We start from the raw sequence: 57,671 nt of genomic DNA on the forward strand, positions 1-57,671 counted from the left end.
AATACTCATTCATTTTCAACGAAAAAAATATATAGATCGCTATCGACCTAAATCCTATCTTTACTATAAAATATTTTCAGACATTTCGCAATCATTTTATTTGGAAATATAAGAAAAGCGTAAGCGCCCGTTTAGCAACGAAGGGACTGGACTGAGCCCGTAGTTAGATAAAGGAAATACAAATTGTAATACAATTTGATGTTGACTTATCTAACGGAGGCGAGGGAAGTCCATTCGTTGCTAGGCGCTGGAGCTAGACATCTAAGAGAAAGACGCTTCCAAATTAGTTTGAAAACGTCTTTGTATCTTTAGGGTGTCAGAATAATCTTCCCCATTTTACCTGCTTCTTTAAAATAACTTTGAGCATCTCGTGCTTGTTCTAGAGGGAATGTACGATCAATGATTGGTTTTACTTTCTCTTCACTTACAGCATCCATCAGCTTCTTAAATTCTTCGCGTGTACCTAAAACTGATCCAATTAAAGTAATGTGTTTCAGATACATGGTTCTAAAATCAAGTTCTGTTTTTTGGCCGCCTGCAGACCCTGAAGTACAGAACCTTCCTCCTTTTTTCAATACTTGTAGTGACGTATTGAACAAGGCGTCTCCTACAACATCTAATACAGCATCAATAGGACCATTATTTGCTTCAAGAATTTCTTCTTTTAGTTGATCGGATTTGTAGGATAGAACATGCGTAGCACCTAACTCCTTCAACTTATCTTCTAATTTTAAATCCCCTACTATAGCAATAACCTTTGCTCCAAAGACTTGCGAGGCTATCTGAACATTAAGAGACCCCACTCCTCCATTTGCACCTGTCACCATTACAGTTTCTCCCTCTTGAATTTGAGCTTCTTCAACCATATGCCAAGCTGTCATACCACTTACAGAAAAGGCTGCACTCTCAGGGTATGTTGATAATGGCATGGGAAAGCACAATTCTGCGGGCCATACCACGTACTCCGCATAACCCCCATCATATTCTGAACCTATGAAGGACATATCCTCTGAAATGTGCTCTTCTCCTTTCTCGCCACTAGAAGTGAAAGGGAATAATACGACGTCTTGTCCAACGATATCTTCATTCACACCTGATCCTGCTTCTACTACTTTTCCTGTTATATCTGATCCAGGTATTCTTGGAAACTGAACCCCCTCAGGACGCCAGCCAGATTTCCCACCTGTTCCATACGCACCTTCACGCATCCAGATTTCTGTATTATTAATCCCACAGGCTTTTACCTCAATTAATACTTCTCCTTCTTTAGGTGTAGGCGTGTCCTTCTCAACGTATTGTAGTTGCTCCAGACCTCCGTACCCTTCAACTTGAACGGCTTTCATGTATAACTCACACCCTTGTTTGTGATTGATTTCTGTTTTTATAATGCTTCGTACTTAAGCAAAATATATCTGAAATTGCCCTATTAAACAAAAAAAGAGCTCACCAAGAATTGGTGAACCCTCTTATTTCTACTTTCCGAACACACCTTTTGCTACAAAGGCTACGTTTGCAGGTCGTTCAGCAAGACGACGCATGAAGTAACCGTACCAATCATCGCCGTATGGTACATAAACACGCATGCGATATCCTTCTTTTATTAATTCTTCCTGCCTTTCTGTTCGAATGCCAAATAACATCTGAAACTCAAATTGATCTCGAGAGATGTTGTGTTCTTTCTCAAGTTGTTTTGTGTATTCAATCATTTCATCATCGTGGGTAGCTACTGCTGTGTAATTCCCATTTAATAAGTGCATCTTAATAATCTTCTTAAAGTTGTCATCTGTATCTTTCTTTTCAGGAAACGCTACTTTTGGTGATTCTTTATAAGCCCCTTTTACGAGACGAAGATTCGGACTATATTGATCTAATTCTTCGATATCCTCTACAGTACGATATAAGTAAGCCTGTAACACTGTACCGATTAACTCATATTCAGATTTGAGCTGTTTGAAAATCTCAAGTGTTTTCTCGCAGCGTTCGTAATCTTCCATATCTATGGTGACGAAAACATTATACTTTTTACCAGCATCTAAAATGGTGCGCATGTTTTTCATCACTAATTCTTCTGAAATGTCTAACCCCATTGAAGTTAGCTTCAAGGACAATTGAGAGTTCAGGTTCTGTTCAGAAATAACACGGATCGCTTCAATACATTCCTCTGTACGTTGCTTGGCTTCATCTTCGTTATCGACAAATTCACCAAGGTGATCAATCGTCACATCCATGCCTTTTTCATTAAGCTGTTGTATAACTTTTGCAGTGTTTTGCATCGTTTCCCCAGCAACAAAACGACCCGCTCCAAAACGTAGGCCATATTTCCTGGCTAATTTTGTAAACATTTTATTCTTTGATAAAAATAGAAAGAAATTTCGTAATAATTGCTCCATCTTGACCCCTCCCTATTCATCAATTGTTATTGATGATGGCGCAATTCCTATTATGACAATCATGTAACCACTTACATTTTATCATCAATTTCGACAAAACGTGTATAAAATTCTTACTATTTTAGTTACGTATAATTTTGACAAAAGAGTCTGAAAAATTAAAGTGATAAGACTTAAGTCTCAAAAAGCATAGTACGAATCAAATTGAGGCAATCTAACACAGAATACACGACTTATGTAAGGAGGGTACCTCAAATGCAACAGAATCAAACTACAGGACAACAGAATCAAATGAACATTATGCCTCAACCACCTACTATGGTTAGCACAAAAGACCAGCTTTACCTTACAGATATGCTTAGCTGGAACCTACTTGCAGCTAAAAAAGCACATTTCTACGCTGGTTTTTGTCAGAATCAAGAGCTGAAATCTTCTCTTGAGCAAGCAGGTCAAATGCACCAACGTCATTACGAAAAAATCTTACAGCACTTAAATCAAAATGCTCAGCCACAACAACAACCACCATTAAATTAAGGTTAGGAGGTCAATATCATATGAACAACCAACAGAGTAAAAAGGTACAAAATCCTGAAACAGCAGTACCAAAAAATGAGCAAATGAATGAACGTGATTTCGTGAATGACATGCTCGCTACAGAAAAGTACATGACGGATGCATATAGCACAGCAATGAATGAAGCCAGCTGTCAGAATCTATATCAGGATATTTCATCTATCTTTAATGAAACCCAAGATACTCAACGTAATTTGTACAACCTTATGTTCAAAAATGGTTGGTATAGCGTTGAAGCTGCAGATCAGCAAAAAATGCAACAATCTTATCAGCAGTTCTCTGGGTACACGAACCAGTTGCCTTATATGAATTAGATTACTGGTGGAAGGCATGTTCAAATAATTTTATGCGATACGGGCGATCTGATGACAAATTCAGGCGGCCCAACACCATAATCAGGCGGTCTTATGCAAAATTCAAGCGGTCCCTAGCTATATTCAGGCGATCTTATAACAGATTCAGGCGATACGAGGCACAATCAGGCGATCGCTCAATTTAAGATTTCCACACCTAAAAAAACGTCATTCCGATCAATTCGGAATGACGTTTTCGATTTAAGCTACAACGTCGTAGCCTTGTTCTTCTATTGCTGATTTCATTTGTTCTTTTGATACATAAACATCATCGTATGTTACGTCTACGCGGTTTGAATCAAGATGAACCTCTACACCTTGAACACCTTCTAATTCTTCTAAAGCACCTTTTACTGCTTTTTCGCAATGACCACAAGTCATTCCTCGTACATCTAATGTAATCTGCATCGTAACATCCTTTCCTCTATTTTATATTTTAACTCGCTTCAATCGAAGTGAGTTAGAAACAACACTAACAGAACTAAACGCCATAGCTGCTCCTGCAATCCATGGAGCTAGTAATCCTATGGCCGCTACTGGGATACCAGCTGTGTTATAAGCAAGCGCCCAGAATAAATTTTGACGAATATTCTGCATCGTCTTCTGACTTAGCCGAATCGCTTTAGGAATTAATGTTAATTCTCCACCTAATATGGTTACGTCAGCAGCTTCAATCGCTACGTCTGTTCCCGTTCCGATTGCAATTCCAATATCCGCTGTTGCCAATGCAGGCGCATCATTGATTCCATCGCCTACCATAGCAACTTTTTTGTCTTGTTGCTGAAGTTCTTTAACGCGTTCAGCTTTTTCCTCTGGGACGACTTGAGCAATTACTCGGTCAATCCCTACTTGCTTGGCAATGGCTTGAGCTGTGCGTTCGTTATCTCCAGTCAGCATTACAAGTTCGATTCCTTGTTCCTTCAAGTGAGTAAGAGCTTCTTTAGCAGAAGGTTTGATGGTATCAGCTACAGCAATTACACCCTCAGCTTTACCATCCACAGCAATAAGCATTGCGGTTTTACCTTCTTCCTCCCAAGACTGCATATAGGAATCATAGTTTGTATATTCCACGTTTTCATTTTGAAATAACGTGCGTGTACCAATTAATACATTTTTCTCATTCACCGTGGCTTTAATACCATGACCTGGTATCGCCTCGAACGATTCTACTTCGCTTACATCAAGTGATTTAGATTCAGCATGTTGAACAATGGATTGAGCTAATGGATGTTCAGACCCTTTTTCAGCACTTGCTACTAGAGAAAGCACCTCCTCAGAGCCTTCAAAGTTCGTTACTTCTGGCTCGCCCTTAGTTATTGTTCCGGTTTTATCAAAAACGATCGTATCGATTTTGTGAGTGGACTCTAGATGCTCGCCACCTTTGAATAGAATTCCTTGCTCAGCAGCTTTACCCGTTCCAACCATAATGGATGTTGGTGTTGCCAGTCCTAAAGCACAAGGACAGGCAATTACGAGTACAGCAATTGCAGCTTCTAATGATAATGGCAGATCACCAGGTGCCACAATTGTGACCCACACGATAAAGGTTAATACAGCGATACCGACTACAATTGGAACAAAATATCCAGATATCACATCGGCCATACGCTGAATAGGCGCTTTGGAACCTTGAGCTTCTTCCACAACTTTTATGATACCGGCTAAAGCTGTATCCTTTCCCACTTTTGTTGCTCGCATGTGAATAGTTCCATTTTTGTTAATGGTAGAACCAATAACTTTATCTCCGTTAGCCTTTTCTACAGGAATAGACTCCCCTGTAATCATGGATTCATCAATTGAAGTTGTGCCTTTAATGACTTCACCGTCTACAGGAATCTTTTCACCGGGGCGTACAAGAATCGTATCTCCTACAACAACCTGTTCTACAGGCACTTTTTGTTCTTCACCATCACGTAGAACAGATGCTTCTTTAGCTTGTAGATTTAACAAGGATGAAATTGCCTGCGTTGTTCGACCTTTTGCAATGGATTCAAAGTATTTACCTAATAGAATTAACGTGATTAGGATTGCACTTGTTTCAAAGTATAAATGAGGTTCTTTACTCGGATTCCCAATCGTTTGAATGGCTTCAGCTAAACTATAGAAATATGCAGCACTTGTACCTAGTGCAACGAGTACATCCATGTTTGCTGTTTTATTCTTAAGGTTTTTATAAGCTCCCTCATAAAATTGCCAACCGATGACAAATTGAACAGGAGTTGCAAGGATAAATTGAACCCATGGATTCATGATTAAGTCTGGTACCGGTAGACCGAATAAGTGCTCAAACATGGTGTAAAGCAACGGAAGAGATAAAATAGCAGAAACAATTAGCTTAATTCGTTTCTTCTTAAGTTCTTCCTCTTTTTGAGAGGATTTCTCTTCTCTAGCCGCTCGCTCCTCAGCATCATAGCCAAGTTTTTGAATACGAGCGATAATATTATCTAATGACACAAGCCCTGGGGTATATTCTACAAGGGCTGTTTCATTTGCTAGGTTCACGCTCGCCTCTTGAATACCGTCCATTTTATTGAGGACTTTTTCAATACGGGAGGAGCATGCAGCACATGTCATACCATATACGTCCAACTCTAATTTCTCGGTTTGAACCCCATATCCTAGCTTTTCTATACGTGCTGAGATATCCTCAGGTGTTACTTGTTCCGCATCATAGTCAATTGAAGCCTTCTCCATTGCAAGGTTGACCTTCGCATCCACCCCGTCCATTTTGTTTAAAACCTTTTCAATTCGAGTGGAACAGGCAGCACATGTCATACCGGTGACTCCGATATTCATATGTTTTTCTTCACTCATGCTCCCACCTCCTATTTCGAGAATTGTTGCATGACTTTCATTAATTCATCTATGGCTTCTTCACCTTCACCCTTTTGGATAGCATCTGAAACACAATGGTGCGTGTGTCTTTCCATAAGAGAGAAACCCGCTTTTTTGAGCGCATTGTTAATCGCTGATATTTGAACAAGAATATCTACGCAGTATCGATCTTCTTCAATCATCTTTTGTATTCCTCGGACTTGACCTTCTATTCGCTTCAGACGATTCAAAACAAGTTGTTTTTCATCATCTGTTCTTGGTGTTACTGGTTGTTTTCCGCTATCTTCAGGTAATTCTTCATGATTGTTCATGAAACCACCACCTTTTAAAGTTCTTTATTTTACTATACCCCCGTTATGTATAATTAGTCAACCAATAAAAATTCTTTATTTGGTAAGGTGATTTTACGATAAAATTTAAAATACCCCCTGGATGTCCAGGAGGTACTCTCATTATTTTGCTTCATCAATACAAGCTACCATTCTGTCTTCGATATCTTTTGCGATGTCATTTAATTCAGGGTCTTCTACAAATTCAATTAATTTAGTAGGTTTTGGCATACCGATTTTGTTCTGATTGCCTTCTTCGTAAACAACGATTTTACAAGGGAGGAAGTAACTCACAAGTGGATTTTTCGATAGAACCTTTTTTGCTTCTCCAGGATTACATACTTCTAAAATTCGGTACGTATTATCAAAATCGAACCCTTTATTGTTCAGTGTTTCTTTCACATTGAAGTCCCATAACACACCAAACTTTTCCTTCTTCAGCTCATCTTCAAGCGATTGTACTGCTTCATCCAATGACTTTTGCGTTTCTACAGTATAGTGAAACATCTATTTACCCCTCCAATCTTTTTCTTCATTATTCATTTTACCCGTAAAGGTATATATAAAACGAATTATTTGATTAAGGAGTTACTTTCAGAAAAGCCCCCTTATGTGGAAGACTTGCTTTCGAGATAAAGTGCGTATGGTTCCGTTGCTTTAGTGGAGTGCGGTGGGCTGGGAAACGGGCTGCTTTCCCCGGACGAACGATCGAGCCTCCTCGTTCGCAAGCTCTCTGCGGGGTCTCGCTCGCCCGTTTTTCCGGAGGAGTCAGCCCGTTTCCCAGCCCACCTTAGCCGAATGGTGACTAACGCAACCGCCGTAGTTCTGGGAGAGAGTGTTCTGATTCCAGGTTAATCCTATCATGACAAGGGTCTGAGCAACTTCTCTTACTATGATTTCCAATCAATATGAGGTGGGGAAAGCCAAATTATGGTCCGTTAGTTTCCATAATCGCGTGGAGGGAAGGAAACGGCAAACTGTCGTGGTAACAAAGGCAAGACGAGACCCCGCAGGCACGAGGAGGCTCGGCTATACTATGGAGGTTCTACTAAAACCGCCACATCATGTGGCAACGTAGAACTACCCCACGTCGTGTGGGGCAACAACAGGCTTGCCGTTTCACTGACCGCAACAAACTACTCAACAGCAACGGACTCCTCTCAATTTCAAGTTCTCAACAATCCTTCCATTAAATTGCACAAAAAAGAGTCATATCCCCCTAAAACAAGGGGGACATGACACGTTTTTTAAAGAAAGGTTTTTGCATATTCAATTTGTTTCTGAACTTGTGATGTGGATGTTCCTCCATAACTATTCCGTGCGTTCATGACTGATATTGGTTGAAGAACATCATATATATCCTCTTTAAACAACGGACTAAATCGCTGATATTCTGCTATGGTTAGATCCAAAAGATATTTATTTTGCTCAATACCATACAAAACGATTTTCCCTATAATTTCATGAGCCTCTCGAAACGTAGCTCCCTGGTTCACTAGATAGTCAGCTATGTCCGTTGCATTTGAATAATCATGTTGGACTGAGGATTTCATATTCTCATGCTTAACAACCATGGATTCAATCATAGGAGCAAGTATACGTAATGTGCCATCAAGCGTTTTTACTGTATCAATCATTCCCTCTTTGTCTTCTTGCATATCTTTATTATAAGCAAGTGGTAGACCTTTAAGGACTGTGAGTAAACTAAATAAATTCCCATAAACCCTTCCTGTTTTAGCACGTAATAACTCCGGTACATCAGGATTTTTCTTTTGAGGCATGATACTAGAGCCTGTACAGAAAGAATCATCTAATTCAATATACTGAAACTCCTGGCTACTCCATATGACCATCTCTTCTGATAATCGGGAAATGTGGACCATTAATGTAGAAGCAATCGATAAAAATTCCAGGATAAAATCTCGGTCACTAACCGCATCCATACTATTTGGGTACACTTCATCAAAATGTAATAATTCAGCAGTACGCGAACGATCAATAGAAAACGTGGTACCAGCTAGGGCACCTGCCCCTAGGGGAGACATACTTATACGCTTCAGGCTATCTTGGAACCGACTTTTATCCCTTTCTAACATCCAAAAATAAGCCATTAGATGATGTCCAAAAGAAACAGGTTGTGCACGCTGAAGATGGGTATACCCTGGTAGGATCGTTTCTACATTCTCTTCTGATTGTTTCAGAATCACCTTTTGCACTTCTTCAATTAAATGAATAAATCCTTTCGTTTTTCGAAGTAAATACAAATGCATATCGGTTGCGATCTGATCATTACGACTTCTCCCTGTATGAAGTTTTCCCCCTACAGGTCCAATTTCTTCTATCAAAGCTCTCTCAATATTCATATGAATATCTTCATCTGCAACTATATATTCAAAAGTACCATTTTGGATTCGATCTAGTATCAGTAAAAGACCATTCTTGATTTGATTCATTTCTTCTTCAGTAATAATTCCATTCTCTTGCAGCATGGTTACATGTGCAATACTTCCCTCTATATCCTCTTCAGCAAATTCTTGATCAAATTGAATAGAAGCTGTAAATTCCTCAACCAATTCATTCGTTTGTTTTTGAAAGCGTCCGCCCCAGAGCTTAGACATACAATCCCCCTCTTATGAATGCGTTCCGTTTTTATGAACTTGAGAAAATACTTTCGTAGGAAGACCCCAAAGCTTAATAAATCCTTCAGCTGCTTCATGATCAAACATATCTCCCTGCAAATAAGTGGCAAGTTCTTCATTATATAGAGAATTTGCTGATTCACGACCTACTACGTCATGATGGCCTTTATGAAGCTTCAAACGAATCGTACCCGATACGACCTTTTGCGTTTCATCCACAAATGCCTCTAAAGCATTCTTTAATGGGGAAAACCATAAACCATCATAGATTAATTTAGTCATCTGTTGGTCAATTGATGTCTTAAATTGGCTTACTTCTCTTGTAAGGGTTAAAAACTCAAGCTCTTTATGAGCATTAATTAAGATTAGAGCTGCAGGGTTTTCATACACTTCTCTAGATTTAATACCCACTAAACGGTTTTCTACATGATCTATTCTTCCAACACCATGTTTCCCACCTATATCGTTTAACTCTTCAATTAGAGAGACAAGATCCATTTTAACTCCATTTAGAGCAACAGGACGTCCTTGATCAAATTCAACTGTTAAGTATTCTGGTTCATCAGGTGTAGATACAAGTGGATTCGTCCAATCAAAAGCTTCTTCTGGAGCTTCCACTGATGTATCTTCCAATACACCTGCTTCGCATGCACGCCCCCAAATGTTGGCATCAATTGAGAAAGGATTCTCTTTATTCACTGGGACGTCTATCCCTTTTTCTTGTGCATAGTTTAATTGTTCATCTCTGGTCATTCCCCACTCTCTTACAGGAGCAACCACTTTCAAATCAGGATTTAAAGCCTGAATCGATAACTCAAAACGTACTTGATCATTCCCTTTTCCTGTACATCCATGGGCAACAGCTACAGCTCCCTCTTTCTCTGCTATATCTACTAATAACTTAGAAATCAGAGGACGGGAAAGTGCGGATGATAATGGATACTTTCCTTCATATAAAGCATTCGCTTTTAAGGATGGAAGTAAATACTGTTCAGCTAACTCTTCCTTCCCATTAATGACATAGGCTTTGGATGCTCCAACGTTTAGAGCTTTTTCCTTTATAGTATCCAAATCTTTTCCCTCTCCTACATCTAAGCCAAGAGCAATGACTTCGTACCCATATTTCTCTTGAATCCATTTAATCGAAATGGAGGTATCCAGCCCTCCAGAATACGCTAATACAATCTTCCCGTTACTCATTTTTTCCACTCCCCTTTATAATTTATCACTTCGTTATTTCGTATCATTATACACAATTAAGAATTTATATACAATACATGAATTTTCATTACTTACTAACGTATTATTATCGCTTGTTTCATACTATGCAATATAGATCTCTTGCATACTCATTCATATTCGTGTTCAGAAGAAAATGAGTAAATCTACTTTTAAACGGGTAATTTAACTGTAGGTAAGCTATAAAAAATAAAATAGTTGAATATACGCTATTAGGTATTTTATGATGAATCATAAGGAGTGATCTTATGTATATCACAGATGAAGCTAGCCAGGAGCTTCAGCTTATATTAGATGATAACGATGCAGAAGGAATTCGACTGTTCTTTGCTGGCATTGGCTGAGGAGGTCCACAATTAGGAGTGGCTCTGGATGAGCCGCATAAAGATGATACTGTAGAAACAGTCAATGGTATTCAAGTAGCGATTGCTGATCAAGTTCGCCATTTAGTCGAAACCGTGACACTCGAAAAACGCTCGAGAGGTTTTGTTCTAACAGGCGTACCTACAAATGACGATTGTTAAATAAAGCCCGAAATGCAAGCCTTCTGTATTTCGGGCTTTTCATATAGAATTGACCTTCTTCTAGATAATTGCTACTATTTCATTAGCTTACTAAACGTTTTCATTTCTTTTACATAGAAGGAGGAACCCCATGCAACGGGAATTGAAAGGAGCGCTTTTTGTCTTTGCCATAGGCGTCTTTATGGCTGCACTGGATAACGGTATTATTACCGCTTCTTTAACGACCTTAATATATGCATTTGATGTTAGTGCAACTTGGGGATCGTGGACCATTACATTATATACACTGGGACTGGCTATTTCAGTTCCTATCGTTGGAAAACTCTCGGATCAGTTCGGCCGGAAAAGATTGTTTGTTATTGAAATCGCCTTATTCGGACTAGGTTCACTCCTCGTTGCACTGAGCGTGAACTTTCCTATGTTTCTTACCGCCCGCTTCATACAGTCCTTAGGCGGCGGGGGTATATTCATCATTGCAAGTTCATTTATTTTGAATACATTCCCTAAAGAAAAACAAGGAAGGGCTCTTGGTGTCATTGGTGGAATGAACGGTATTGCAGCTGTGTTGGGGCCAAATGTAGGTGCACTAATCCTTCAACTAACCGGAAGCTGGCACTGGTTATTTCTTATTAATATACCAATCGCTGTTCTACTTCTCCTATTTGGCGTTAAATACATAAATGAAGAACAAGAACTCCATCATGAAAAAATGGACTGGGCAGGGATCTTCCTATTAACTTCAGCTATCTTATCACTAATGATTAGTCTAACGATGCTAGAGGGATCAAATATCATAACGAGCCTTTTACAGCCACGTTTCTTTATCTTCGCTGTATTAGCCATTGTTTTAATTGCAACTCTAATTCGAGTGGAGAAACGCATAGCTCGCATAAGAGAGCCTCTCCTTCCAATAAGATTATTTCAGACTTCTTCCTTTCTTTGGACTCTGGTACTCGCTTCCTTCTCTGGTATGATTCTGGCCTCTGTCATTTTCATCCCTGGTTTTTTAGAGCAGTACTTACAAATTCCAAGAGAGCAAGCAGGTTACTGGTTCACTCCACTCGCTATTGCTTCAGGAGTTGGAGCTGGTGGTGGTGGAACCCTTGTCGATAAAAAAGGCCCTATCACAACCCTATTAACAGCATCGATCATCGCTTTTATCGGCTTTTTCCTATTCCCATTATGGGTAGAAACTATATGGCAGATGATCATTGCCAGTATCTTTGTAGGACTCGGATTTGGTATGATGCTAGGTGCTCCTATTAATGTATTAGCTACAGAAAAAACGGATGAACGTAAAGGAGTTGCGCTTGGTACAACGTCCCTTTTCCGACAACTAGGCATGACCCTTGCGCCCACACTATATGCAGGTTTTATTGCTAGAACGTTTTCTAACCTTGACCAACGCACTGAAGCCAATCTAAAAGAAAAAAATCTACCTCCTGAGGGTGTCTCTGGATATGTGGATGATAGCGCGCAGATCTCTGAGTTCCAAACTATCCAATCAAACTTCCAATCTGTATCGGATGATCAAGTTCGTGATGTTCTTCTCGAAACGCTTCAAACCGTTGTGGGACAAGGTTACAATGGATTATTTTACAGTGCTATGACGATTAGTGCTTTGATGTTTATTGGCGCATTATATGTAAAAAAACTACGATAGTAATCCTTGATCGAAACACAGGTCACAATGATTTGTGTTTCTTTTTTTGGCTTTATTTATAAATCGGAATCATTCTTATTTACAAATCGGAATCATTCCGATAAAATAACATAGGCATGAAAGGTAGAGAAAAGAGGAGATTATGTATGAAAAAGATTATGGCAATAATGCTGATGATGATCGTAACGGTAATGAGTGCATGTTCAACGCAAGAAAGCTCATCTGAAACTGGACTTACAATATATACATCCATTTATCCCATTCAATATTTCACAGAACGAATCGGTGGTGAACACGTTAACGCGAACTCCATATACCCACCTGGCGTAGATGCTCACACTTATGAACCTACAGCTAAAACGATGGCCGAAATTGCGACAAGTGATGCATTTATCTATTTAGGAGCAGGATTAGAAGGTTTTGCAGAATCAGCTGCAAATGCATTAGCTGAAGAAAAGGTTCAATTAATGGAGCTTGGAGCACATGAAGAACTTTTTACGAAGGTTGAAGTTGATAACCATGGCGAACATGGAGAACATGAAGAGCATGAAGAGAATCATGATGAAGAGCATAAAGGAGACCATGATCACAACCATAGTGGAAAGGATCCACATGTATGGCTAGACCCACTTCGCTCTCAAATGATGGCTAAATACATCAAGCAAGAGCTTGTGAAATTAGCACCAGAGCATAAAGAACAATTTAATGAGAACTATGAAAAGCTTGTAAATGACTTAGAATCTCTACACGAACAATTTAAATCCGTAACCCAACAAGCCGATCAAAACAAACTACTTGTTTCTCATGCAGCATACGGATATTGGGAGCAGCGTTATGGAATTGAACAAATTTCAGTTAACGGGATCTCCCCCAACAGTGAACCGTCCCAAAAAGACGTAAAACAATTAATTGAGAAGACCAAAAAAGAAAACTTGAGTTATATGATCTTTGAACAAAACGTATCCAATCAAGTAGCATCCATGATCCAGAGGGAAATTGGAGCTAAAGCCTTAACGATTCATAATCTTTCCGTTCGTACTGAACAAGATATAAAAGAAGAACAAGATTATTTATCATTAATGAAGCACAACTTAAATGTCTTAGAAAAAGCATTAAACGATTAAAAGGAGAAAGGAGGTCCCCCCATGACTTCACCGATCCTGAACATTAAGAATCTCAGCTACGCCTACGAAGACAGAGAAGTTCTAGAAGATATCCATTTCACGATTCAACCTGGTCGTTTTGTAGGGTTAGTGGGCCCAAATGGATCTGGTAAAACTACGCTCATTAAGCTTATATTAGGCTTAATCAAACATAAGCGAGGAGACATTGAACTTTTCGGAACGCCTATTGAAAAGTTCAAAGATTGGGATCGAATCGGCTTTGTTTCTCAAAAAGCAAATAGTTTTAATACCGGATTCCCTGCTACCGTGTTTGAAGTTGTATCTATGGGCCTCACATCTAAAGTAGGGTATCTACACTTCTTTCGTAAGAAGCATAAGGAAAAAATTAAAGAAGCAATTGATCTTGTTGGAATGAGTGAATACATGCATAAAAATGTTGGAGACCTTTCTGGAGGTCAGCAACAACGTGTATTCATTGCTCGTGCTCTAGTAAGCGAGCCTGACTTTCTCATACTAGATGAACCAACTGTGGGTGTTGATGCTGAGAACGTTGAGCGCTTTTACAACATGCTTGCAGATTTAAATCGTAATAAAGGCATTACACTCCTATTTGTCACCCATGACATTGGTACGATGACTTCTTATGCTACAGATATTGCGTGCTTGAATAAGCACATTCATTTTCATGGGGACCCTTCTTCATTTGAACAAATGAATGAAAAAGATCTCTCAAATATTTACGGACATCCTGTTCAGGTTGTCACACATGATCACTAATGGAGGTTAGACGATGTTAGAAAGCTTTATACAACTACCATTTTTGCGAAATGCATTTCTTACAGGCATCTTAGTCGGCTTTATCGCACCTCTATTAGGTACGTTCATTGTCGTTAGAAGATTATCCTTGATTGCTGATGCTTTATCCCACGTTACACTCTCAGGCATTGCGTTTGGACTTATGTTAGATAAAAAGCTAGGCGGAGTAGCCATTACACCATTTTATACAGGGATTGGTTTCTCTGTTTTAGGGTCTATATTCATCGAACAATTACGACGAGTCTATAAATCCTACCAAGAGCTTGCTATTCCAATTATTTTATCAGCAGGTGTCGGCTTGAGCGTTATATTCATTTCCATCGCAAATGGGTTTAATCAGAACTTATTTAATTATTTATTCGGATCTGTTGTAGCCGTAAGTTCCACAGATCTATGGACCATTTTATTCATTGCTATTGCGGTTACAATATTGATTGTAATATTTTATAAAGAATTATTTATGTTATCATTTGATGAAGAACATGCTGTCGTTTCAGGAATACACGCTCGCCGTATTCATTTCTTATTTATTGTGTTAACCGCTCTCGTTATAGCCGCCTCTATTCGAATTGTGGGTGTCTTACTCGTATCAGCTCTTATGACCCTTCCAGTAGCTGCTAGTATTAGAATCGCTAAAGGGTTTAAGCAAACCATCATGTACTCCATTCTATTTGGCGAAGCTTCTGTATTGATTGGACAGATTGCCGGCTATTATTTTGAAATCCCACCAGGTGGTACCATTGTTTTAACTGCTGTTTTGATTTTAATAGGTACAATAGGATTTAAACGATTAAAAAAACGTTCTTCCTACAAGAAGGTGATGTCATGAATGTAGATCGTGCACTTCAACAATTAAAAGAACAAGGCCATAAGTACACAGATAAACGCGAGGACATGCTTCGTTATTTTGATCAAGAAAATAGTTATCGAACTGCTCGTGACTTACTTGAGAATATGCGAGAAAACTATACAAACATTAGTTTTGATACGATTTATCGAAACTTGCATTTATTTGTGGAACTAAACATTTTAGAAGTGACGGAGCTCGAAGGTGAAAAACACTTCCGAATTAAATGTGATAGTCACCACCATCACCATTTTATCTGTCTTGATTGTGGACAAACAAAAGAGATTCACACTTGTCCAATGAGCTCTGTTAAACAAGAACTTCAAGACTTCGCAATTGAAGATCATAAATTTGAAATTTACGGTAAATGCCCAACGTGTCAAACCGCTTAAAAATGCTTGGATCCCCCAAGCATTTTTTCACGTTTAAGATAGTACTTAAAGGAGCGACGAAAAGGATGCACATTTACATAGCCATTTTCCTTGGAGGTTGCCTTGGTGCAATCGGGAGATACTCAATCTCATTATGGATTGAAAACCTTCATCCATTTCCTTTTGAAACATTAGTAGTTAACTTAATGGGTTGTTTTCTGCTGACCTACTTAATGACGCAACCCGTTTTTACTTCGAAACTCTCTCGTCCTGTTCAAGTAGGTCTTGGTACAGGTGTAATCGGCTCGTTTACGACTTTTTCTACTTTTTCAACTGAAACAATCAATTTATGGATGGACCATGAACCACTATTAGCCTTCTTCTATGTACTATTTAGCATTGTTGGTGGACTTTTATTAAGTTGGACAGGCTATAAGGTAGGACAAAAGGGAGGACACTCCACATGAACTTTCTTATCGTCGCCTTAGGCGGTGGACTAGGGGCTATCACTCGATCGATAGTAAGTAATAGATGGAATACGGGGAGACTCCACTTTCCTAAAGGGACATGGATTGCCAATATATCAGGGTCGCTATTACTCGCTCTAATCATTGCTTTTCATATAAATGAAAGGATATCTGAAGGAATGTGGCTTTTTGCTGGTGTCGGCTTCTGTGGTGCTTATACTACTTTTTCAACCTTTGGTAAGGAAACAGTTCATCTGATAATTGAGGGACATGTTAAAAAGGCGTTACTCTATGTTCTATCATCTTTACTATTTAGCCTTACTACCGTAGTAATCGTTTTTCTACTATTCTTGACGTAAAAAACCTCCACGAGGATTCTTCCTCACTGGAGGTTTTTTCTGATTAATGTAAAAGACGGTTGATATTCCCTTTGTTAGCACTATAGCCTGAGAATGTATTACGTTTTTTCTTACCAAATAAATTTTTTGTTTCGACTACAATGCCAGGTGTAATCTCGTTTCCAGTATCATGTTTAAGCTGGTTTCTTCGTTCATTTGATTCTGTCACATCCACTTCATTGTAGGGAACTTCACCTTCAGACAAAAATCTCTTCAATGCTTGTGAATCCTCGCATGTTGGGTGCGTATAAATTTGGATAAGCTTTTGTGGCATACCGTTCGCCTCCTCTTTTTTTATTAGAATATGTTGGTGCAGGTTGACCAATGAAACTTGATTACGCGCAAGTTTCGACAATTTACTACTATTTTCCCTAAAAGTCACAATTTCCATACATCTGAACTTCAATACTATTGATCAATAATTCATACGATTGTTAGAGAGGGTTTACCATCATTTACCTCATATAAAACCTAGTAATTGAAAAAAAACATATAAAAAAAGCCTTCCTCATATTTTGAGAAAAGACTTTCTTTAAGAACAATATTTTTCGATCGCTTTTTGAAGAGAGTGCATATATTTAAGGTTCATTTGAATAGACATTTCATTTAGCTTGCGAGCTTGGTCCGGTTTAATCCCAATAATGACAACTTCTTTTCCCATATAAAAAAGGCTCTTAAATATATCTCTTAACAAATGAAGTGATTCAGGATTAAAAGCTCCTACACCTGTAAAGTCAAAAAGAATCCGATCATGATTATAATGGTGAGCTTCTTCAAGTACTTGGTCCTTGATGGCAAATAGTTTTCTTTCATCAAGATCACCAAAAAGAGGAATTAAGGCTGTATCAGTAGTTAACCTAATATAGGGTGCAGATAATCGATTATTTTGATCTACTGCAGCTTCAAGTTTATCCTTTTCCTCTAACAACTCAAAATTCGTATCGTTTAATCGTTTTTGAAGCTTTTCAAGCATACCTGAAACATGATTGTTCGCTTCGTACTTGGGCATCATGATTACTTCCGCTTGCAAGTCATTTTTCCAATGAACATAAAGATCGATTAAAAACACTTCTGATTCTTTATGCATATTAATCTCAATATTAACCTTACCGGCATCAGGATTTACCCATTTTATAACTTTATCATGACTATCCTGATCCACACTTTCGAGGAAAGAAGGATTTAAGTTTAACAATTCGCTTGCTTCAGGCGTATATTCTAAAATGTAAAATTTTCGATCTATGGTTACGAATGGAACAGGTAATTGATCATGAACTTGTCGCATTGATGTTTCTTTGATCCTCCTCTAACCATGCTTGTAAGTCATGTAAATCTTTCATGACAAATACACGGTCTGATGTAAAAGAAGTTAAGTCGTGCTTTTTAGCCATTCGTCCACCGATTAAAATTGTGGGCTCCCATTCTAAATTCATAAATGATTCGATGACCTTTTTCAATGTTGGTAGGCGGTAAGACAAGGCAGCAGAAACCCCAATCACATCTGGTTTAAAGGAATTCACCTGAATGTGTGCATGACTTAAAGGTAAATTTGGTCCTAAATAACGAACCTTCCACCCTTTTTCACGAAAAATAGAAGCAACCATTTTCAGCCCCAGATAATGTTGCTCTTCTTCGACACCAAATAAAAGGACTTTCTTCCCCTGTTCGTTGGATGACTGTAAATCATCTACTTGAGAGAGCACAAAGTCGCAAATCGCTGTAGCTAAATGTTCATCTGCTACAGAAATTTCATTCGTTTCCCATAACTCTCCTACGTGATACATAGACGGCGTAAGGAGATTTTCATACGCTACCATTCGATCAAATGGGGTTTGAAAGGTTTGAAGGTATTGAAGCGCTTCATCCTCCTCACCATTAAGAAACATATCTGCCATTTTTTTGTGATGACTCATTCGATCACCTCTCTGTGGGAGCTTGCTGTAATTGTTGGATCCCCTTATCTAAATAATATTGATAAGCGGCTTCTTCATCTGAATCTTCTAATAGCTGAACAGCCGTTTTAAGACGTTGGTAATTATCAATGATGATAGGAGTTCCAACATTTCTACTTGTTAACACTCTGTTTAACCAATCTGTATAGTCTAAAAAGAACGAAATATCTTGTAAATGATAAGTTGTCTCAAGATGATCGAGGTGATGGTAATTATCTTCAGCTGTACGCTCTCGACCATTTTCACCGAACTTCTCCCACAGAAAAGGAAATGCTTCATAAATTTCATCAACAACTTGGTGGACGATCTTCTCTTTTTCTAATGTCTTCATTCTGCTACAACCTTATACTTTTTAACTTTTGGTGGAATGTTAGCTAGTTCTTGGTCTGGATAATTTTTTTCTAATTCATGAATTTTTTGAAACTCTTCACTCGTTGCCCACTTCATATAATCTTCTTTGGATTCCCATTCCATATGAACGGTTAATTCTCCAGGCCGTTTATCATTTTGAAGTAATTGAAAAGAACGAAAACCCTCCCACTTATCGACACTGCGAGAACGCTTTTGGTAAATTTCAATTAACTCATCAGCTTTTTCTTCAGGAACTGTTACGGTAGAATCTACTATGTACATAAAGAACTCCTTAATTGGTAGAATGAAATTTCCATTTAATATTATTATTTTATCATAAAATTAATTTTGAATTAAGGTAGATGCATTGTTGGTATAAAATGGGCAAATTCTATATTAATAAAAGAAATCCTACCGAAGTACGGTAGGATTTCTTCATGAAGTAGTGTTTTACACCTTTATCCTTTTATAAAACGACCTCATCAATAACCTTCGTTTCTTCATGTTCAAGTAAGTTTTTCGGCACAATTTCAGTGATTGGTTTATTCATGTGAGATTCAATCTCTTCTGCTTCTTCTTTATTACCAACAATATAGATTGCTTCCCAATTTCCATCTTTCGCTAACTTATCTAGGGTTGGCGCAATGCTCTTATACCAACGCTGCTGATTGGCATGGAAGCGATCATAAAACTGTTCTTTTTGAGGACTCTTACCTGAACCCATAGAAGGTTTTGCTTGGTGTGGTCCTGTATTTTGACGCCAGTCTTCTGTATCAATATCTAATTCATAATGGTCTGTATCATGTACAGCTCCTAGCTCAGCTTCAATAATTTTAATGTTATTTTGTTGCACCAAAATAATACCCGTTCTAGGGAATTTCTCATGAAGCTCACGTAATTGGTGAAGTTGTGGTGTATCTTCCCAATAAAATTCTGTTTTCACAGGCATTTGAATAGGTTGTGCGAACCAAAGCTCACCATCGGTAGAAGCGATCACTACAAGACTTTTAGAAAGATTACGCTCATATTCCAGAATAAACTTTTCTAATTGCTCTTTTAAGTTACGGAAATTCTTCAATTCATCTTTATTTCCGCTTTCTTGTAGGTAATGTTCAAAGTTATTCATACCATTTTTGAAATGGATTTTCCACTCTCCACCCTGCTGCTCAGGGTCAGATAAATCAGTATTTAAATACATGGTTAAAACTTGGTCTGGTTTTTCTGCATAAAAGTTTTCTAATCGTTTTAGTTCTTTGTGTAAATTCATTTATTGTTTCCACTCCTTTGTAGAATGGGATGATTCATCCTTGGTATGTATGTAACCGTCAATAAATGAAATCAAACATAGGAATTCTTATAACTTTTTATGTGTTGTCGTAATAATAGTCGGGTAGAAATAGGATAAGTAAGATTTATAGAACAAAAAGGAGGCATAGATGATGCTCTATTTATTAGCTATTGTTCTACCACCTGTAGCGGTTCTATTTGTAGGCCGTCCATTCCAGGCTATTATAAACTTAATCCTGACTCTGATCTTCTGGCTTCCTGGCGCTATTCACGCTGTAATGGTTGTTAAAGATCAAAAAGATGATCGAAGAATGAAAAAGTATGCAAGTACCTAAGAAAAGCATAAGCGCCCGTTTAGACGCAAAAAAATAGCCTGTCACTTAATGTGACAGGCTATTTTAATTCTTATTATTCGATATGACTTGTCCACTCTTTAACTAGGTCTTGGTTGTTTTCAACCCAAGTACGAGCGCCATCAAGAGCCTCATCTGCTTTTTTCACTTCGTTCATAAGGCTACCTAGAGATTCGTCATCCATCTTCCATGTTTTGATTGCTTTAGCAACTTTAGGCATGTCTTCTTTAAATCCTTGACGAGACATCCAGCTAATATCTTCTTTTTCACCATAAACACCTTTTGGATCTTTAAGAAGTTTAACTTTGTATTCAGCAAACACCCAGTGTGGTTTCCAAAGTGTTACTAGGATAGGTTCTTCATCTTTAATCGCATTTCCAAGTTCAGCTGTCATGAACGGTCCAGAAGCTGATTGTTGGTCATAATTTTCTAGACCATATTCTTTCAATGCATCTTCCGTTAATCCGTAAAGACTAGAACCTGCATCAATACCTACAATGTTTCCACCAAATTTATCAGCTTTTCCTTTAAGATCTGGAATACTATTAATATCTTCTACGTATTCAGGAACATAAAGTCCTAGTTCAGTACCTTCGAACCAAGTTTCGTCTTTATGGAATGCCACGTCTTCTTTGTAGCTTTCGTATAGAGGCTTATCTGTATGTGGTAACCAAACTTCAAGTCCTACATCTAAGTCATCGTTCTTAAGTGCTTCATAAAGAGCAGCTTTCTCTACTGTTTTAAGTTCAACAGTATAGCCTTTGTCTTCAAGGATAACCTTCCACATGTTTGAAACAGCTACGTTTTCAGCCCAGTTGTTTAAACCGATTTGTAATGTACCTTTTTCTTCTGTAGTGTTCCCTTCGTTATCAGTTGCATCGCCATTACCTTCACCTTGATCTGTATCATTGTTGCCGCCACATGCAGCTAGAATTAGTAATAGACCAAGACCTAGAACAGGTAACCATTTTTTCATCATATTCATATGTGTGACCCTCCTGTGAATTTTTCTAATTTTTTATACTCTCTCGAAAACAGAGTCAATTATACAATTTTCATTGTATAAAGTAAACACTTTGTACAAAAAGTTTCATCAACACAACCTTAATTTATTTAACAGTAATAAACAACGAATTAGCTCGAAAGCTGTCATGACAGTAATTTTAGAATACTTACTTTTTTTACAAAATTTTTTGTGAATTTTTGTGACTGTATAGAATTTCTAAAGTTTAATTTGTTGTATATTTTGCCCAGCAACGTAAAATAAATTCTTGAGAATAATAAAAATGCTTACCCTAACTTCCTTGGGTAAGCATTTCTCTAATCCCTTATACCTTTTCTACAATATATGCTTTTTTATCACGATAGTATTTTTCTCCGTCTTGAGAAGAATGTTCGAAAAAGCCATCTAGCTCCATGGTTACTTTATATTCTCTATCAGGTTCAGTAAATAACTGCGACCCGTTATTTGATAATAGAATGATATCTGTTGTCGATACAAAACTATCTAATTCTTTAGCTGTATAATTTTCTCCAACATTAACGTCACTTAAACGATATTGTGTCATTTATATCCCTCCATCGATTTTGTGAATGGAATTCCCGTTTTGCATTTCATTAAACATGAAAGCTATTTAAAGACTTGTCATCATGAACAAATTTGTGTAAGATTAATACAATATTTTGAATAGCTATGATGGGAAGAGTAATTCTGAACATGCTTTTACAGAGAGCTTCGTTAGGTGAAAGGAAGCAAAGCAAAGACAGAATGAACATGGCCCCTGAGCTTCACATCGAAATCGAGCGAGAGTAGAATGTGACGAGATTTGGCACTCGTTATCAATGCCAGAGTATAAGAACAGCGTAGGGCTGTGATCGAAAAGATTAACTTTTTATCACTAATCGTATGACTGTTCCGTACTTATGGAGCCTGGTAATGTGAATTACTAGGAAATTAAGGTGGTACCACGAGTAAAGCTCGTCCTTTGACTATGTCAGAGGGCGAGCTTTTTTATTTAGAAAAGCATAACTCGCTGGGAGCTGGAGCTAGACAATAAAAAGGAGGAAGGAAATGATGAGTATTTTAATCGGAGGTGCTTGGCCATATGCAAATGGTTCCTTGCACTTAGGTCATTTAACAGCGCTTTTACCTGGGGATATTCTAGCACGCTATTATCGATTAAAGGGTGAAGAGGTTTTATATGTTTCAGGATCGGACTGTAATGGAACGCCGATCGCCATAAAAGCAAAACAAGAAGGAGTAGAACCTAAAGAGATTGCTGATCACTACCATAAGGAATTTGTTGAGACGTTTGATAACCTTGGATTCACTTATGATCACTACTCTCGGACAGACTCTCCTTATCATCATGATGAAGTAAAGCGCATTTTTAACAGTTTGTTGGATCATGGTCACCTTTATAAACAATCCGTTGACCAAACATTTTGCCGTAGCTGTGAACGCTTTTTACCAGATCGATATGTAGAGGGAAATTGCCCACAATGTGGTGCAGCTGCACGAGGCGATCAATGTGAATCATGTTCTACCCTCTTAGACCCCGTAGACATCGTGGATAAGACGTGTAAACTGTGTGGAGATACACCTGTTGTTAAGCCTACAGAGCATTATTACTTTGCTCTTTCCCATTTTCAAAAACAATTAGAGGAACTTGTGGAAAAAGCTAAAACTCTAGAAGAATGGCGGGAAAATGCCCTCCATCTCACCGAACGTTATCTAAAAGAAGGTTTACATGATCGAGCGGCTACTAGAGATTTGGAAGTAGGTGTCCCAGTACCTGTTGAAGGGTTTGAAGATAAGAAAATTTATGTGTGGATTGAAGCTGTTTCTGGCTATTTATCCGCTAGTAAACAATGGGCTGAACAAAACGGAGAAGACTGGGCCCCATTTTGGAAACAGAATACAAAATCCTATTATATTCATGGAAAAGATAACATCCCCTTCCACTCTATTATTTGGCCATCTGTTTTAGAAGGTCTCGATGAAGGGTTATCCCTACCGAACCACATTCTATCAAGTGAGTATTTGACAATTGAAAAGAAAAAGCTTTCAACAAGTCGGAATTGGGCCGTATGGGTACCTGACCTATTGGACAGATACAATCCCGACTCAATTCGGTACTTTTTAACGATTAATGCTCCAGAATATAGAGACGCTGATTTTTCTTGGAGAGAGTTTATATATAGTCATAATAGCGAGCTACTTGGTGCTTATGGAAACTTTGTTAACCGTACGTTGAAGTTCATCCAAAAATCTTATAGTGGAGAGGTACCGAATGGAGTAAGTGATGAAACAATAAATAAGCGAATTAAGGAGGTCTACAGCCAAGTTGGTGCATTAATTGAAGCAGGTGAATGTAAAAAAGCTTTAGAGACTGTATTTTCATTTGTACGAGAAGCAAATAAATATTTTGACGAAAGACAGCCTTGGATCCAAATTCGAGAAAATGAGCCTGAGTGCCGGAATACATTATTTACATGTACAAAAATCATTGCTAACTTAGCGCAGCTTCTTTCTCCTTTTCTTCCTTTCTCAAGTGAGCAAGTTAGCTCAATTCTAGATATAAAAGAGCTGAAGTGGGCTCCAATTGAAACGTTGCCCACTATACTTGGAGAGGTATCGCCTTTGTTTGAACGGATTGATGTGGATGTAATAGAAGAAGAGCGTGAGAAGCTTGGTAAGTAAATAAATGAGAGCCTGAGTATGTTCAGGCTCTCATTTTTATTACTTAATATCTTGTTTGTATTACTGCAAAATACCATCTAACTTACGAAACTCAAGCTCATCAAATTTCGCTTTCATTTTCTCTTCATTAATGCCTAGTACTGCATCATCTAATGAACAGGTTACATCAACCTCGCAATGGATGCGAGCTAGTTTTCTAGAAAGGTGAAGCATTTCTAAGTCCTGCTCAATTTTATTTCGTTGTCCTTTTGTTAAGGATGGTAAGTTCTCAAGAATCCCTTCGATTGATTCGTGGGCCTGAAGCAACTTCAATGCAGTTTTTTCTCCGATCCCTTTAACCCCGGGATAGTTGTCACTACTATCTCCCATTAGAGCTTTTAAGTCGATCATTTGCTCTGGAGTGATCCCTTTTTCTTCGAGAAAGGATGTTTCTTGATATAAGGCGTAATTTCCGTAGCCTTTTTTCAAGATTGATACAGAGATATTTTCCTTTAATAATTGTAGAATATCCTGATCCCCTGTTAAAATGATCACTTCACCTTGATCCCGATAATGTTCAGCTAATGTTCCCATACAATCATCAGCTTCATAACCTGCCAAACCAACGTTCGGAATATCAAGCGATTCCGTTACTTCTTTGACAAGATCAAATTGTGGGATTAACTCGACAGGCGGCTCCCCACGATTTGCTTTATATTCAGGAAATAGTTCATTACGAAACGTTGAACTTCCCATGTCCCAACAACAGATTACGTGAGAAGGTTTATAATGATTTATTGCTGTAAATAAATGCTTAACAAATCCATAGATACCGTTTGTTGGAACACCTTTACTATTTACCATAAAATAATTGCTCATCGCCGTCGCATAAAAGGCTCTGAACAATAATGCCATTCCATCTACTAATAAAATTTTATCTTTTGTGTTACTCAATATTAGACAACCCCTTTAGAAGCATTATAACAAAAACAGATGAGTAATGAGGCGGGAATAAGAGGAATTCCTCATCTGTTGTTCAAGAATTGTCACTTTTCACTTTTACGATTGTGAGATGTGGTATGGTACAATCACCGTAGACTGAGCGACGTGGAGGTACACCATCGTGAGTGAGGAATTATATAACAAGGCAAAAGTGTTTATTCAACAGTGTTACTCCGAGTTAGGAAAAACTGAAGATGAAAAAACTCAACGCTTAATTTACATACAAGATGAAATTCAAAAATATAACCATTATGAACACACCTTTGAAGAACTGGAATATGGAGCAAAAGCGGCTTGGCGCAATAGTAACCGCTGTATTGGTCGATTGTTTTGGGATTCATTAAACGTTTTTGATTACCGTCATCTAGACCATTCTAAAGATATAAAAGATGCTTTAGTTCACCATTTGGATTATGCAACAAATGGTGGAAAAATTCGTTCTACGATCTCCATTTTCAAACCAAAAACAAACGGGGAAACACCTGTCCGTATTTGGAATCATCAGCTTCTTCGATATGCAGGATATGAAGAGGATGGTCGCGTGATAGGGGATCCTGCTTCGGTAGAATTCACTACCAAATGCAAAGAACTGGGGTGGCGAGGAGAAGGAACATCATTTGATATCCTCCCTTGGGTCATTCAAGTCCATGGGCAAGAACCCACATTATTTGAAGTACCAAAAGATCATGTTTTGGAAGTTCCTTTGCGACATCCTGAATATGATTGGTTTCAAGAACTGAACCTTAAGTGGTATGGCGTCCCTATCATATCGGATATGAAACTAGAAGTTGGTGGTATTGAATATGTAGCCGCTCCTTTTAATGGTTGGTACATGGAAACGGAGATTGGTGCTCGAAACTTAGCCGATGAGTTCCGGTACAACATGCTACCAACAGTAGGAGAATACCTTGGGTACAATGTACGACGTAATGCTTCTCTATGGAAGGATAGGGCTTTGATTGAATTAAATACAGCGGTACTCCATTCGTTTAAAGAAGATGGTGTGAGTATAGTAGATCATCATTCAGCTGCTCAGCAGTTCCATTTGTTTGAGCAAAAAGAAAGTGCTTGCGGGCGTGATGTAACAGGAGACTGGACATGGCTCATTCCTCCGATATCACCCGCTTCAACACATATTTTTCATAGTTCGTATGATGATACAATGCACTCTCCAAATTACTTTTACCAAGACAAGCCCTATGAGGAATCATAAAAAAGAGGTGCTACCTTAGGTGCACCTCTTTTCTATTACCCTCCATAATAAGTTCCCATAAAAAGAATAGACTCTTTTTTATTATCCGCTATGACATAAAGGAAAGGGCGATCAGCCTTAAAGGTTTTAGGCTGAGAAGCTGATGCAGATTCATTCATTTCTACCACGGTTGCAGCCGCCGCTTCACTTCCTTTTTCATTTACTTCTATAAAAGCTTTATGAAGAACCCGGTTAATGCGCAACCCACTGTTTGACATTCCAGAGAAATCGGCGTTATCAAAGGCTTGTTTCATTCCTAAACTTTTTAAAGATGTGTTTAAGTTCTTTGTTCCATATTCCACTTTAAACTTAGGAAAGGATATATTCACTTCTTCTTGAGTTTCCATTCCTTTTATAATATTACTCCATTTTTCATCTGTCATTTCACTAATAAAAGAACCAAGAGGTGTCCCCTTTTTCGGTAGAACAGCATACATGGAAGTATTCCCTTCTCCATAAGGCATTTCAATCGCTTTATAATCAGAACCTTCATTATATTGAACTGCTTCTTGCTTAAACATCATGGATACGGTTTTTGAGTTACCTTTCGTAACATGAAATGACTCTTCTTTAGTATTTTCTTTTTTAAATGGGTTTTGCCAATCCCCTTTAAAGTAGATCGCGTTAATTAGAAACATCTGCACATTAGGCTTAATAGGAGGGGACAACATATCCTTGATTTTTCCGTTGGTTTCTTTACTAATCCAATTGTTCATCTCTGTTACGGTTTGGTCTGAAAACTCTCTTTCGAAGACACCCGAACCATACATGTTTTGATTGGTTTGAATAAAGGAATCTTTTACGGATAATCCCTTACGAACCCATATAGAGTTTCCTATATTCACATCTATATCATCTATTTGCGTCACGAAACGTATGTAGTTTTTGTACGATTCATTAACCTGTTGAATATCTATCCCTTGATAACCAAGCACGTCTTTCATTTCTTCTTTCGTTTCACCACGTGCCCCTTGATAGGTCATCGAAAGAGCAGTTGATATACTAAATGGTGAAAAAAAGATGCTTTTCTGCTTTTCTTCTTCACTTAGCTCCTTGAACATATCCCAAGCAAAAACAGTATTACCATCTATCACACCTTGGTCGATCTTTTCCATTTTGTAGGGCTGATCCTTTTTATCTGAACTTTTCGATTGATCATTAGTCGCGGTTGTTCCACAAGCAACCAGGCCAAGATAAAGAATGATTATTAAGATGAATATTTTACTTTCTCTCATCTTTTCTCCCCCCTTTGCCTGATTAGACGATAAAAAATTCATCGAGTTACATAAAAATGACAACTAAAATTATTTAGAAACAGATTGTTGCTTTAACAGCCTTACGCCCTCATCCATATCAACATCACGATCAAGGTATTCTGGTGTCCATGGGATGTATATGTCAGGTTGCCCACCTTCCACCTCATTTTCTGAAACAATTTTAGAAGTGGGATACCAAAGTTCGAATGTGTTATCCCACTCTTTATCTATTAAATTGGAATAGGCATTAATATTTGCTGTTGGACGCCCAACTACCGTCACCTTAGACGATTGTTGAACAATTTCTACAAATATATCTCCAGCGCTTCCACATTTGACATCAGTGAGAAGGACAATGTTCTCAGGGTTCGGTTTCCCTTGAATCCAATGAGATGTTTTTTCTCCAGAATTATTAAAATCTATAAACCCTTTCCCCCAATTATCTATCCAACCCTTTTGATAATTGAGTATCCATTTACGAGTATCTTCATCTTCTGTTTCTTTTAAGTAATTGTCTGTTTTCTTTTTTTGTAAGGAACAATTTCTCTCCGTGCAATGAAATTCCATTTTATAATCCAGCATATCAGCTAAATCAAATGACCCTTCAGGGAATAGATATGTAAGAAATTCTTGAAACGTTTGTGTACTACCACCAATATTTAAACGGACATCGATGATAAGGTTAGGAGTCTGTTCAAGGTCTTGTTGATAGTCATGAATGAGTTTCTTCATCACTTCCCCTTTATCAAAATCTGTTAGTGTTATAAGTAATGTACTCTCATCAATATTTTCTACAGTATGTTGAGGCTGATATTTTTCCTTCTCATAAAGTTCTATTTTCATTTCTTGTTGGTTTCCCTTATGGTCTTCAACCACACACGTGGAATATCTCTTGAGGATATCTTCCCAACGTTCTCGTTCAGCCACTTTTTCCATTAATTCACTTTGATGCTTCGTTACAAGTTGTTTTACAGAAACTCCATCGAAGGATAATAATGACTCCCCTTTCTTTAACCTTTTTTCCGATCCTACAGAAATAACATATAATTTATTTTCAAACCTCCGGACCTTAAACCCTATTTCAAGCTGCTTTTCTTCCCCTTTTTCGGATCGCTTAAAAAACATATGTGGGTCCTGAAAATCTAGTAGGTAATCTTGGACTATGTTTTCGAACGAATATGGAGTTAGTGCTCCTTGTTCTTCTAGTAAATTAATCTTTTCAGAAAAAACCTCTGGATTGTCCCACCCAGTCTTGTCATAGCAACCCGCATAATCATGATGCATAATATCTACAATTTCATTAAAGATTTCAGCATACCTCATGACATCCCTACCTTCTTGAAATATATTACAATCATTTCTGTATAAAGGTATTCCTTTCCTGCTTTTATAGCAATAAAAAATACACGGACTCTAAAACTAGAAACCGTGTATAACCTCAATTACTCTTTAAGTTGTATGGGGACAGACTTTATATTTTCTTCACGCTTAATTCTTTGATCCAAATCACTTAATTGCTGACTTAAATCTTCTCGATCAAAAGGAAAAGACTCAAGATCTTGTAATTGCTCCACTAATTTTTTGTAGAGCTTGTGATACCCTGACCAGCGCTCTTTATTCACTTGCTCAGCAAGGGCGGATAGTGTTGCTAATGTTTTAGCAAGTGCTTGGTCCTCGCCATTTAACAGCATATCTCGACTGATATGATGACATTCCACATAATCCTTTTTCAGGTTAAATGTCTCTTTATACTGCTGAATTTTTTCATTCATTTTATCACCATACTTCTAGAGTGAAATTATGTAATCCGCTTCTTCATTACATGATCAGTCATTTCAAATCCTACTTTTTCATACAAAGCAACTGCTCTTTTATTATGAGCGAAAACATGTAGGCCTATTTGAGAAATCCCTTGTTCTTTCACATAATCCTCAAGAACATTCATTGAAGCTTTACCATACCCCTTACCTTGCTGCTCCTCATCTAACTTAATATCATAGATAAAGGAATGTTTTTCATCTTGCTTTTCCGTTATATTCAACCAAAGAATCCCAATTGATTTATCCTCTTCATTCACAATTGTAAAGAGAACTTGATTTTCTGTCTCTAGACCATCAGGTAATAATTGTTGAAACTGTTTTCTTGCATTTGGTAACGCCTCTTCTTCGCTCCAATTCCCTGCTTTCACATGTTCAGCTGCATATTCCTCGATAGACTTTTCATAATATCTTTCGAATTGTTCTTGAGTCATTGGTTTTAAGGTTACACTCATGAATCTCCTCACCCTTCTTATGACTAGCTCGCAGAATATTCCTTCTACAAAGTATTCGATTCCTTCTCTTATATTCCTTCATGATTCATTTGAAACTCTGTGTCTAACATCCCCATTAAAATGGAATCATGGTATTCTCCATCATAGCAAAGTTCATCTCTTATTCGCCCCTCTTGTTGGAAGCCTAATTTTTTATAAGATTTAATTGCTCTCTCATTAAAAGAAAAGACATCTAAGCCAACTCGATGTAGATTTAACTTCGTAAAGCCATATTCAAGTAATAAAGACATCGCTTCTGTTCCATATCCATTCCCCCAATATTTTTTATCAAAAATTGAGATTCGAACAGTACCGTTACGATTTAGATGGTTGATATCTAATATAGCCATCTCTCCTATAGGCTTGTCACTTTCCTCCAAACAGATAATCAAATCGACACGACTAGAATCTGTTGAAATGTGATCGAACCACTTTTGGACACCTTGTCGGCTAAAGAAGGCTTGAGTTCCTGTTAATCTTCTTCCTTCCGGGTCCCAAAGAGCGCTTTTATAAAACAGATCCAAATCATCTTGTTCAATAGGCCTTGCAAAAACTCTTTTACCTCTTAAAAATTTTATTTGTTTATGTTCCTCCATATTACCCCTCCTAAGCAATCTTGTAATTAAATATAATCTTTTAAAATTCTTATAGAAATGCCTAAGATAATTTTAGAATAAATTCACCTTAAAAATGCTGATCAACTCCATATAATGATGAAGATGATCAGCATGTTAAATTTCTTTATCTGTTACCATATACAATCTTTTTTACAGTCTCAACAGAAAGATAATGTTCATCAGCTAACTTATTTATAGATGATCCATTACGATAAGCTTGTATCATTTTCATATTTCGATCATCTATCTTTTTCCTTCCCCCATTACATGTGCCCCACTTTTTGTATGAATGTTTGGGTTTTGGAATATATAAGTTCTCCCCTTGAACATATTGTTGTATTTCTTTAAGTAATGCTTCAGGTAAAACGATTTCTGCTTTTACATTATTCATTATTGCCAGCCCCTTATTTCATGAAATTTCGATGAATGTAAGGTGCAAAGCCTAATGAATTAGAAAACTAGGCGATATCTAATATTGCACGACCATCTCATGCAAAGAATCGCCTCTAACTCCAGGCTTTGCATGAGATGCTCCCGTTGTACTTAAAGCACGTAAATGTAACAATTTCATTCAACTCCTCTATTTCTTATGTATGAATTGCCACCTATCGTAGATGTTTACATTAAAAAAAGCAAGCACCTAAACCATGGTACTTGCTTCTTTAAACCCTTATTTTTTATTCGCCTGTTTTCCACTTTTCTTTTGACTCTGATGCTCACTATTACCTACTTGCATATCATCAGCAAGTTCGGTTTCGTACTTTTTATTTTTTCTTGATATCTCTTCGGATGTTTGATTGCGTTTTACTGGACCTTTTTGAGACATAATTGCCCACTCCTTCTTAAGTAGTCATTGGCTAGTATGTTCAAAAAGGGGTTGAGGTATGTGAGCTCTATTTAACCTTAGAATAAATACACGTATCCGTTAAGTGTTTCCCATCAACGGATAGGTCATCGTTCTTCAAAATTCCATCTAAGTTATAACCTAATTTTTCTGGAATAGCACGACTTCTAAAGTTTTCTGATTCACATTGAATCTCTACTCTACGGCACCCTAAATCATCGAGCGCAAAATCAGTTAGCTTTTGAACAGCCTCTTGCATATACCCTTTCCCGCTGAGTCTCGTGTCAATCCAATAGCCAATTTCAACCTTTGGAATATCCCAATTGATATTATGGAATCCTGTAGACCCTACAAATTCTTGAGTATCTTTTAAGTAAATAAGATAGCGAAGATTTTCTCGTGTCATAAACTTCGCATAAGCCTGTCGAGTATTTATCTCTGTATCTTCTATACTCGGTTCATCTAAAGCAAACCCTAACCAAGGTTTCATTTCCTCAAGTGATGCAGTGATTGCTGCATTGACAGCCGTTCCATCACCTGGCTTAGGCATGCGTAAAATAAGTCGTTCTGTTTCTAATTCTTCTGCAACTTCTTTTAAAATTGGATTCATTAAAACATTTCCCCCTATCTATTATGTAGAGAACAAAAGCGCAAGCGCCCGTTTAGCAACGAAGGGACTGGACTGAGCCCGTAGTACGATTAACCAAACTTGCTGATTGGCAAGCCGACAGGCGCAGACAGAAGCTTAGTTGCCGTGGTACTTTCACCTAGAAATTTTAACTACGTCGGCTTTCTTCCTTGTTAAAATTTCATGTCACAAACGTGTAAAGGAAACACGATGAACAAAGTGAATCGATGTTGACTTATCGTACGGAAGCGAGGGAAGTCCCTTCGTTGCTGGGCGCTGGAGCTGGACTTGGCCCCGCTCTCATTAAAGAGTTATACACAAGCTAGCAACCTTATAATTTCCTAGACAATAAAATAAAAACTCTCGTCCTCAAGATCTGTCATCTTGAGGACGAGAGTTGTGAACTTCGCGGTACCACCTCAGTTTATTGGTATGTCACCAAACCAATCTCATCGGGTACTACTGTTTGGAACAGTTTATACCCTATCCCTATAACGGGAGAATCCGTCGTAAATTCCACAAACAAAACATGTGGCCGTTACGAAGCTCCAAGGCTTTATTCATTAAGGGCATTCATCTCCTTCTCAGCACCAGGAGTTCTCTGTAACAAATGAGATCCTTAACTACTCAACTTTTCATCGCTCGAAATTTAAAATTTCATTTATCATACTGAGATTCTTCCGAAATGTCAATATTTTCTTTCATTTAAAATTTTATCAAACATAATCATATCTAATGCTCGAATGCCATCTTCAAAAATAGGTTCAGGGTAGTTTAGGAAGAAATCCCTCTTAACCTCTGCCATTCGAAACCCAACTTTTTGATAAAAAGCTATGTTTGCAATACTAGAATTCGCAGTCCCAACGATCATTTTGTATAGGCCTTGACCCCTATATAGCGAACAAGCCTCTTGGATGACAGCCTTTCCCACCCCTTGACCTCGATATGTTGGGGAAATCGCAATGTTTTTGAGCTCGACTATTTGATCTGAATGAAAAGTAAAAAGTGCAACTCCTACAAGAAGCTCACCAGCATAGACAGCAAACATATCCCCATCATTTATGTATTCTGATATGACTATTTCAGATTCATCAGCTAGAAGTAAATATTCCATATAGTAATGGCGTTGATGATCTTGTATAAATGTTAAGCGAACATGTTTGTTTGCTTGTTTCATTTTCTCCACCTCTACATCTACTTTTTTCTTAACATATTACAACACCTTCCCTTCACCAAACATTAATTTTGAACAGTTCACATTGAATATTCAAGGAAATTAATGAATTCAGACGAAAAAGAATGATTTTATCATGTTATTAAATACTCATAAACGCTCATTTAAACTCACGGATATTAATCATATTTAACAATAAGAACAACCAGTCTGTATAATCGTATTTAACAATAAGAACAACCAGTCTGTATAATCGTATTTGTAATAACAAGTTAATTAAATATAATAACAAGTTTTAATAAGGAGAGATACAGTGAATAAGAAACTGATTGATTGGACTACATTTATAGGCTCACTGGTACTGTTAATCACAGTTACATTACCTTTAGTAATATTCCCGAAAGGCGGTAAGGAAGTAGTTCTTTCGTTAAAAGATACTATGACTAGTAATCTTAGTGTTATCTTTTTAGCTTTTGGTTTAGGAACATTTACCTTTTTACTTTACTTAGCATACAGCCGATTTGGAGATATTCAATTAGGTAAAGATGAAAAACCAGAGTTTTCAACTCTATCTTGGGCTGCCATGCTTTTCTGTGCAGGTATTGGTGCAAGTATCTTATATTGGGCTGCAATTGAGTGGGTATATTATTACACTGCACCCCCATTAGGGATCGAACCTGAGTCTTCAAAAGCAATGGAATGGGCATCTGCATATGGTATTTTCCATTGGGGCTTAATTCCATGGGGGATTTTCACTCTACCTGCTGTCCCAATTGCTTACTTCTATTATGTACGAAAGAAACCAGTTTTGAAAATTAGTGAAGCATGCCGCCCTATTCTTGGCGATAAAACAGATGGTCCAATAGGTAAACTTGTAGACATTCTGTTCCTGTTTGGTTTACTAGGTGGAGCAGGTACAACACTTGGCTTAGCAATGCCTCTAATCGGTTCAGGTATAAATGACCTTACAGGTATTGAAACAAGCAAAATGATGAAAGCTGGGATCCTGATCATTTGTACAGCCATCTTCGGCTTCAGTGCATTTAGCGGATTGAAAAAAGGAATCCGAGTATTAAGTGATATGAACTTATGGTTATCCGTATTTTTACTAGGATTTATCTTTTTAGTAGGACCAACCTTATTTATGGCAGAATCTACGTTTAACGCATTAGGTATTGTAGGCTCGAACTTCTTGCGTATGAGTACTTGGACAGAGCCATTCAATAATTTAGGATCTTTTGAGAGAACAGGCTTCCCTGAAAGTTGGACTGTATTCTTCTGGGCATGGTGGTTAGTATTTGCTCCTTTTGTCGGTCTTTTCGTCGCAAGAATCTCTAGGGGACGTACTGTTCGTCAGTTGATCGTTGGTACTTTATTGTATGGAACATTAGGAAGCATCATCTTCTTCGGGATTCTCGGAAACTATGCGATTTACCTTGAAATGAGCGGACAATATGGCGTGGTTGAAGCTGTCCAAAACCTTGGCCCTCCAGCTGCTGTTATGGGCATATTAAACACACTTCCAATGGGCAAACTACTAGTAGGTGTATTTGTAGTACTAGCTGTAATCTTTACAGCAACTACATTTGATTCAGGCTCGTATATTATTGCTTCTGTCGTTCAAAAAGAGGTTAAAGGGGAACCACTTCGTTGGAATCGTTTATTTTGGGCTTTTGCCTTGTCAATCCTGCCAATTGTTCTTATGTATATCGGTGGGCTATCAACCTTACAAACAGCCAGTATTGTAGGTGGTGTACCATTACTCATTATTATGCCAATGCTCGGGATTTCCTTTGTAAAAGCCGCCTCTTATGATTTCGGTTTGAATCATAAGAAATACAAGCAACCTGAAGTAGATGAGTATGAGGACACAAAAATCAGCTAAATTCTCTTCTAAAGCTTACCTGTTTTATTGGTAAGCTTCCAATACCTCCTTTAGAATGAAAGATAGTATGTAAAGAGACGTAAGTAAAGGAGTCCTAATATGTCGAATAAGCAAAGAAAGTTACCATTATATGTTCAGATAAAAAATAAAATGGTGAACAACGTAAAAAACGGAACATGGAAACCTGGTGAATCTGTTCCTTCAGAAAATCAACTTATAGAACAATATAATGTTAGTCGGACAACCATCCGCCAATCGATCCGTGAATTAGTTCAAGACGGTGTTTTGGAAACGCGCCGTGGTGCTCCCACTAGAGTACGAGAAGTCCCTCAAGAGGATATAGGGAATCCTGGTATTATCCACCATGAAATCGGAGATGATATGTCCGTTAAATTGTTACGCTCCGGGAGAAACATGGACCGTTATTACGCAAAAGGACAACTAATGCTTAGTGAAATGGATGAAGTCTATTTCTTAGAGCGATTACGAATTGCGGATGGTAAACCTATTGCCTATCAACAGTTATTCGTCCCAGTATCCATTGGAGAAAAGATCAAAGAAGATGCAACTGAAATGTTTGATATTTTTCCATCATTAGGTCGCCATGATGTCCATTATAAAAATATAAAAGAAACCGTGTCCGCTTCTAATGCAACCCAATACGAAGCAGATTTACTCGGTTTAATCCCTGGTGAGGCTTTAGTGGATATTGAACGAACCACAATTGGTATTGATACGATGCCGATCGAGTATAGCCGTACAAAGTATGTAACAAGCGCATTCAACTATAGAGTGGAAATAGGAAGATAATTTTTCTCCACATTTTATATTGCAATAAGTTTAAACATATTATAACATGTTTGGTAGATTAAAAACATGTTGAGGTAGAAACAGACAATATAGGAGGATAAAGAGTGAGTAAATTAACAAGTATTCGCCATGATAAAACACAAATTGACCTTGTACGTATGCGCCAATATCGTTTAGGAAGAGTACGTGAACAGCTTAAGGCCCAAGGGTATGGAGGTATTGTCATTTTCGATCCGGTAAACTTGCGCTACGCTACAGGAAGCCGAAACATGCAGGTATTCATGCTTCGTAACCCAGCTCGTTACGTGTTCATTCCTACAGAGGGACCTGTTACCTTATTCGATTTCCCTAACTGCGAGCACCTTTCTGAGGGGATTGAGACGATTGATGAAGTTCGCCCTGCAACTACATTATCTTACGTTTCTTCTGGAGAAAACCTTTATGATAATGCGAAAGCTTGGGCTAAAGAAATTGCAGACTTGTTCAAGCAGCACGCAGGTGATAACAATAAATTAGCTATTGATTATGTACCATCTGTAGGGGCAATTGAACTTGCGAAATTAGGTATTGATGTTGTAGATGGACAAGAACCTATTGAGCATGCGCGCAGTATTAAAAACGATCAAGAAATTGAAGCTATGAAAATCTCCGTTCGGACCGCTGAAGAAGGTATGATCCGAATGCAGCAAGCACTTCAACCGGGCATCACTGAAAATGAGCTATGGTCTTATCTTCACCAAACAAACATTGCTCAAGGCGGAGATTATGTAGAAACAAGGTTGCTTAGTTCAGGAAATCGCACAAACCCATGGTTCCAGGAATGTAGTGATAAAGTCATTAATGAAGGCGAACTTGTGGCCTTTGACACAGACATGAATGGTCCATTCGGTTATTTCACTGACATCAGCCGTACTTTCTATTGCGGTGATAGTGAACCATCTGATGAACAAAAGCGTTTATATCAAACAGCTTATGAACAAATTCAATACAACATCGACTTGCTTAAACCAGGCATGACATTCCGTGAATATGCTGAAAAGAGCTGGCAAATCCCAGATGAGTTCTTCCCAAACCGTTACTTCACAGTGGCACATGGGACAGGCCTAAGCGGTGAGTATCCTTATATTGTGTATCCACAAGACTTTGAAGAAAAAGGATATGACGGCGTAATTCAGCCAAACATGGTGTTATCCGTGGAAAGCTACATTGGTTCTCCAGGTGGAAAAGAAGGCGTTAAGCTTGAAGAGCAACTTCTTGTTACGGAAGACGGTGTTGAGAATTTCTCTGACTTTCCATTTGAACAAAAACTTATGAAATAACAAAAAAGCTCAAATCTCTCCCATGAGATTTGAGCTTTTTTGTACTTTTTAAGTAAATACATATGAAGTATTTGAAACTACTAATTGAATTTTATTCCCGGAAGGATCCTTTGTATAAACATTTAGGCCCTCTTGATTTATTTCATATCCTAAGTTCTCTACTTGTTGAGCCACTTGATCCCTAGCATCCTCACTAGGATAGACAAGTGTGAAAAACTTCATGCCAACACTGTTTTTTGATGGAGCAGATACTCCTACACCTGCCCATGTATTTAAACCTATGTGATGATGATAATTCCCCGTAGACATAAAGAGAGCTTGATTACCAAAACGATTCACAACTTGAAACCCTAATGCTTTATCATAAAATTCTTCAGATTTGTGTAAGTCTGAAACATGTAAATGAATATGCCCCATAACAGTATCAGAGGGTAACCCCGACCATTTTCCATCTCCTACCTCAGCAAGAAGGTCTTCAAAGTTCAATGGATCAACCGTCATATTCACATGGCTATTATCCCATTCCCATTCACTTGAATCTCTATCTGAATAGATCTCAATTCCATTTCCATCAGGATCATTTAAATAAAGAGCTTCACTAACAAGATGGTCAGATGCCCCAATTTGAACATGATGTTGATGTAAATGTTTTAGAACCTTCGCTAATTCCATACGATTCGGTAACAATATAGCAAAATGAAATAAACCAGACCTTCTATTTTCTTTAGGTATTACATCCTCTGGCTGAATAATCGATAACAAAGGCGTTTTTCCATCTTCTGTAAAAACAACTCTCCGATCATTCTCTTCTAATTTTTTAAAGCCAATTATATTTTCATAGAATTTGATTGATCGTGTTAAATCTTGAACTTTTAATTCAACATGCCCCACGAACGTGGTAGGAGCACGAAAAAAGCGCTTTTCCAAAAAGAACCCACCTTTCCTAAAGCCTCCTCTCAATTATACACCATGCATTTCTTTAAAGGTTGGGCTCAGCTCACTCCACACATCAAAAGCATTACCATCTATATCATAAAAAACGAAGTTATTACCCGGATGCCCTCGATCTTCAATCTCTCCTACATTGACTTCCTTTGTTAAAAGATCATCACGTAATTGGTTCAATTGATCATATCCATCCACTTCAAACGTCATCGCAAAATGTGGATTTCCGTTAACATCAATAAAATTTGATGTCTCTCCTTCCTTAGCTTTCACGAGAAAGACACTTTGATTAGCTAAGTCAAGAATCGCTTTTTCATCATTCCGAAAGTTTTCGATAGCGCCGAGTTTCTCCTGATACCATGTTGATGAAAGTTCTGGATCAGTAACAGGGATGTAGGTAGTTCCTACTCTTCTTAAGAATGAACTCATTTTTTGTACCTCCAATTAAAATGTTACAAATTCAAATTTATTTCCATTAGGATCTTGTGCATTAAAGAAACGCATACCTTCTGCCCCATGGATTTCACCGACTTCTACATTTTGCTCCTTTAAATAGCTATGGACTGCATCCACATCATCGACATAAAAGTTAAATGCTGCATGAGGTTGTTCTGGCATTTTATCAACTTTGTGAATAGTCAAAGCTGTTTTCACCTCGTCTTCATCTTCAAAACGAAATCCTACATAGATTCCGTCACTGCTTCGAAATACCACCTTAAACGGAAACATTGTTAGATACCATTGTTCTGATTTCTCGACATCCATAACCGGTACAAAGACTGCATCAATTCGCTTAATAAATTTCATATAATCCCTCCTTACTTCAATCACGTATGAATGGAATGAAAAGTTACGCCCGAATTTAAATTTTTTCTTGTAGGATCATTTTATTTCCATCTGGATCCTGAATTGTAAATGTAAAATGTGTATGAGACCTGTTAACCTTTACTCCTCTTGTCATTAGTAGATGATATGTAGTCACAATTGTATGTTTATCTTGCATTTCTACAGCCTTAAGCATCCTTTCCATTATCGTAGGAGTAGGTTCCTCACCAATGATAGCCTCTTCCCTCATTTTTTTGAGATTTGTTCTCGCTCTATGAAGAGCCGCCTTTACTCAACCTTCTGTCATATTTAACATTTCTGCCACTTCAACCATAGAGAACCCATAATACTCCACTAACAAAAAAGTACTTGATTGCTTAAAAGATAAATAGGTGAGCAAAACTTCAATAGTTTCTAATAAACTATTATCAAGAATTGGAAGCTCAATTGCATCTTCAGATGTGATCTCTTCCCATTTTGATTTTCTAAGAGTATCTCGCCATACGTTTGTGGCTGTTTTAAACATGTATCCTTTAGGGTTTGGGTGTGTTTCAATTGGGTTCGGATTTTTAAGTAACTTAACTACCGCATTCTGATAGAGATCATTACCGTCCCACGGAGTCCCCGCTAAGGTGTAACAGTATTTTTTTAATTCAACCCTATATGCTTCTATAATTTGATTAATCATGAATTGAATCCCCTCTGCAAGACACAACATTGCTATACAGCTATTTCCATACTCATCTTTCATAATCCTCCTATAAAAAAGATAAGATAGGACAAAGTCAGATCATAAACAAGCGGAATCTCCTTAGAGGAAATCCCGCTTCAATATTATTTTCCTTCTTCATATTGAAATTTAATAGACTGTAATACATCAGGTTTAGTAAATAACTCAAGGCCAGTTAAAGCAAGAGCTTTTGCTCCAGTAATCAGAGCATGATCTCCCCTTTCAGATTTAGCTGCTTCTCGAAAATCATTTGTATGAGCCACTAAGTCCTCTGACCCAATTTTAATATAAGGATGGATGGTAGGAACTACTTGGCTAATGTTACCGGCATCCGTAGAACCTATACCTTGGCGTTCTTCTTTGAAATCTTCCCCAAGTTGCTCAACCTTTTCCTTAAACAATTCATCAAAACGTGGTGTTACATAAAAGTTATCAACCCCATTTTGAATTCTAGTCATTTTGTAACTAGAGCCAGTAGTTAAAGCTGCTCCTTCTGCTATTCTCTCGACTTTTTCAGTGATTTCATCACAAGTTGTACGTGTTGCAGCTCGGGTGAAAAAGCGAGCTCTAGCATAATCAGGGACGATGTTTGGAGCCTCTCCTCCATCCAGAATAACACCGTGAATTCGAACATCATCTGTAACATGCTGGCGCAACGCATTAACTCCATTAAACAATTGGATAACACCATCTAAAGCATTCACACCCGCTTCAGGGTTCGCGGCTGCATGCGCAGACTTCCCAAAGAATTCAAAATCAATCGGATCTACAGCAAGTGTCTCAGCAGAACCTGTTGTTCTTCCCAGTGGATGCACCATCATACAGGCATCAAATTCTTGCACAAGTCCATGCCTTACAAACGTACCTTTTGCACTTCCATTAGTACCCCCTTCTTCAGCAGGGGTCCCTAACACCGCTACTTCACCTCCAATTTCTTCAATAAGTTCCCCTAATGATATAGCCGCTGCCACACTTGTCGTACCGATGATGTTGTGACCACAAGCATGCCCTAATCCCGGCAAAGCGTCATATTCCGCTAAAAAGCCAATCTTAGGTCCAGGTTTTGTAGAGGATTTACGAGCAATAAAAGCCGTGTCGTGTTCAGGGATATTTCGATCTAGCTCAAATCCCGCCTCCTCTAATAACAAACACAGTAAATCAGATGCAAATCTTTCTTCATTTCCTACCTCAGGATGTTCATGAATTTCATGACTAGTATGAATATAGGTAGATCGTTTATCTTCAATAGACTGTAAAACGATATTCTCTAATGATTCAGTAGTCTCTAACGTCATTGTGTCTCCCTCCTATTTACCAGCCAATGTTCTCAAGTGGAACAAATGTAGGGATTAGTGAATCGTTATACACTTCTCGAATATGATTGGCCACTTCTTCTTGTTGATAAATTTTTACGATTTTTTGATAGACTTCTTTATCCGTTTCATCTGCACGTGCTGCAATGATATTGATGTATGGCTTAGCTGTATCGTCTTCAATGAAAATCGCATCTTTCACAGGGGTAAAACCTGCTTCGACAGCTACACCATTATTAATAATCGAAGCTGCTACATCTGGTAATACACGTGGAGTTTGGGCAGCTACAATAGGTTCAAACTTAAGATTCTTAGGATTTTTCGTAATCTTTTCAATGGAGCCATTTCCATCAAAATTTTCCGGCAGACCAATAAGTCCTGACTTTTCTAACAGTAATAGAGCACGGCCCATATTTGTTGCTTCTTTCGGTAAAGCGATCTTACTACCCTCAGGAATCTCACCAACATCCTTATACTTTTCAGAGTAAATTCCCATCGGCGCAATTAACGTTGTTCCAATTGGAGCTAAATCTAAATCGTGTTCTTTAATAAATGCGTCAAAATAAGAAACCGTTTGGAATGCGTTTAAATCAATATCTCCATCAGCTAAAGCTAAGTTAGGTCGTACATAATCTGCAAATTCTACTAACTCAATTTGAATGTCCTCTTTTTTTGCTTCCTCTTTAATTTTCTCCCAAATCGGTACGCCAGAGCCATTCAGCCCTACTTTCACAACTTTGTCTTCTGCACTCCCTTGATTACAACCTGCTAAAACACTCCCTAATACAACAAGTAAACTAAGTAACGTTACTATTTTTTTCATAATATTATTTCCTCCTTTAATGTCTGCGAATTTTTCTTGATAATTGATTCCCAACTGTTTGAATCACCTGTACGATGACAACAAGTAATAAAACCGTTATGATCATGACTTCTGTTTCAAACCGTTGATAACCGTATGCAATGGCCAAGTCACCAAGTCCTCCTCCGCCAACAAAACCTGCCATGGCGGATGCACCTACCAGACCAATTGCTGCGATCGTAATATTAAGGACCAGGGAACTAAGTGCCTCTGGGATTAATACGCGAAAGACAATCTGCCATGATGTAGCTCCCATTGCTTCTGTCGCTTCTACTACGCCTGGTTCAACCTCTAGTAAACTACTTTCAACGAGGCGTGCGATGAATGGCCCAGAGAATAATACCAAGGGAACTACTGCTGCTGCGGTTCCTATTGACGTCCCCACGATCAATCGTGTAATAGGTAAAATCGCTACAAGCAAAATGATAAAGGGTATGGACCTGAAGAAATTGACTATAGCGTTTAATACCTTAAACAAAGGACCATTTTGCAGCAATCCATTCGGTCGAGTTACGACAAGCGCAACACCGAGCGGTAATCCAATCAGCGAGGCGAAAACCAGTGCAATCCCAACCATTAATAATGTTTCATTTGTAGCTTCTAAAATTTTTGGCCAAAATGTATGTAGATCAACCTGCATGTGCTGTCACCTCCTTCAATTGGACTGAAGTTTGAAGATAATGAATGGCCTTTAGAATTTCTGATTGTTCTCCTTGTAACTCCACGATTAAATTTCCAAATGGTACTCCTTGAAGCTCTGTGATCTGCCCATGTAAAACATTCACCTCTACATCAAAACCTTTCGAAACCCTCGAAAGAATCGGTTCGCCTGTTGTTTCGTTTACAAACGTAATACGATAAATGTGTCGGCTTCTTTCTTGATCAGAAAGCAATCGTAAAATCGATTCCGGTATCTCATCCTGCATCACAGTTCGCACGAAATTCTTAGTGGTTTGATGCTTTGGATTTGAAAATACATCGAAAATGGTTCCCTGCTCAATGAGCTGCCCCTGTTCCATCACTGCAACTTGATCACAAACCTCTCGGATCACATTCATTTCATGCGTGATCATTAAAATCGTAATGTTATATTCATCCCGAACCCGTTTTAATAAATCTAATATTGACTTTGTAGTTTCTGGATCGAGTGCAGAAGTGGCTTCATCGCAAAGCAATATTTCTGGTGATGTGGCTAATGCTCGAGCAATCCCAACACGTTGTTTTTGACCACCTGAAAGTTGATCAGGGTATTGAGTGGATTTGTCACTTAACCCGACAAACTCTAGAATTTCCGTTACTCGAGAATCAATTTCCTTTTTCGGAACTCCTGCTAAAGACAGTGGAAAAGCCACATTGTGATAAACGTTTTTCGACTCAAGTAGGTTAAAATGCTGAAAAATCATCCCGATCTTTCGTCGCTGTTCTCTTAGTTCAGATTTCTTTAATGAAGCCATATCACGATCATTCAGTAATACACTTCCACTTGTGGGGCGCTCTAACAAATTCACTAAACGAATTAGCGTACTCTTGCCTGCTCCACTAAACCCAATTACTCCAAAAATCTCACCTTTCTCTACCTTCAGCTCAACATCATTCACCGCCTTAAACGAAGTTCCATTACTTTCATAAACCTTGGTAACATGATCAAAATGAATCATTCGCATTGCTCCTTTCTGAATAAAAAAATCCCCTCTTCTCAAAAAAAGAGAAGAGGGGATTACATGGCATATGTAAACCGTCTCTTCTCATCTTTCAAACATTGCATTTGCTGGAATTGGCACAGTGTTTTATGCGAAATACATAAAACCCGCTGCCGAGGTTTCAAAGGGCCAGTCCCTCCACCTCTCTGGATAAGAAGAATTTTATTACTATTCAGTTATTTGTTGAAAACAATCATAATTCATAAAGGGATTCAATGTCAAACACTATTTTCAAAAAAATTAATATATTTACGGGGGAGCGAAAATCCTTTGATCCCTGATAACTCCTATTCTATTAAGTGATAAAGAAATTATGATGAAAAAATTCAAAAAATATATGATAAAAAAATTACTGATGTTGAAAAGGAACAAAGACACTTTAACGTATATTCTTTTCACCTAATTCTCATACTAAAAAAAAGAAAGAAGGAGAGATTTTCATGTCCAAACGTACCAAAAAACATGATGCCCAACAAAAAAATAAAGATGGTTTTGACTCCAGCAAACAGGATTCAGAATTTGCAGGTGAAATCGGAAGTGCTGCGGCAAATCAAGCACATAAAGAAAAAGCGAAAAAAGCACGGAAATCGAATAGTAGTAACAGGCCGTTAGATTAATTTAAAAGCAAATTGAAGCAAAAGACTTCTTAAAAATTTTAAGAAGTCTTTTTTTATGGAACTAACAGAAATCCCCTTTTTTATTCCAATACTTTTTCTAATACATCTAAGTTTTTTCTCATTAAGCTGAAATAATCCTCATTTTCCTTACGTTCTTCTTCAGTTAATACAGATATATTGTGCAATTGTAACGCCTCAGCACCAATTTGATTTTGAATTACTTTTGCTACTTTCGGTGTAACGTTTTGCTCAAATAAAATATATTTAAGATTGTACTTTTCTGACTTCTTTATAATACGTTCTAACTCTTTTTGAGAAGGTTCATTGGTTGAAGATAGACCTGAAATGGCAATTTGCTTGATTCCATAAGACTCCTCCCAATATCCATAAGCTGCATGTGAAACTAAAATCTTATTATTTTCAGTTGTTTCTAATGTTTGGCGGAATTCTTGATCAAGTTCTTCAAGGGTAGCCTTTAATTCCTCAAAGTTTTGCTCAAAATCTTTTTTAGCTTCCGGTTTTAACTCAACAAGTTCATTTTTAATATTTTCAGCAAGTTGAATAGCTCGAATCGGATCTAACCATACGTGTGGATCTTTATCTCCATGGTCATGTGAATGTTCTTCTTCACTAGCATGGTCTTCCTCATCTCCATGCACTTCTTCATGTGCGTGGTCCTCATGACCTTTTCCATGCTCTTCTTCATGTGCGTGGTCCTCATGACCTTTTCCATGCTCTTCTTCATGTGCATGATCTTCATGACTCTCTTCATGCTCTTCTTCATGTTCTGAGTTAGAGTGGCTTAGATATTTGACTTCCTTAGCAGCTTCTATTATTTTCACTTTTTCATCTTTCAAAGACTCAGAGATTTTTTCTGCGTACGTTTCAATCCCTCCACCATTATAAATAAAGGCATCTGCTTCAGCGATCCTTACCATCATTTTGGCAGTCGGCTCAAAAGTATGAGGATCAGAACCGGCAGGTAGAATGGAATCTACTTCTACATGGTTTCCTCCGATTTTTTCAGTAAAGTCTTTAAGTGGAAATAATGTAGTATAGATTTGTAGTTCACTGGTAGTTGAAGAAGTATTTGAATCCTCTTTGCTATCATTTGAACTTACTTGGTTATCTCCACTGCACCCGACGATAAGTATAAGACTTAATACAGTTAGAATTTGTAATAATTTCATGTTTCTCTCCCCTCATCATTCACTTTTCAAAAAAATTATATCGTAATGATTACGTTTTGTAAATCGTAAATGTTACGATTTAATCCAAAAAAATAAAACCAGCGCCTCTAGCACTGGTTTATTTGACAGGATGGACACTGGCCGTAAACTTCAAAAAAATGATTATCAATTTGGTAATTTGGTAAGTTTGATTCAACTTTCTCAATAGGACACACATCAATCGGTGTCATCGTTCCACAAGATTTACAAATAAAATGATGATGATGTCCATGTGTCTCGCAATGGAATCCGAAGTGTTTTTCTCCATTCAGTACAGTGTATTCCAAAATACTCAATTCAGCCATCGTATATAAATTCCGATATACTGTATCATAACTAGCTCCAGAGAATTCTTCTTGCAACCTTTTCCACACATTCTGCGCAGAAACATATTGATCATATAAAGAGAGGATTTCAAGTAACTTCTCTCGCTGTTTCGTATGCTTATACCCATTATCTTTTAAAATTTGTAAGGCTCTTTCTACGTTCATCGCTATCATCCTTTAATTTATAGCTATATGGTTATTATAACGAAAAGTATGTTTGGATGTATATTCTTTCGTTTTTTAAAAGAAGATATTCATTTTTTACATAGAGGTTAGTATAATAAAAGTAGTAAATCGTAACAAATACAATTTAGAATCCAGGAGGCTTAGTTTCTTGTTCACCAAAACCGCTAGATTCTTCACCCAGTTTTTTATTTACATAATCCTATTTCTTATATTGATTATTTTTCTAATTGGAGATTTTATCCCTGTAGATAACTATGTAACAGTACCGACAAAGCTTTTGGATATAAACACTATATTTCTAAGCATCTTTTTAGAAGCTATTCCATTTGTATTGCTTGGTGTATTTATCTCAGCACTCATCCAAACATTCATAAAAGAGGATCATTTACAACGTTATATCCCCTCCAATCCTATCGTAGCAACTGTTCCAGCTGTGGTGATTGGAGCTATATTTCCAGTATGTGAATGTGCTATTGTTCCGATTGTTCGCCGGCTCATTCAGAAAGGGATGCCATTGCATGTTGGTTTTGTTATTTTAGTTTCAGCTCCTATATTAAACCCAATCGTGTACCTTTCAACTTATTATGCCTTTCAATCTACACCTATAATCGCTCATTCTAGAATGGGACTTGCATTAATTGTATCGCTCTTAATTGGGCTATTTATCTATTTCTTTTATGGTAATAAAAATCAGCTAAAAAATACGGATCATGCGAATCACCACACCCATGATCATGATCACCATCATCATTCTAGTAAGTTAAAAGAAACGCTTTACCATGCTAGTGATGAATTTTTCGATATGGGTAAGTTCTTGTTGTTTGGGGCATTAGTAGCAAGTGTTGTACAAGCATACCTAGCTAGAGAGACTCTTTTAGAAATCGGAAGTGGAACAATTTCAGGACCTGTGGCAATGATGGGGTTAGCTTACGTATTGTCATTATGCTCTGAAGCAGATGCTTTTGTAGCTTCTTCTTTTAAAGGTGTAACATCTGGCGCGGCTCTTTTAAGCTTTCTTGTATATGGACCTATGATTGATTTAAAAAATACGATTCTATTATTCGCTTATTTTAAAAAGAAATTTGTCATGGGCTTCTTGATCATTGTAACTTTCATAGTATTTTGGATCACATTGTTATACCAACTTTGGATGTAAGGAGGACAAGCTATGAATCAGAAAACCCATATGCTTTTTAGAAGCGTAATATTAACAGGTTTCACCTTATTGGTTTTCAAACTACTCGTAACACAAGATTTGTTCAATTATATTGCACCGAAAATGCAACCCTTCTTTTATTTTACATTGATTGTATTGTTTATTCTTTCGTATGTACAGTTTAGTCGAAAGAATCAGAAGGAAGAAGATACTCATTGTAATTGCAACCACGAGCACTCCTATACAAAATCTTTTAAAAAGTCGTTCTTAGTGTATGGGCTTTTCATTCTTCCGATTTTTTCCGGCTTTTTATACTCAGATCATACACTTGGATCCGAAATGGCGAAGAAAAAAGGGTTCAAATATGAGATAGCTTCTGATAGCAATGAAACACCTGATAACCCAGAAAACTTGAATAATCAGTCTGAAACAAAACCAAAGATGGAGGAAGAAAAAGAGATAGAGAATACAAATAATACGTCTCAAGAAAACAATTCACAAAACGACCAAGGTACAAATCTAAATGGCATCTTAACACCAAAAAAACTTTATCCAGAACGTTACAAAAAAATGCTTCAAACAGATAGGTTTCATCTTTCAGCAGATAATTATATTGGAACAATTAATATATTAGAAGAAGAACCAAATACATTTAAAGGGAAGTCTATTAAATTTAACGGATTTATTTTTAGAGAAGATTCGTTTAATTCCAATCAAATTGTAGTTGGAAGAATGGGCGTATCTTGTTGTGTTGCGGATGCTGGGATTTTTGGTCTTATGGTTAAAGGTAGTGATTTTAGTTCATTCCCTACCGACTCATGGGTGGAAGTCACTGGTACTATAATCGTGAAAAAATATAAAGGCTGGTCGCTTCCTATGGTTAAAATGAAGTCCATAAAGAAAATCAAAAAGCCTACACAACCCTATGTTTATGAGAATATTGATTTTAACAACTTACCGAATTAACGCTAAAAAACCCCTCAAATGAGGGGTTTTTTCTTAATACGCACCTACATTAAAGAAAATTATACTTCAACAAATGCCTATTTGGGGGACAAAGTACGGTGAAAGTCAATAGATACGACTTCTTCACACAACTTTAAAACCATCTAAAAAACTCCCTGAGAAGCTTTGTTCTCAAGGAATTTTAATGAATTTAAGATCTTTTAAAAAAATTCTCTTTGGAAAGTTTTGTTTTATAAAGAATGAAACAAAATACCATTAACAATAATAATACAATAATAATACTTAAAGAAGCCATAAGTGATGAATCATCCTCTTCTTCTTTGCTATTAGAAGTTAAGGATTTATATTGCTTGTCATCTTTTTTGTTTTTCATCTCTATTAAGGGGGATATCCCCTGAACCTTTTCCGCATCATTGATCACATTCAACATCTCGCCATTACTCACCCCGTACATTAATTGGTCTTGAACTGGATGGGTAACATAAAATTCTTCCCCTTTAGAGAAACTTGATATTTTAAAATTGTCAAAACCATAATCAAGAAGTTTCTTTGTATCCTCATAGGCTATGGACTGCCTTTCACTATTCAAAGTGATCACGATAAGACTTAGGTTATTTCTCTTAGCAGAAGTAGCTAATGTAAAACCTGATTCGTCTACATACCCTGTTTTCCCACCTGTTATCCCTTCATATGGATCCTCTCGCATTAGCTTATGATGAGTGTAAAGCGTGGTATCCCATGCTTCTCCATCCCACTTTAATGATTTCGTACCAAATAGCTCTCGGAAAACTTCATTCTTCATTGCATATTGTGTAATTTTGACTAGATCTTTGGCTGTCGTAACGTGTTTAGGATCAAAAAGTCCATGTGGATTAGCAAACGTGGTGTTCTCTACACCAACCTCACTAGTTAAATATTCATTCAGATCCGCAGCGAATTGTTCCTCACTACCACTCATATGCTGAGCAATCGCAACACCCGCATCATTACCAGAATTGATTAAAAGCCCTTGTAGGAGCTTTTTCAATGTAACCTTCTCCCCTTCATCAAGGTAGACCCTCGTACCTTCAATAGATCTTGCCTCCTTAGTGACAGTTACCATTTCATCTAAATTTCCTTTTTCAATTGCATAAATAGCAGTCGCAATTTTTGTTAAACTAGCTGGATACATTTCTTTTCCTGCATTTTTTGTGTACAGCACTTTCCCAGAATTAGATTCTATTAGTATAACTGCCTCACTATTTACTTCTGGTGGTAAAGGATCTGGTTGCGCAATAGTTTTTGGTATAGAAATTAAAAATATAAAAAAGATCATGGTAATGATTAATGAAAATTGTTTTTTCATATTATCAGCCTCTACTAGTTAATGAATAGAAAGAAATGATTATGATTCAAACATATTTATTGCTCATAGAAGGAATAGACCAAATCCAAACAAAAATTAGATTAATAGAGTAAAATAAAATCCCAATTCATGACGGTTTAATCAATTAGATCACAATCTATTTTCTTTATTCTACAAAAGAATCTTTCAAATTATGAATGTATTTAAGAAAATATCATGAAAATCTTTATTAACTGACTTTCTGATAGAAGCGAGTCAGATTTTGAGGTAACTAAACAAAATATCATTTGCTTACCTTTTGTTAAGATTTCTTATAGTATTACATGAGCATGTAGTCATACACTAAAAGTTTGGGGGTGATTTGTCAAAATGAATTAAATGGAAATATAGTTTTGAGGTTAGGCCTATCCAGTAGATGTAAGAATATTAATTTACCTCAATGAGTATGATACAACTACTCATCGAGGTAGTGAATTATGGCTATGCTAAACGATTTGTCTCATTAAACTTTTGTGACTTTACATTCTGAATATAAGTACTACTTCATAAATGGACGAAGTATATAACTAAGTGTATTTAGTGAGTTAAACTTACTAGGTTTAAAAAATTTCTTCCCCCAATAACCATCTAAGCCACTTACGATCTTATCCATAGTAGGATTCTCTGTTCTTTCAATTGCTTTACGAAGAGTAAGTGAATGGTTATAACTTTTCCTTATCGGTTTGATTAACTTTTCATATTGGCCTTCCCCACATATATCATTTGCAGCATATATGCCTGTTAAAAGAGAAGAAAATTGTCCAAAACCCAGAAACGGCATTAGAGCTCCGAAACAGTTACCAGTAAAGAAAGTGTTTCCAATACGTGGATATATACATCTTCCTATTAAATAATCTTTGACATGGAACTGATCCGTTACCTTTAGAGATTGATTAAACCGTGAACATAAAATGTCATAGAAATTCTGCCACATTTGGTCCTCATCTTGTATGGAAGAGAATTGTGGGTAGGCAATAACTATATTTGCCTCTTTTTCAGAAAAAGGGATTACATAGGCATAACCATTAGGAACGATCTTATGATTAAACCAAACATATATTGAAGATTGTTTAAAATCCCCTTCAACCGTTGCTCCTTTTAAAGTAACAGAGCGATCTACTTCATAGTTGTTTAAGTCTAGGGCATATCCGGCGTCACCTGTTGCCAAAATGACATGAGAATACTCTTTTAGTAATTCTTCGTATGTAAACGTTGATTGATAGTGTATCTTAGATGATACTTGCTGTTTTAATTGTTGTTCAAAAGAATGTTTATGGCGACCTCGTATGTTAATAAAACCCACCTGCTCATTAACTATTGCTTTTTTATTTTCTGAATGGATATTTAGCTGATTTATTAGGTTTGATGGTTTCAAGAAAATGTTATGTTCTTCTGCAAGAAACTGGTAATTATTATTAACAGGGCTAGTAAGGAATGATAAGAATAATTCCGCATTAATAAAACGGTCTCCGACATCGCTTCTCTTTTCAAAAATATGCGGAGAAATCCCATTCCTCTCCAACGTGATGGCACAAGCCAGTCCAGATAATCCTGCACCCATAATTGCTACTTTCATTTTAAAACCCCATCGTTTTCTATTTTATTTTTATTCTCTCCTAAAACAAGACTATATATGATTAACAAAAAGCAAATTCATCATAAAGGTTTTATTTTACTATATTTGGTAATGATTAATATTATATTATTAATTTACCCTAAGGAGTTTAGTTTATGGATAAATATAACCCTAAAGTTGCTACTTATATGAGTATTATTGGGTGCGGAGCGGGGCAGCTTTATAACCAACAGATACTCAAAGGGATTTCGTTTGTTTTAGTAGGCACCTATTTCAATTTAAAAGCAAACTTAAATGAAGCTATTCTTTACAGTTTTTTAGCTGATATACACATTGCACATGAAATATTAAATTATGAATGGGGAATGAATTATTTAAGTGCTTTTTATTTTTCTATGTGGGATGCCTATTATAACGCATATAAAAATTCCTATTCTGCCCCCCCACGTTCCACTACTGCAATTCCATTTATAACAGCAGTCATTTTTGGTGATTTAGGTATATTTTACAATCATTTAATCTATATCGGACCAATATTCGGGGGCATTGTTGGCTCTTTAATAGGTGTTTTAATTGGAAAAATCATAGAAAGATTCATAAAAACGGGGATCTTTCATCGAAGAACTGGTGAGGTTCAGGAGTAAACTACATTTTATGTAGTGTTAATACGGCGAGGTTAACGATCACTTTCAAGTGTAAAAAGGACTTTACATAGCATACTGTCGATAAGTAATGAGAATGAGATAATAGCGGATTTAGTATATAAGACTAAGAGCTAAAATGGTCACTCCTAGTGCAGCTGTAGTATCATGAATGTAAAGCCAAAGAGTTTTTAGTGCTGAAATTAACGGTCTGTTTAAAATCTGTTATCGTCAGGTGTGAGTCCATAATGAACTTACTCGAAAAGTTATATACTTTGATTATTTTCTTAGCGATTATTATTGGCATAAGTATTGGACAAATAGAACGAATACAAGCTAATGCAGAAACGTTTATTGTTCCTTTACTCGTAGTTATGCTCTATATTACTTTCTTACAAATTCCTTTTGAAGAAATAAAGAAGTCTTTTAAAAACATTACTTTCACATATACTTCAATAACTATGAACTTTGTATGGACACCCGCATTTGCATGGTTACTCGCAATGGTATGGTTAGGTGACATTCCAGCATTGTATATTGGGTTTATCATGCTAATGGTCACACCATGTACGGACTGGTACTTAATTTTTACTGTGATAGCGAAAGGAAATGTTGCATTATCCACAGCTATCTTACCTCTAAACCTAACTTTACAGTTCGTTTTGTTACCCATTTACCTCCTTATTTTTAGTGGGACGTCAGGAGTAGTAGAACCGTGGGTTTTGTTTGAAAGCATTCTGACTGTTTTATTCATACCATTCGTTTTAGCTGTTTTAACAAAATTCCTTTTGAAAAACAATGAACAAGTGAGAGATCACTTGATATCTAACCTTAGTATGTTTCCCATTATTTTTTTAAGCCTTGCCATTGTAGCCATGTTTGCTTCACAAGGGCAATTATTGTTAGATAACCTCAATTTAATGTGGCAAATTACTATCCCTATACTTTTATTTTTTATGATTAATTTTTTCATCAGTCAAACGGTAGGAAAATTTATGAGATTCCCTTACCCAGACCGAGTAAGTTTAAGTTTGACTACTTTAGCTAGAAATTCACCAATCGCTTTGGCAATTGCCATGACCGCTTTTCCCGACCAACCATTAATTGCATTGACATTAGTTATAGGTCCGCTTTTAGAATTACCTATTCTGGCCATCATCTCACAGGTTTTATTATTGATTTCTAAGTATAAAAATATTTAAACAGTCGAAATCACCCATCATATTGTTGGTTAACAAGAAAGAAGACAGAATTCCATTGGAATTCTGTCTTTATATATAGTCATATAGAATTATTATTTTCATGAGGCATCTTATCTTTGTTTTTTCTACTAACGAAAAATCCTTTTTAGAAATTAAGGAAAATTACGTTAAAAGTTTTTTTCAAGGTCATTAAATAAATGAAATACCATCACTCGTTCACCTGTACGAGTGCTTATATCGGTATGAAAACTTTTCACTTTTTCTCCAGTTACAGTTAGTATAATATCCTTAAGATCTTCGATTCCGGATTCAACTAACTCCGAACGAGTTTTTTTTATCGTTAACATTCCCTCTTTTGTTTCACAAACTCTATATTCAGCCGGTGTTAAAATACCTTTTAAATTAACAATTATCATATCCCTTAATATATCTGTCTTAACAGATACAGACCCACGCCCAAGAAAGTCCTTTTCCCATTGAGTAATTGCCTTGCTTACCTCAGCTTCATAAGAACCTTTAGATATTTTCATTTATATACATCTCCTATCGCAAAATTGGTCTATTCGTTTTTAAAATTTCGAGAAGATATATACTTATAAAGTTGAGTGTCCTCTTTAATAAACTTCTCATCCCTATTTTCTTATATCTTTACCAGTTTTTCCACCGTCCTTCTGGATCAACACTAGCAAGTCGAACCCATCCATTTTTAACTTTTTCTCGAAATGCTGAATCATTATTTAATAACCGTTTTACATATTGGCTAGGTGCGTGGATAACAACCAACAATCGAAGAGGAGAATGATAAGTCTCGTGATCTGATTGCATGACGGATTGCCAAGGAAGTCCGGCTAACAAGTCACTTCCATTCCCCTGCATAACACCAAGACCTGCTGTAACGGTTTGAGTTGCTTTATTTCCACTACCATAATAATGTGGTGCTACCGTAGAAGCATAATATTGTAAATTAATCCACTGGGCCACTGTTCCTGGTCCTGCAATAATGTTAGCTAGGAGATCCCCATTTTCATCCTGTTTCCAATCATAATTATGAAGAAAAGCTCTACCTTCCAAATCACAATTCTGAGTTAGTTCACGTTGTCCGATAATAAAAGCTGCATTTCCGGCTAATCCCCATTCCGGACGTACCTCACTCCAATCTTCAGCAAATCTATGTGCCTCAGTTTGTGGATTTTTTAATTTCGATTGGAAATTCGGTAATTGGGCTAGACGCTCAGCATTTGCATTTTGACTTACTTTCGGCATAATAGCCTCGATATGATCAAATGCTTCTTGTGCAGCTTCGGAAAGTTCAGGAACATATAGCCAGTGTAATTCATCTACCGTTGTTTTATGCTCAGCAGCTACGAAAACCGTGTCCACAGGGATTTCAATTCCTTCAGAAGACAGCCCTTCTCTTACCTCCGGAAGGTTGCACAATGCTGCTAAAACCCTTGCATTGAATCCGCCTGACTCTCCACCGCAGGCACCACAGTCTAAAGATGAAGCATAAGGATTATTGGTACTTTGGCTACCATGTCCGCATATCACGACTAATGGTGCGAAATCCTTTATTAACCCCATCATTTTCAGAGCTTGGCGAGCATAATACACCTTTTCTTCTTCAGAGAAACCAATGGGTATCTCCTCACCTGTATTATGAACATGATTAAGCGTTAGTTTTGTTTCAGGTTTACGTAACCATGTTTCACGAAGATTACGAATGAAACGATCTGCTCTCTTTGGTACAAAGCTACGGGTTACCATTTGAAGAGTAAGCCAAGGACCACTAACCTCCGGTAAAAGTAAGCTGGCAAGCACATTCTGTTTCATTGTTTTAAATGTATAACTTAATGAACTCACTGCCTGCTTACGTTGTTGATATTTTGAAAATACTCCATCATCATCAACGATCTCTTTTATTTTACGTTGTGGCTTTAGTATAACCGGCAAAGAAGAATGGCAGTGATGACTCCCGAGTTCACTCGTTGCAATCGGTAACCCGAAGAAACCAGCAATTCCAATCGTTTCAATAGAACCTTCTTTTTCAAGTTGACGACGAAAAGGTTCTGAACGTACATCAATGCAGAATGCTAATTGAGCTAATGAAGATTTTTCACCGTTGGCCTCATGTTGTTTAGAAGCTATCTTCTGACTTAATTGATCTGCATGTGTTTGTTCCCAAGCTTCTAACCAAATTTTCCTGCGAACCTTATCATCAAAGCTGTGGGCAAATGATAAATATTCATACTTTTTAGTGGAAGACATCTGTGACCATTCCTCGATTGTAAGGCCTCCCCAATGGATCCAAGAGGCTAACAAGGGAGTAATCGAAACTTTCTTCTCTGATCGTTGATTGGTCAAAGGTAGGTGAGGCTTAATAATTGTGTACTCCATGGAAATACGAACTGCTAAATATTCTGTTAAGAGCTCATGTTCATGTCTTGATTGTTCGGAGTGCCAAAGCATCATTCCTGCCCATCCAGGTAAAGAGAGCAGATGAGCTTCAAGATATGGCTGTATCTTTGATCTAGGAATTTCTAGTTTGGCTAATGCTTCTTTTAAAGCCATATGTGGATCTTGTGGCCAATCCTTTAAGTTTTTACGCTGTTGTTTATTAAGTGCCGGATCGTATTGAATGAGACGTTGCCAAGTATGATAGAAACCTTCCTGACGGTTTGGCATTGTCCAACCTGCCTGTGATCCATCAAGATATAATTTACACCACTTGATGCAATGATGATCGAGAATATTGACTAACCTTTCACCATTTCGATCCTCTAAATGCGAACTTATTGGTTGCATAAAAGAACTCTCGATACTCCCCATATTCAGTCCACTAAATTCCTCTACCGATTTCTCCAACTCATGTGATGATAAAAGGCTAGAAGGTAATGGATCTAATTTTAGCGCTGCATGACAAAATCGCTCTGCCACGTTCCTTGGGATATTAAAGGAATGTGAATCAAGCCAACGCTGCAGCCTCATATTCACAAAATCCTCATGAATCTCTCCTCTACTCTTGGCAGAGAGGATCATAGAGGCACTAGGATAGAGATCAACATCAAGAATATCCTTAAACCAACCAGCAACCTGTTCAAAAGATTGCTTTTCAAGTCCCATCCATGGATTACGTGCTGCAAATGTAGAAATTGGCCAAAGTGGTGCAATCACTCGGCTCGCTGATTCAATTAAAACATCGATATCACTATCTTGAAAATTAAAATTTGTACCTTTCTTCTCCACATTTTCTTTGGTTAATCCAGATGTTTCGCACATCACTCATTACCTCCTTGCTATATACTGTTTAAGGTAGTTTGGATGACTGTCTACTGACTTTGGTTTTGCTTCACCTAATCTTACTAACCAAAGATAGAGTATTGCGAAGGAAACAGAAGAACCATTACGAGCTATCCACGTACCTAAAGTACTGCCAAATAATAATAAACTTACGACAATGATGACAACTGGAATTGGAGGTTGAGCACTTTGATAAACGGTTGTATGCAACCACTCATAGAATAGGTTATGAATGAGGATATAAACGATGGTAGCTCCTCCTAAAAATGAAAAGCCAGCAATCCGACCAATTCTCCCCTCTCCAAAAGCTACGAGCTGTGTCCAAGAAACGGACAATGACCACCCTAAGATTAGCGCACTTATCAGTTGATACCCATCTCCAGGAGCCATGAGCCAAAAAGCAACCCCTACAAGTAATCCTAATATCCGACCAGCCATGATCCATAAATAGGATAATCTTTCATTCACGCGAGACGATACTTCGAAACGACGTACTGCCGAACCAGCCTGTAAAAACAGCGTAGCTTTGAACAAACCGTGTAAAACAAGATGAATAATAGCTGCTAAATACGCTCCTAAAGCACACTGAATGAGCATAAATCCCATTTGTCCAATCGTAGAACCTACTAACTGACGTTTATAGTCAACCTGGACTAAACTAATTCCAGATCCAATCAATACAGATAAACTTGCAAGAATAAGTAAAATAACCGAAGCTGTACCACCATTAAATAGAGGTGAAAAGCGAGTTAGCATAATTCCACCCGCATTGACTAAACCTGCGTGCATAATCGCAGAAACAGGAGTCGGAGCAACAACAGACTCAATTAACCACCTTTGGAAAGGACATTGGGCCGCAGTAATTAACACCGCTAAAACAATCAATAAATTAATCCCTGTTCTCTCCCAAGCTCCAAGTTGAGCTAAACTTTCATTTGTTAGAGCCAATGATAACTGCCACTGACCTGTGACTTGAAAAAGCCAAATCACTGCGAATACTATCGAAAACCAACTTAATGTAAATAAGCGACCAGAAACCTTGGCAGCTTCATTTGCTACTTCCCATTCACTGTTTAACCTTATAAGTAAGGTTAAACCGACGAGAGTTACTCCCCAAGATATAACCATCAAGCGGAGATCACCACTTAGCCATGCAAGAGAGGCAAATCCTGTAGTGAAGGTAAAAAGGGTGAAATACTTACGATAAGAGCGATCTCCCATTAAGTAACGTACAGAAAAACGCTGAATGATTAAACCAATTGCAAGAACAAAAAAAGCCATTAACCAAGCTAAGGAATCCAAGTACCAAGGACCAACATTTCCTTTCACACTAGTATTAAAAAGAGCCACTAAGGAAACCAATGGCGGTAAAGCCACAATACCAATATGAATGCGAACAAAACTCAAGGGGACTCGTGGATGTAA

Annotated in this window: 62 protein-coding genes, 1 riboswitch and 2 other annotated features (1 of these 65 only partly in view); of the genes, 21 read left to right on the plus strand and 41 right to left on the minus strand. The window is 37.4% G+C overall.

The annotated features are described in order from the left end of the window. Positions 1–308: 308 nt before the first annotated feature. Positions 309–1,343, minus strand: coding sequence for a zinc-binding dehydrogenase (locus H514_RS0104975; protein WP_027445971.1), 1,035 nt, complete (start codon positions 1,341–1,343; stop codon positions 309–311). Between the two features lie 129 nt (positions 1,344–1,472). Continuing rightward, on the minus strand, positions 1,473–2,390 hold the full coding sequence (locus tag H514_RS0104980) for a proline dehydrogenase family protein (RefSeq protein ID WP_027445972.1): 918 nt from the start codon (positions 2,388–2,390) through the stop codon (positions 1,473–1,475). Positions 2,391–2,645: 255 nt separating this feature from the next. On the opposite strand from H514_RS0104980, the gene H514_RS0104985 reads away from it, so the two are divergent. Then, positions 2,646–2,924, plus strand: a complete 279-nt coding sequence (locus H514_RS0104985) for a hypothetical protein (protein WP_027445973.1) — start codon at positions 2,646–2,648, stop codon at positions 2,922–2,924. A 20-nt stretch (positions 2,925–2,944) separates the two neighbouring features. Beyond that, positions 2,945–3,277 carry a spore coat protein gene (locus H514_RS0104990; protein WP_027445974.1) on the plus strand — a complete coding sequence of 111 codons (333 nt, stop codon included), beginning with the start codon at positions 2,945–2,947 and terminating at the stop codon, positions 3,275–3,277. Between the two features lie 240 nt (positions 3,278–3,517). Here the strand turns inward: H514_RS0104990 and copZ are convergent, their stop codons facing one another. From copZ to H514_RS0105020, 6 genes are all read right to left on the minus strand, one after another. After that, the gene (copZ, locus tag H514_RS0104995; RefSeq protein ID WP_027445975.1) at positions 3,518–3,724 is read right to left on the minus strand and encodes a copper chaperone CopZ; all 207 of its coding nucleotides are present in this window, start codon (positions 3,722–3,724) and stop codon (positions 3,518–3,520) included. Positions 3,725–3,745: 21 nt separating this feature from the next. Further along, entirely contained in the window at positions 3,746–6,130 is a 2,385-nt protein-coding gene (locus H514_RS0105000) for a heavy metal translocating P-type ATPase (RefSeq protein WP_027445976.1), read from the minus strand. 11 nt (positions 6,131–6,141) lie between these two features. Then, positions 6,142–6,462, minus strand: a complete 321-nt coding sequence (locus H514_RS0105005; RefSeq protein ID WP_027445977.1) for a metal-sensing transcriptional repressor — start codon at positions 6,460–6,462, stop codon at positions 6,142–6,144. A 141-nt stretch (positions 6,463–6,603) separates the two neighbouring features. Next, positions 6,604–6,987 (minus strand): DUF302 domain-containing protein, encoded by a 384-nt coding sequence (locus H514_RS0105010; protein ID WP_027445978.1) that lies wholly within the window; start codon positions 6,985–6,987, stop codon positions 6,604–6,606. A gap of 740 nt (positions 6,988–7,727) precedes the next feature. Next, positions 7,728–9,098, minus strand: a complete 1,371-nt coding sequence (argH, locus tag H514_RS0105015) for an argininosuccinate lyase (RefSeq protein WP_027445979.1) — start codon at positions 9,096–9,098, stop codon at positions 7,728–7,730. A 12-nt stretch (positions 9,099–9,110) separates the two neighbouring features. Further along, positions 9,111–10,319: an argininosuccinate synthase gene (locus H514_RS0105020; RefSeq protein ID WP_027445980.1), complete on the minus strand. Its 1,209-nt coding sequence runs from the start codon at positions 10,317–10,319 to the stop codon at positions 9,111–9,113. Positions 10,320–10,720: 401 nt separating this feature from the next. Here H514_RS0105020 and H514_RS24570 point away from each other — a divergent pair, with 401 nt between their 5' ends. The 8 genes from H514_RS24570 to crcB (H514_RS0105060) all read left to right on the plus strand — a co-directional run bounded on the left by H514_RS24570 (position 10,721) and on the right by crcB (H514_RS0105060) (position 16,529). Beyond that, positions 10,721–10,882, plus strand: a complete 162-nt coding sequence (locus tag H514_RS24570) for a hypothetical protein (protein WP_154657326.1) — start codon at positions 10,721–10,723, stop codon at positions 10,880–10,882. Between the two features lie 130 nt (positions 10,883–11,012). After that, on the plus strand, positions 11,013–12,545 hold the full coding sequence (locus H514_RS0105030; protein ID WP_027445981.1) for an MFS transporter: 1,533 nt from the start codon (positions 11,013–11,015) through the stop codon (positions 12,543–12,545). 146 nt (positions 12,546–12,691) lie between these two features. Next, positions 12,692–13,669 (plus strand): metal ABC transporter solute-binding protein, Zn/Mn family, encoded by a 978-nt coding sequence (locus H514_RS0105035; RefSeq protein ID WP_027445982.1) that lies wholly within the window; start codon positions 12,692–12,694, stop codon positions 13,667–13,669. Positions 13,670–13,690: 21 nt separating this feature from the next. Further along, positions 13,691–14,446, plus strand: coding sequence for a metal ABC transporter ATP-binding protein (locus H514_RS0105040; RefSeq protein WP_027445983.1), 756 nt, complete (start codon positions 13,691–13,693; stop codon positions 14,444–14,446). A 13-nt stretch (positions 14,447–14,459) separates the two neighbouring features. Then, entirely contained in the window at positions 14,460–15,314 is an 855-nt protein-coding gene (locus H514_RS0105045; RefSeq protein WP_027445984.1) for a metal ABC transporter permease, read from the plus strand. Further along, positions 15,311–15,724, plus strand: coding sequence for a Fur family transcriptional regulator (locus H514_RS0105050; protein WP_027445985.1), 414 nt, complete (start codon positions 15,311–15,313; stop codon positions 15,722–15,724). The genes H514_RS0105045 and H514_RS0105050 overlap by 4 nt, the downstream gene beginning before the upstream one ends. Before the next feature lie 65 nt (positions 15,725–15,789). Continuing rightward, positions 15,790–16,170: a fluoride efflux transporter CrcB gene (gene crcB, locus H514_RS0105055; protein WP_027445986.1), complete on the plus strand. Its 381-nt coding sequence runs from the start codon at positions 15,790–15,792 to the stop codon at positions 16,168–16,170. Then, positions 16,167–16,529, plus strand: a complete 363-nt coding sequence (gene crcB, locus H514_RS0105060; RefSeq protein WP_027445987.1) for a fluoride efflux transporter CrcB — start codon at positions 16,167–16,169, stop codon at positions 16,527–16,529. The genes crcB (H514_RS0105055) and crcB (H514_RS0105060) overlap by 4 nt, the downstream gene beginning before the upstream one ends. A 43-nt stretch (positions 16,530–16,572) precedes the next feature. Here the strand turns inward: crcB (H514_RS0105060) and H514_RS22520 are convergent, their stop codons facing one another. The 6 genes from H514_RS22520 to H514_RS0105090 form a co-directional block, all read right to left on the minus strand. Continuing rightward, a complete protein-coding gene (locus tag H514_RS22520; RefSeq protein WP_051255035.1) occupies positions 16,573–16,842 on the minus strand; it encodes a glutaredoxin family protein in 270 nt (89 codons plus the stop codon). A 258-nt stretch (positions 16,843–17,100) separates the two neighbouring features. Further along, positions 17,101–17,853, minus strand: a complete 753-nt coding sequence (locus H514_RS0105070; protein WP_027445988.1) for an STAS domain-containing protein — start codon at positions 17,851–17,853, stop codon at positions 17,101–17,103. Next, complete coding sequence (locus tag H514_RS0105075; RefSeq protein ID WP_027445989.1) at positions 17,837–18,481, minus strand: cobalamin B12-binding domain-containing protein; 645 nt, start codon at positions 18,479–18,481, stop codon at positions 17,837–17,839. The genes H514_RS0105070 and H514_RS0105075 overlap by 17 nt, the downstream gene beginning before the upstream one ends. A 4-nt stretch (positions 18,482–18,485) precedes the next feature. Further along, positions 18,486–18,851, minus strand: coding sequence for a hypothetical protein (locus H514_RS0105080; RefSeq protein WP_027445990.1), 366 nt, complete (start codon positions 18,849–18,851; stop codon positions 18,486–18,488). Beyond that, entirely contained in the window at positions 18,848–19,153 is a 306-nt protein-coding gene (locus tag H514_RS0105085; protein ID WP_027445991.1) for an antibiotic biosynthesis monooxygenase family protein, read from the minus strand. Before H514_RS0105085 ends, H514_RS0105080 begins: the two co-directional genes overlap by 4 nt. Positions 19,154–19,337: 184 nt before the next feature. Next, positions 19,338–20,138, minus strand: coding sequence for a VLRF1 family aeRF1-type release factor (locus H514_RS0105090; protein ID WP_027445992.1), 801 nt, complete (start codon positions 20,136–20,138; stop codon positions 19,338–19,340). Between the two features lie 172 nt (positions 20,139–20,310). Here H514_RS0105090 and H514_RS0105095 point away from each other — a divergent pair, with 172 nt between their 5' ends. Then, on the plus strand, positions 20,311–20,493 hold the full coding sequence (locus H514_RS0105095) for a YqaE/Pmp3 family membrane protein (RefSeq protein ID WP_027445993.1): 183 nt from the start codon (positions 20,311–20,313) through the stop codon (positions 20,491–20,493). Between the two features lie 73 nt (positions 20,494–20,566). Here the strand turns inward: H514_RS0105095 and H514_RS0105100 are convergent, their stop codons facing one another. Further along, positions 20,567–21,496, minus strand: coding sequence for a glycine betaine ABC transporter substrate-binding protein (locus tag H514_RS0105100; protein WP_051255036.1), 930 nt, complete (start codon positions 21,494–21,496; stop codon positions 20,567–20,569). Positions 21,497–21,839: 343 nt separating this feature from the next. Next, positions 21,840–22,079 carry a hypothetical protein gene (locus tag H514_RS0105105; RefSeq protein WP_027445995.1) on the minus strand — a complete coding sequence of 80 codons (240 nt, stop codon included), beginning with the start codon at positions 22,077–22,079 and terminating at the stop codon, positions 21,840–21,842. A gap of 116 nt (positions 22,080–22,195) precedes the next feature. Next, positions 22,196–22,500 (plus strand) — a binding site (T-box leader). 85 nt (positions 22,501–22,585) lie between these two features. On the opposite strand from H514_RS0105105, the gene metG reads away from it, so the two are divergent. Further along, the gene (gene metG, locus H514_RS0105110) at positions 22,586–24,214 is read left to right on the plus strand and encodes a methionine--tRNA ligase (RefSeq protein WP_027445996.1); all 1,629 of its coding nucleotides are present in this window, start codon (positions 22,586–22,588) and stop codon (positions 24,212–24,214) included. A gap of 60 nt (positions 24,215–24,274) precedes the next feature. Here metG and H514_RS0105115 read toward each other — a convergent pair whose 3' ends face one another. Further along, complete coding sequence (locus H514_RS0105115; protein WP_027445997.1) at positions 24,275–25,147, minus strand: 5'-3' exonuclease; 873 nt, start codon at positions 25,145–25,147, stop codon at positions 24,275–24,277. Positions 25,148–25,313: 166 nt separating this feature from the next. Between H514_RS0105115 and H514_RS0105120 the strand changes: the two genes are divergently transcribed. Continuing rightward, positions 25,314–26,408, plus strand: coding sequence for a nitric oxide synthase oxygenase (locus H514_RS0105120; RefSeq protein WP_154657327.1), 1,095 nt, complete (start codon positions 25,314–25,316; stop codon positions 26,406–26,408). Positions 26,409–26,443: 35 nt separating this feature from the next. Here the strand turns inward: H514_RS0105120 and H514_RS0105125 are convergent, their stop codons facing one another. From H514_RS0105125 to H514_RS0105170, 9 genes are all read right to left on the minus strand, one after another. Further along, positions 26,444–27,682: a serpin family protein gene (locus H514_RS0105125; RefSeq protein WP_027445999.1), complete on the minus strand. Its 1,239-nt coding sequence runs from the start codon at positions 27,680–27,682 to the stop codon at positions 26,444–26,446. Between the two features lie 69 nt (positions 27,683–27,751). Next, on the minus strand, positions 27,752–29,026 hold the full coding sequence (locus tag H514_RS0105130) for a S41 family peptidase (RefSeq protein ID WP_036843030.1): 1,275 nt from the start codon (positions 29,024–29,026) through the stop codon (positions 27,752–27,754). A gap of 119 nt (positions 29,027–29,145) precedes the next feature. Then, positions 29,146–29,475, minus strand: a complete 330-nt coding sequence (locus H514_RS0105135) for a hypothetical protein (RefSeq protein ID WP_027446001.1) — start codon at positions 29,473–29,475, stop codon at positions 29,146–29,148. A 26-nt stretch (positions 29,476–29,501) separates the two neighbouring features. Continuing rightward, positions 29,502–29,975, minus strand: a complete 474-nt coding sequence (locus H514_RS0105140) for a GNAT family N-acetyltransferase (RefSeq protein WP_036843033.1) — start codon at positions 29,973–29,975, stop codon at positions 29,502–29,504. A gap of 68 nt (positions 29,976–30,043) precedes the next feature. Further along, positions 30,044–30,610: a GNAT family N-acetyltransferase gene (locus H514_RS0105145; RefSeq protein WP_027446003.1), complete on the minus strand. Its 567-nt coding sequence runs from the start codon at positions 30,608–30,610 to the stop codon at positions 30,044–30,046. Between the two features lie 145 nt (positions 30,611–30,755). Beyond that, complete coding sequence (locus H514_RS0105150) at positions 30,756–31,022, minus strand: CD3324 family protein (protein ID WP_027446004.1); 267 nt, start codon at positions 31,020–31,022, stop codon at positions 30,756–30,758. Positions 31,023–31,301: 279 nt separating this feature from the next. Then, entirely contained in the window at positions 31,302–31,457 is a 156-nt protein-coding gene (locus H514_RS24935; protein ID WP_169449749.1) for a hypothetical protein, read from the minus strand. A 67-nt stretch (positions 31,458–31,524) separates the two neighbouring features. Further along, positions 31,525–32,085, minus strand: a complete 561-nt coding sequence (locus H514_RS0105165) for a GNAT family N-acetyltransferase (protein ID WP_027446005.1) — start codon at positions 32,083–32,085, stop codon at positions 31,525–31,527. Positions 32,086–32,486: 401 nt separating this feature from the next. Further along, positions 32,487–32,751: a binding site (T-box leader), on the minus strand. A gap of 40 nt (positions 32,752–32,791) precedes the next feature. Beyond that, positions 32,792–33,280 carry a GNAT family N-acetyltransferase gene (locus tag H514_RS0105170; protein ID WP_081672937.1) on the minus strand — a complete coding sequence of 163 codons (489 nt, stop codon included), beginning with the start codon at positions 33,278–33,280 and terminating at the stop codon, positions 32,792–32,794. A 310-nt stretch (positions 33,281–33,590) separates the two neighbouring features. Between H514_RS0105170 and H514_RS0105175 the strand changes: the two genes are divergently transcribed. From H514_RS0105175 to H514_RS0105185, 3 genes are all read left to right on the plus strand, one after another. Continuing rightward, positions 33,591–35,162 (plus strand): BCCT family transporter, encoded by a 1,572-nt coding sequence (locus tag H514_RS0105175; protein WP_027446007.1) that lies wholly within the window; start codon positions 33,591–33,593, stop codon positions 35,160–35,162. Positions 35,163–35,261: 99 nt separating this feature from the next. Continuing rightward, positions 35,262–35,972, plus strand: coding sequence for a GntR family transcriptional regulator (locus tag H514_RS0105180; RefSeq protein ID WP_027446008.1), 711 nt, complete (start codon positions 35,262–35,264; stop codon positions 35,970–35,972). A gap of 104 nt (positions 35,973–36,076) precedes the next feature. Further along, positions 36,077–37,291 carry a M24 family metallopeptidase gene (locus H514_RS0105185; RefSeq protein WP_027446009.1) on the plus strand — a complete coding sequence of 405 codons (1,215 nt, stop codon included), beginning with the start codon at positions 36,077–36,079 and terminating at the stop codon, positions 37,289–37,291. Between the two features lie 48 nt (positions 37,292–37,339). Here the strand turns inward: H514_RS0105185 and H514_RS0105190 are convergent, their stop codons facing one another. From H514_RS0105190 to H514_RS0105230, 8 genes are all read right to left on the minus strand, one after another. Beyond that, entirely contained in the window at positions 37,340–38,218 is an 879-nt protein-coding gene (locus tag H514_RS0105190; RefSeq protein ID WP_027446010.1) for a VOC family protein, read from the minus strand. 33 nt (positions 38,219–38,251) lie between these two features. Next, positions 38,252–38,665, minus strand: a complete 414-nt coding sequence (locus H514_RS0105195) for a VOC family protein (RefSeq protein WP_027446011.1) — start codon at positions 38,663–38,665, stop codon at positions 38,252–38,254. Positions 38,666–38,680: 15 nt separating this feature from the next. After that, positions 38,681–39,043: a VOC family protein gene (locus tag H514_RS0105200; RefSeq protein ID WP_027446012.1), complete on the minus strand. Its 363-nt coding sequence runs from the start codon at positions 39,041–39,043 to the stop codon at positions 38,681–38,683. A 310-nt stretch (positions 39,044–39,353) separates the two neighbouring features. After that, the gene (locus H514_RS0105210) at positions 39,354–39,749 is read right to left on the minus strand and encodes an RNA polymerase sigma factor (RefSeq protein ID WP_161625879.1); all 396 of its coding nucleotides are present in this window, start codon (positions 39,747–39,749) and stop codon (positions 39,354–39,356) included. Positions 39,750–39,895: 146 nt separating this feature from the next. Then, on the minus strand, positions 39,896–41,086 hold the full coding sequence (locus H514_RS0105215; RefSeq protein WP_027446015.1) for a M20 family metallopeptidase: 1,191 nt from the start codon (positions 41,084–41,086) through the stop codon (positions 39,896–39,898). 16 nt (positions 41,087–41,102) lie between these two features. Continuing rightward, complete coding sequence (locus tag H514_RS0105220; protein ID WP_027446016.1) at positions 41,103–41,927, minus strand: MetQ/NlpA family ABC transporter substrate-binding protein; 825 nt, start codon at positions 41,925–41,927, stop codon at positions 41,103–41,105. A gap of 16 nt (positions 41,928–41,943) precedes the next feature. After that, the gene (locus H514_RS0105225) at positions 41,944–42,606 is read right to left on the minus strand and encodes a methionine ABC transporter permease (RefSeq protein ID WP_027446017.1); all 663 of its coding nucleotides are present in this window, start codon (positions 42,604–42,606) and stop codon (positions 41,944–41,946) included. Next, the gene (locus H514_RS0105230) at positions 42,596–43,624 is read right to left on the minus strand and encodes a methionine ABC transporter ATP-binding protein (protein WP_027446018.1); all 1,029 of its coding nucleotides are present in this window, start codon (positions 43,622–43,624) and stop codon (positions 42,596–42,598) included. Before H514_RS0105230 ends, H514_RS0105225 begins: the two co-directional genes overlap by 11 nt. Before the next feature lie 84 nt (positions 43,625–43,708). Next, a riboswitch (SAM riboswitch) is annotated at positions 43,709–43,823 on the minus strand. 283 nt (positions 43,824–44,106) lie between these two features. Between H514_RS0105230 and H514_RS24940 the strand changes: the two genes are divergently transcribed. Next, positions 44,107–44,283: a hypothetical protein gene (locus tag H514_RS24940; protein ID WP_169449750.1), complete on the plus strand. Its 177-nt coding sequence runs from the start codon at positions 44,107–44,109 to the stop codon at positions 44,281–44,283. A gap of 80 nt (positions 44,284–44,363) precedes the next feature. Here H514_RS24940 and H514_RS0105240 read toward each other — a convergent pair whose 3' ends face one another. Further along, the gene (locus H514_RS0105240; RefSeq protein ID WP_027446019.1) at positions 44,364–45,473 is read right to left on the minus strand and encodes a metal ABC transporter solute-binding protein, Zn/Mn family; all 1,110 of its coding nucleotides are present in this window, start codon (positions 45,471–45,473) and stop codon (positions 44,364–44,366) included. A 107-nt stretch (positions 45,474–45,580) separates the two neighbouring features. Continuing rightward, a complete protein-coding gene (locus H514_RS0105245; protein ID WP_027446020.1) occupies positions 45,581–46,003 on the minus strand; it encodes a Fur family transcriptional regulator in 423 nt (140 codons plus the stop codon). 169 nt (positions 46,004–46,172) lie between these two features. On the opposite strand from H514_RS0105245, the gene H514_RS0105250 reads away from it, so the two are divergent. Continuing rightward, positions 46,173–47,180, plus strand: coding sequence for a permease (locus H514_RS0105250; protein WP_197063109.1), 1,008 nt, complete (start codon positions 46,173–46,175; stop codon positions 47,178–47,180). 12 nt (positions 47,181–47,192) lie between these two features. Further along, the gene (locus H514_RS0105255) at positions 47,193–48,146 is read left to right on the plus strand and encodes a TIGR03943 family putative permease subunit (RefSeq protein ID WP_027446022.1); all 954 of its coding nucleotides are present in this window, start codon (positions 47,193–47,195) and stop codon (positions 48,144–48,146) included. Positions 48,147–48,336: 190 nt separating this feature from the next. Here the strand turns inward: H514_RS0105255 and H514_RS0105260 are convergent, their stop codons facing one another. Both H514_RS0105260 and H514_RS0105265 read right to left on the minus strand, forming a co-directional pair. Beyond that, on the minus strand, positions 48,337–49,491 hold the full coding sequence (locus H514_RS0105260; protein WP_027446023.1) for a D-alanyl-D-alanine carboxypeptidase family protein: 1,155 nt from the start codon (positions 49,489–49,491) through the stop codon (positions 48,337–48,339). 538 nt (positions 49,492–50,029) lie between these two features. Continuing rightward, positions 50,030–51,106, minus strand: a complete 1,077-nt coding sequence (locus tag H514_RS0105265) for an NAD(P)/FAD-dependent oxidoreductase (protein ID WP_027446024.1) — start codon at positions 51,104–51,106, stop codon at positions 50,030–50,032. Positions 51,107–51,261: 155 nt separating this feature from the next. Here H514_RS0105265 and H514_RS23900 point away from each other — a divergent pair, with 155 nt between their 5' ends. Together H514_RS23900 and H514_RS0105275 are read left to right on the plus strand one after the other, a co-directional pair. Then, positions 51,262–51,750, plus strand: coding sequence for a hypothetical protein (locus H514_RS23900; protein ID WP_051255037.1), 489 nt, complete (start codon positions 51,262–51,264; stop codon positions 51,748–51,750). A gap of 245 nt (positions 51,751–51,995) precedes the next feature. Continuing rightward, entirely contained in the window at positions 51,996–52,949 is a 954-nt protein-coding gene (locus tag H514_RS0105275) for an arsenic resistance protein (RefSeq protein WP_027446025.1), read from the plus strand. 167 nt (positions 52,950–53,116) lie between these two features. Here the strand turns inward: H514_RS0105275 and H514_RS0105280 are convergent, their stop codons facing one another. The 3 genes from H514_RS0105280 to H514_RS0105290 all read right to left on the minus strand — a co-directional run. Beyond that, a complete protein-coding gene (locus H514_RS0105280; RefSeq protein ID WP_027446026.1) occupies positions 53,117–53,479 on the minus strand; it encodes a Na-translocating system protein MpsC family protein in 363 nt (120 codons plus the stop codon). 118 nt (positions 53,480–53,597) lie between these two features. Next, positions 53,598–56,225, minus strand: coding sequence for a DUF2309 domain-containing protein (locus H514_RS0105285; protein ID WP_027446027.1), 2,628 nt, complete (start codon positions 56,223–56,225; stop codon positions 53,598–53,600). Between the two features lie 6 nt (positions 56,226–56,231). Next, on the minus strand, positions 56,232–57,671 hold the 3' portion of the coding sequence (locus H514_RS0105290; RefSeq protein ID WP_027446028.1) for an NADH dehydrogenase subunit 5. Its footprint extends 81 nt past the window's final position; 1,440 of the gene's 1,521 nt are visible here — the last part of the coding sequence; its start codon lies beyond the right edge, outside the window — the gene reads right to left on this strand; it ends in the stop codon at positions 56,232–56,234.

The organism is Pontibacillus marinus BH030004 = DSM 16465 (assembly GCF_000425225.1).
GTDB classification, from domain to species: Bacteria; Bacillota; Bacilli; order Bacillales; family BH030062; genus Pontibacillus; species Pontibacillus marinus.

What these genes read in the sequence shown, in the direction of transcription:
- H514_RS0105245 (WP_027446020.1), bottom strand. Translation starts at nt 46,003, where the DNA reads ATGAACGTAGAAAGAGCCTTACAAATTTTAAAAGATAATGGGTATAAG.
- H514_RS0105220 (WP_027446016.1), bottom strand. Translation starts at nt 41,927, where the DNA reads ATGAAAAAAATAGTAACGTTACTTAGTTTACTTGTTGTATTAGGGAGT.
- H514_RS0105130 (WP_036843030.1), bottom strand. Translation starts at nt 29,026, where the DNA reads ATGAGGTATGCTGAAATCTTTAATGAAATTGTAGATATTATGCATCAT.
- H514_RS0105010 (WP_027445978.1), bottom strand. Translation starts at nt 6,987, where the DNA reads ATGTTTCACTATACTGTAGAAACGCAAAAGTCATTGGATGAAGCAGTA.
- H514_RS0105260 (WP_027446023.1), bottom strand. Translation starts at nt 49,491, where the DNA reads ATGAAAAAACAATTTTCATTAATCATTACCATGATCTTTTTTATATTT.
- H514_RS0105045 (WP_027445984.1), top strand. Translation starts at nt 14,460, where the DNA reads ATGTTAGAAAGCTTTATACAACTACCATTTTTGCGAAATGCATTTCTT.
- H514_RS0105285 (WP_027446027.1), bottom strand. Translation starts at nt 56,225, where the DNA reads ATGTGCGAAACATCTGGATTAACCAAAGAAAATGTGGAGAAGAAAGGT.
- H514_RS24940 (WP_169449750.1), top strand. Translation starts at nt 44,107, where the DNA reads ATGTCCAAACGTACCAAAAAACATGATGCCCAACAAAAAAATAAAGAT.
- H514_RS0104990 (WP_027445974.1), top strand. Translation starts at nt 2,945, where the DNA reads ATGAACAACCAACAGAGTAAAAAGGTACAAAATCCTGAAACAGCAGTA.
- H514_RS0105195 (WP_027446011.1), bottom strand. Translation starts at nt 38,665, where the DNA reads ATGAGTTCATTCTTAAGAAGAGTAGGAACTACCTACATCCCTGTTACT.
- H514_RS0105040 (WP_027445983.1), top strand. Translation starts at nt 13,691, where the DNA reads ATGACTTCACCGATCCTGAACATTAAGAATCTCAGCTACGCCTACGAA.
- argH (WP_027445979.1), bottom strand. Translation starts at nt 9,098, where the DNA reads ATGTCTAAGCTCTGGGGCGGACGCTTTCAAAAACAAACGAATGAATTG.
- H514_RS0105125 (WP_027445999.1), bottom strand. Translation starts at nt 27,682, where the DNA reads ATGAGAGAAAGTAAAATATTCATCTTAATAATCATTCTTTATCTTGGC.
- H514_RS0105105 (WP_027445995.1), bottom strand. Translation starts at nt 22,079, where the DNA reads ATGACACAATATCGTTTAAGTGACGTTAATGTTGGAGAAAATTATACA.
- H514_RS0105085 (WP_027445991.1), bottom strand. Translation starts at nt 19,153, where the DNA reads ATGTACATAGTAGATTCTACCGTAACAGTTCCTGAAGAAAAAGCTGAT.
- H514_RS0105280 (WP_027446026.1), bottom strand. Translation starts at nt 53,479, where the DNA reads ATGAAAATATCTAAAGGTTCTTATGAAGCTGAGGTAAGCAAGGCAATT.
- H514_RS0105230 (WP_027446018.1), bottom strand. Translation starts at nt 43,624, where the DNA reads ATGATTCATTTTGATCATGTTACCAAGGTTTATGAAAGTAATGGAACT.
- H514_RS0105255 (WP_027446022.1), top strand. Translation starts at nt 47,193, where the DNA reads ATGAATCAGAAAACCCATATGCTTTTTAGAAGCGTAATATTAACAGGT.
- H514_RS0105095 (WP_027445993.1), top strand. Translation starts at nt 20,311, where the DNA reads ATGCTCTATTTATTAGCTATTGTTCTACCACCTGTAGCGGTTCTATTT.
- H514_RS0104980 (WP_027445972.1), bottom strand. Translation starts at nt 2,390, where the DNA reads ATGGAGCAATTATTACGAAATTTCTTTCTATTTTTATCAAAGAATAAA.
- H514_RS0105100 (WP_051255036.1), bottom strand. Translation starts at nt 21,496, where the DNA reads ATGAATATGATGAAAAAATGGTTACCTGTTCTAGGTCTTGGTCTATTA.
- H514_RS0105150 (WP_027446004.1), bottom strand. Translation starts at nt 31,022, where the DNA reads ATGAATAATGTAAAAGCAGAAATCGTTTTACCTGAAGCATTACTTAAA.
- H514_RS23900 (WP_051255037.1), top strand. Translation starts at nt 51,262, where the DNA reads ATGGATAAATATAACCCTAAAGTTGCTACTTATATGAGTATTATTGGG.
- H514_RS0104985 (WP_027445973.1), top strand. Translation starts at nt 2,646, where the DNA reads ATGCAACAGAATCAAACTACAGGACAACAGAATCAAATGAACATTATG.
- H514_RS0105000 (WP_027445976.1), bottom strand. Translation starts at nt 6,130, where the DNA reads ATGAGTGAAGAAAAACATATGAATATCGGAGTCACCGGTATGACATGT.
- copZ (WP_027445975.1), bottom strand. Translation starts at nt 3,724, where the DNA reads ATGCAGATTACATTAGATGTACGAGGAATGACTTGTGGTCATTGCGAA.
- H514_RS0104975 (WP_027445971.1), bottom strand. Translation starts at nt 1,343, where the DNA reads ATGAAAGCCGTTCAAGTTGAAGGGTACGGAGGTCTGGAGCAACTACAA.
- H514_RS0105075 (WP_027445989.1), bottom strand. Translation starts at nt 18,481, where the DNA reads ATGAGTCATCACAAAAAAATGGCAGATATGTTTCTTAATGGTGAGGAG.
- H514_RS0105180 (WP_027446008.1), top strand. Translation starts at nt 35,262, where the DNA reads ATGTCGAATAAGCAAAGAAAGTTACCATTATATGTTCAGATAAAAAAT.
- H514_RS0105265 (WP_027446024.1), bottom strand. Translation starts at nt 51,106, where the DNA reads ATGAAAGTAGCAATTATGGGTGCAGGATTATCTGGACTGGCTTGTGCC.
- H514_RS0105145 (WP_027446003.1), bottom strand. Translation starts at nt 30,610, where the DNA reads ATGGAGGAACATAAACAAATAAAATTTTTAAGAGGTAAAAGAGTTTTT.
- H514_RS0105215 (WP_027446015.1), bottom strand. Translation starts at nt 41,086, where the DNA reads ATGACGTTAGAGACTACTGAATCATTAGAGAATATCGTTTTACAGTCT.
- H514_RS0105005 (WP_027445977.1), bottom strand. Translation starts at nt 6,462, where the DNA reads ATGAACAATCATGAAGAATTACCTGAAGATAGCGGAAAACAACCAGTA.
- crcB (WP_027445987.1), top strand. Translation starts at nt 16,167, where the DNA reads ATGAACTTTCTTATCGTCGCCTTAGGCGGTGGACTAGGGGCTATCACT.
- H514_RS0105020 (WP_027445980.1), bottom strand. Translation starts at nt 10,319, where the DNA reads ATGAGTAACGGGAAGATTGTATTAGCGTATTCTGGAGGGCTGGATACC.
- H514_RS0105225 (WP_027446017.1), bottom strand. Translation starts at nt 42,606, where the DNA reads ATGCAGGTTGATCTACATACATTTTGGCCAAAAATTTTAGAAGCTACA.
- H514_RS0105200 (WP_027446012.1), bottom strand. Translation starts at nt 39,043, where the DNA reads ATGAAATTTATTAAGCGAATTGATGCAGTCTTTGTACCGGTTATGGAT.
- H514_RS0105135 (WP_027446001.1), bottom strand. Translation starts at nt 29,475, where the DNA reads ATGAATGAAAAAATTCAGCAGTATAAAGAGACATTTAACCTGAAAAAG.
- H514_RS0105035 (WP_027445982.1), top strand. Translation starts at nt 12,692, where the DNA reads ATGAAAAAGATTATGGCAATAATGCTGATGATGATCGTAACGGTAATG.
- H514_RS0105080 (WP_027445990.1), bottom strand. Translation starts at nt 18,851, where the DNA reads ATGAAGACATTAGAAAAAGAGAAGATCGTCCACCAAGTTGTTGATGAA.
- H514_RS0105090 (WP_027445992.1), bottom strand. Translation starts at nt 20,138, where the DNA reads ATGAATTTACACAAAGAACTAAAACGATTAGAAAACTTTTATGCAGAA.
- H514_RS0105165 (WP_027446005.1), bottom strand. Translation starts at nt 32,085, where the DNA reads ATGAATCCAATTTTAAAAGAAGTTGCAGAAGAATTAGAAACAGAACGA.
- metG (WP_027445996.1), top strand. Translation starts at nt 22,586, where the DNA reads ATGAGTATTTTAATCGGAGGTGCTTGGCCATATGCAAATGGTTCCTTG.
- H514_RS0105070 (WP_027445988.1), bottom strand. Translation starts at nt 17,853, where the DNA reads ATGCGACAAGTTCATGATCAATTACCTGTTCCATTCGTAACCATAGAT.
- crcB (WP_027445986.1), top strand. Translation starts at nt 15,790, where the DNA reads ATGCACATTTACATAGCCATTTTCCTTGGAGGTTGCCTTGGTGCAATC.
- H514_RS24935 (WP_169449749.1), bottom strand. Translation starts at nt 31,457, where the DNA reads ATGTCTCAAAAAGGTCCAGTAAAACGCAATCAAACATCCGAAGAGATA.
- H514_RS0105140 (WP_036843033.1), bottom strand. Translation starts at nt 29,975, where the DNA reads ATGAGTGTAACCTTAAAACCAATGACTCAAGAACAATTCGAAAGATAT.
- H514_RS0105030 (WP_027445981.1), top strand. Translation starts at nt 11,013, where the DNA reads ATGCAACGGGAATTGAAAGGAGCGCTTTTTGTCTTTGCCATAGGCGTC.
- H514_RS0105240 (WP_027446019.1), bottom strand. Translation starts at nt 45,473, where the DNA reads ATGAAATTATTACAAATTCTAACTGTATTAAGTCTTATACTTATCGTC.
- H514_RS0105170 (WP_081672937.1), bottom strand. Translation starts at nt 33,280, where the DNA reads ATGAAACAAGCAAACAAACATGTTCGCTTAACATTTATACAAGATCAT.
- H514_RS22520 (WP_051255035.1), bottom strand. Translation starts at nt 16,842, where the DNA reads ATGCCACAAAAGCTTATCCAAATTTATACGCACCCAACATGCGAGGAT.
- H514_RS0105210 (WP_161625879.1), bottom strand. Translation starts at nt 39,749, where the DNA reads ATGATTAATCAAATTATAGAAGCATATAGGGTTGAATTAAAAAAATAC.
- H514_RS0105275 (WP_027446025.1), top strand. Translation starts at nt 51,996, where the DNA reads ATGAACTTACTCGAAAAGTTATATACTTTGATTATTTTCTTAGCGATT.
- H514_RS0105050 (WP_027445985.1), top strand. Translation starts at nt 15,311, where the DNA reads ATGAATGTAGATCGTGCACTTCAACAATTAAAAGAACAAGGCCATAAG.